Below are 55,975 nucleotides of genomic sequence, written 5' to 3' on the forward strand. Positions count from 1 at the left end.
ACTTCAAGCGCCATGGCTGGGTCGCGGGTCAGCAGGTCGTCAGTCTCGCGACAGCGCGTGGTGACCGTGTGGATGAGGGCTTGAGTCCTGGTCTTGACCCTGTCATGTCCGTTGGGGAGTTGCGAGGCCTGGGCTGGGCGAGTCATGATGCGCTGCGCGACGACTTGCCGGTGACGGCTTTTCGCCTCGAAGGCGCCAATGGGCCGGAATACTGGATGGGTTTGAACAATTTTTATGCAATTACTCGTTATAACCACAGTGTGATGTACGCCATGGCCGTGTATCAGCTGTCTGAATCGTTGGTTCAAGCTCGAGGCGTCAAGTAATGCGGGCAATGCCGATTCGTACCCTGAAGCTGCTGGCATTGAGCGGGCTGGCCCTGTTGATCGCCAGTTGTTCGTCTCCTTCGCGCACGACTCAGCCGCCGAAGGGTGGTGCTGTGGTTCGCGCCATGCCGGGGCTGGACATCAACCGTGCCCACAAGGACGGTGCGCCGTGGTGGGACGTCGATGTGTCGCGTATTCCCGACGCTACGCCGACCCTGCACACGGGTGCCTACAAGGCCAACCCCTATACTGTGCTGGGCAAGACTTATTTCCCGATGAGCGAGTCCAAGCGCTATGTCGCTTCGGGCACGGCTTCCTGGTATGGCACCAAGTTTCACGGTCAGAACACCGCCAACGGCGAGGTTTATGACCTGTACGGCATGAGTGCGGCGCATAAAACGCTGCCGCTGCCCAGCTACGTGAAAGTGACCAACCTGGACAATAACCGTACCGTGATCCTGCGCGTCAACGATCGTGGGCCGTTCTACTCGGATCGCATCATCGACCTGTCGTATGCCGCCGCGAAAAAGCTCGGGTACGCCGAAACCGGTACTGCCAGGGTCAAGGTCGAAGGCATTGACCCTGAAGAGTGGTGGGCGCAACGCGGTAGGCCGGCGCCGTTGATGCTCAATCAGCCGCAAGTAGTCGCCCAGGCATCAGCGCCTGCGCTGACCACGTCCACCGGAACTGTCGAGCAGTACACCCCGCCACCCCAGCAACACGCCGCGCCCGTCGTGCCGTTGCAGGTTGACGCAAAAAAAAACGCTTCAGGACAAGCCGCTGGGCTGTTTCTCCAGGTGGGAGCCTTCGCCAACCCGGACGCTGCGGAACTCCTGAGATCGAAGCTGAGCGGGATGGTTCGAGCGCCGGTTTTCGTGAGCTCGATAGCACGCAATCAGCAAACGCTCTACCGGGTCCGGATGGGACCGATCGACACGCAGGGTGAAGCCCAGCAGCTGCAGAACAGCGTCAGGTCAGCCAATCTGGGTCAGCCGAGCGTCGTGACATCGGATCAGTAACACATTTACATTCGTCCTCCGGCAGCAATGGAGGGCGAAATGCAGTCATATGCAGCGCGCATGGCCATTGAGCAGGCGCTGCAGGTAACTGCCCACAAGGTCGTGTGTAGAACAGGCGACTTTGTCAGCCAGGGTTCGAGCCTGGCGCCACGAGCCGTACCGAAGCGCCCGCGCTTCGCCGGCCTGTTCAGCTTTGCCCGCAAGGGCATGTTTGCCCATTAGCATTTTCGAGAGACGGATGAACATCACCACCTTTGCAAAACGTTTGTGCCTGCTTGTACCGCTGTTTATCGCCCCGGCTGCCTGGGCCGCAGAGCAGATGACGCCTGCCGCACCACAGTTGGCCGCCAAGGCCTACGTGCTGATGGATGCCACCAGCGGCAACGTCCTGGTCGAGAACAACGGCGACCAGCGCCTGGCGCCTGCGAGCCTGACCAAGCTGATGACGGCTTACATTGCGACCCTGGAAATCCGTCGTGGCCAGATCGGCGAGAACGACCCGGTGACCATCAGCGAGAACGCCTGGCGTACCGGTGGTTCGCGGATGTTCATCAAAGTGGGCAGTCAGGTGACCGTCAGCGATCTGCTGCACGGCATCATCATCCAGTCGGGTAACGACGCCAGCGTTGCGATCTCCGAGCACATCGCAGGCAGCGAAGATGCATTTGCCGACATGATGAACAAGACTGCTGGTGACCTGGGCATGACCAACAGCCACTTCATGAACCCGACCGGTCTGCCGAACCCTGAGCACTACTCGTCTGCTCACGATATGGCGAGACTGGCTCGCGCGATCATCCACGAAGACCCGGCTCACTACGCGATCTACTCGCAGAAAGAGTTCTTCTGGAACGGCATCAAGCAGCCTAACCGCAACCTGCTGTTGTGGCGTGACAAGACCGTTGATGGTCTGAAAACCGGCCACACCGAAGAAGCAGGCTACTGCATGGTGTCTTCGGCTGTGCGTGACGGCATGCGTCTGATCGCGGTGGTGTTCGGCACCAACAGTGAGCAGGCCCGTGCAGCTGAAACCCAGAAACTGCTGACCTACGGTTTCCGCTTCTTCGAAACCCAGAACTTCTACCAGAAGGGCACCGAGCTGGCTCAGGCGACGGTCTGGAAGGGCACTTCGCGTCAGGTCAAGGCAGGTCTTGCTGAAGATCTGAGCATGACCATGCCAAAGGGCGAGATGAAGAAGCTCACCGCCAGCATGACCATGAACCCACAGCTGGTTGCGCCAATCGCCAAGGGCGACGTGATCGGCAAGGTTGAAGTGAAGATGGAAGACAAGGTGGTTCACACCGCTAATCTGATTGCGCTCGAGGCCGTCGAGGAAGGTGGCATTTTCCGCCGCGTCTGGGATAGCATCCGTCTGTTCTTCTACGGCTTGTTCAACTGACCCTTTAGTAATCAATGCCGACCTTCTCGCGGCCTGCTCATGATCTGAGCGGGCCGCGTGTCCGTCGTCACGGCTTGTGAGACCTTTACTGCCATGACAGATACCGACGTCAAGTCGCACAAAATCGAATTCCCCTGCGCCGACTATCCGATCAAAGTGATTGGCGACACCAGCGTGGGCTTCAAGGATGCTGTTATCGAGGTTTTGGACAGGCACGCCACAATCGACATCGACAGCCTGGCCGAGCGTCAGAGCAGTAACGGCAAATACACCACCATACAACTGCACATCATCGCCACGAGCGAAGACCAGTTGCGCGATATCAATAGTGCTCTGCGCGCTACGGGTGTCGTGCACATGGTGCTCTGATGAGTGGCACTCTGGGCTTTCGTGATCTCGGGTTGATCGATTACGAAACCGCCTGGCATGCCATGCAGCGCTTCACCGACGGTCGTGATCGCGAGGCAGGGGACGAAGTCTGGCTGGTGCAACATCCTCCAGTCTTCACACAAGGCCAGTCTGGCAAGCCAGAGCATTTGCTGCTGCCGGGCAATATTCCTGTCGTACAGGTCGATCGTGGCGGCCAAGTGACTTATCATGGCCCCGGCCAATTGGTGGCTTACCTGATGCTGGACGTCAGGCGCCTTGGTTTCGGTGTTCGTGATCTGGTGACCCGGATCGAGAACACGCTGATAGCGCTGCTCGACACCTATGGCGTGACGGCAGCGGCCAAAGCCGATGCGCCCGGTGTTTACGTCGACGGCGCAAAGATCGCGTCGCTCGGGCTGCGCATTCGTAACGGTTGTTCATTCCATGGTCTGGCGTTGAACGTCGACATGGACCTGGAGCCGTTCCGCCGCATCAACCCATGTGGTTATGCGGGGCTTGCGATGACCCAACTGAGCGATCAGGCAGGACCGATAGAATTTCCCGAGGTAGGTGTCCGGCTGCGCGCGCAGCTCGTCACACATCTCGAATACGCTGAACAGGCGACCCTTACGGGCGGAATAAACAAATATGACTGACACCGTGCAAACCCTGATCCCGACGCTCGACGTTTCCGAGCGCGTGGCCCGTCCGAAAGTCGAAGCGGGCGTCAAGCTGCGCGGTGCCGAAAAAGTTGCGCGCATCCCGGTCAAGATCATTCCGACTGTTGATCTGCCGAAGAAGCCCGACTGGATTCGTGTGCGTATCCCGGTTTCTCCGGAAGTCGACCGTATCAAGCAACTGCTGCGCAAACATAAATTGCACAGCGTCTGCGAAGAGGCATCCTGCCCTAACCTGGGCGAGTGTTTCTCCGGCGGCACCGCGACCTTCATGATCATGGGCGACATCTGCACCCGTCGTTGCCCGTTCTGTGACGTAGGCCATGGGCGTCCCAAGGCACTTGATACCGACGAGCCGAAGAGCCTCGCAGTGGCCATTGCCGATCTGCGTCTGAAGTACGTGGTGATCACTTCGGTTGACCGTGATGACCTGCGTGACGGCGGTGCTCAGCACTTTGCCGACTGCATTCGCGAGATCCGCCTGCTGTCGCCGGGCATTCAGCTGGAGACGCTGGTGCCCGACTACCGTGGTCGCATGGACGTAGCGCTGGAAATCACCGCTGCCGAGCCGCCTGATGTGTTCAACCACAACCTTGAAACCGTGCCGCGTCTGTACAAGGCCGCACGTCCTGGTTCTGACTATCAGTGGTCGCTGACCCTTTTACAGCGTTTCAAGCAAATGGTGCCGCACGTACCGACCAAGTCCGGTTTGATGCTGGGTCTGGGCGAGACGGATGAAGAAGTGATCGAAGTCATGCAGCGCATGCGCGAGCACGATATCGACATGCTTACGCTGGGCCAGTACCTGCAACCTTCGCGCAACCATTTGCCCGTGCAACGCTTCGTGCACCCGGACGTTTTCGCCTGGTTCGCCGAAGAAGGTTACAAGATGGGCTTCAAGAACGTTGCGTCGGGTCCGCTGGTGCGTTCCTCGTACCACGCTGACGAACAGGCCAAGATCGCCAAAGCCATGCTTTGATGCATGCTTTGACAATGTGAAAGGCAATGCAAAACGGGCCAGGTAGCGATACCTGGCCCGTTTTTTATGGCCTGCGAAAAGGCAAGTCGGTCTCGAGTATCGGAGCCTTGGCTGCCTTGTGACTCGGGTGACGCCTTATTGCGGCTTGCGAAGGTTGTTCAGCAGCTCGTGGGTCGGGTAACCGTCGGCAGGCCAGCCGAACGATTGCTGGGCGCTACGAATGGCCTTGCGGGTATTGGCGCCGATAATGCCGTCTGGCGCGCCTGCATCGTACTGGCGCGCCGAGAGCAGGGTTTGCAGCTCAATGCGCTCAGAGCGGCTCAGCGGCAGGTCCCCGCGTGGCCAGCTGCCCATCACATAGCCTGCGCCCTTGAAACGGTCAGACAGCAGGCTGATCGCCAGAGCGTAGGAGGTCGAGTTGTTGTACTTGAGGATCGCGCGGAAGTTGTCCAGTACCAGGAACGCTGGGCCGCGGTAGCCCGCTGGTAACAACAGGGCGGCCTGCTGTTGACTGGCCGCAACCGGAATTGCCGAGCCGTCTGGCTGCTTCAAACCCAGTTGCTGCCATTCGGCCAGACTCTTGCGTGTTGACGCGTCGGCCAGTGCGTAGTCGAAGCCAGAGCCCAGCACTACCTCGAACCCCCACGGCTGACCGCGCTGCCAGCCGGAGCTTTGCAAGTAATGAGCGGTAGACGCCAGTGCGTCTGCCGGCGTGTTCCAGATGTCGCGCCGGCCATCGCCATCGAAGTCGACAGCGTGGGTGTTGTAAGTCGTGGGGATGAACTGTGTCTGGCCCATGGCGCCCGCCCAGGAACCGAGCATCCTGTCAGGCGTGATATCGCCGTGCTGCAGAATTTCCAGTGCCGCGAGCAGTTGGCTCTGGGCAAAGCCTGGACGGCGACCTTCATAGGCCAGCGTCGCCAACGAGCGGATCACCGACTGCGAACCCTGGAATTGTCCGAAGTTGCTCTCCATGCCCCAGACCGCTACCAGCGCCTGACGATCAACGCCGTATTGCTGCTCGATCTTTTGCAGGTCATCCGCGTACTGCGAAAGCAGCGCCTGTCCTTTGCGAACCCGTGCTGCAGAAATTGCGCCATCCAGATATTCCCAGACCGGGCGACTGAACTCCGGCTGGCTGCGGTCAGCTTTCACTACGCTCATGTCTGGCGTGACACCAGCAAACGCCTGATCGAAGATATCTGCACGGATACCCGCTTTCAGGGCCTGCACGCGAAAACCAGCCTGCCATTCGCTGAAGCTGACGGCGGGTTGAATTGTCAGGGTGTCATCGACAACCAGTGCGGGCGTTGGCGCCACGGCGGGGGAGGCTGTCTGGGCTTTGCTGGCTTGGAGAGGCGTGGCATCGGCTGCAGTGGGTTTTTCTGCGCATGCTACCAACGCGATAAGGCTGGATGCGGCGATGAGTTGGCGCAACTGCGGGCGATGGGTAAAACGAGAAGGCATGCTTGAGTCCAAGGGTATTACCGTTAGGTGCAGACCATAACACGGCTGAGCAGTCTAAAGCGCCCTGGAGATGTTGCTTGATATCAGGCGGCCATAAAGCAGGAAGCCTCCCAGCTTTTAGACTGGAAGGCTTCGCGGCGGTAGCTGCCTTTGCCCTTGGAGGGTTGTTCCTGACGGCTGCGGAACAATGGCTGGGCGATGATTGATTTGGCCTTGTTCGGCCGCTTTGGCTTGCTCATGGCAGGTGCTCCTGATGGGTGTTTCAATGCGTCGCGAATGATCGGGCAGGGCGCAACGTCTGTCCAATAGTTGTGCGCTATGGAAAAGCTGGACACGGGCGTTGTTTCAGGCGGCAAAGAGGAACTGTCTGAGGTTGATCAGATGTTTCGGAGGTCAGATAACGTCGAATTGTTTCAGCAGCGCCATCATCACGACAAGCAGCACCGCAAGGCCGATCCCTGAGGTCCATTGTGCTGCTGGCGCTGTCGAGAACCACGAGCCTTTTACAGGGTATTTGCCAAGCGTCAGGAGACGGACGATTGGCCAGCCGATGGGGTAGCAGATTGCGCGAAATATCGGCTCCAGTGCTCCGTGAAAGTCACACATACGGCTACTCCGCTGGCAGTGGCAGTCGTTGTCCAGCCATCAGCAAGGCCAGCCGGCTCAGGCTGCTCCATGGAGAACCTGCCGCCTGACCCTTGATCTGCGCGTCGATGCGTTGAGCGTCCATGAGCAACTGGCTCCAGCGCTTGGACGAGTGACGTTGCAATGCCTTGCTCATCAGCGGTTTGCGTTTATCCCAAATGGGTGGACGCGCGGAGCTGAAGACCTTGTCCAGCGGCACACCCTGGCTGAACTGCAGCGACATGTTGGCCAGCGCACGCAGTTCACGGGTCAGCGCCCAGAGAATCACAGGTGTTTCGACGCCTTCGCCGCGCAGCCCTTCGAGCATGCGCAGGGCGTGAGCGGCTTCACCGTTGAGGACCGCATCAGTCAGCCCGAACACGTCGAACCGCGCACTGTCGGCCACGGCAGCCTGTACGGTTTCGACGGTGATCTGGCCTTCTTCGGCCATCAATTTGAGCTTTTCGATTTCCTGTGCTGCAGCCAACAGGTTGCCTTCGACCCGGGCGGCAATCAATTCAACGGCGTCCTGGGTCGCGGCCAGGCCCGCCTGAGACAGGCGTTGGCGGATCCATTGCGGCAGTTGCCCGATATCCACGGGCCAGATTTGCACAAACTGGGTCTGTGCGCCTTCGACCAGCGCCTTGCCCCATTTGGTCTTCTGAGCGCTGCCATCCAGCTTGGGCAGACTGATCAATAGCAGGGTGTCTTCGGCTGGTCGTGCGCAGTATTCCATGAGCGCCGCCGCACCTTTGTCGCCGGGTTTGCCGGACGGCAGGCGCAGTTCCAGAAGACGTCGCTCGGCGAACAGCGACATGCTGGCGCCTGCCTGGAGCAAAGTGCCCCAGTCAAAACTGGCATCTGCGCTGAACACCTGGCGTTCGTCGAAGCCCTGCTGACGAGCTGCGGCACGAATGGCGTCTGCCGCTTCCTGGCAGAGCAACGGGTCGTCGCCGCTGATCACGTAGACAGGCGCTAGCGCACCTTGCAGGTGTTTACCAAGTTGGGCGGGGGCAAGTTTCATCGGTCAGAGGGTGTTGGGGCCAGCAAGCTGGCCCCGAACACTTATCGGCTCGGGATTTCGACAGGCGACTGCTGAGGCGTTTCGTCACGCACTCGCTGCGCGGCCTCGAGAGCGTCTGCTTCAGCTTTGGCGACTGCGTCAGCCTTGGCCTGAAGTTCGTCCAGACGGGCCGGCGTCAGCTGTTGCAGGCGGGCGATCATCTTCTGGATCAGATCGCTACGCATTTCCTGACGAACCTGAGCTGCTTCCTGATCGGAACCTGTCAGGTTGTTGCCATCGTGCACATACGAACGGTCCACGCTGACTTTGTCGCCCAGCAGGAAGCGATCTTTCTCGCCGTGAATTTCGTAGTTCAGCGTGTTGGTCAGCTGGTATTCGGCGGAGCGGCCCGAGCCCGAATAGCTGGCGGTGCGCTGCGTTTCTGCTTCGTTGACCAGTATCAGCTTGTAGGTGGCGCCAGTGTAGACATTCACACCGGAACTGGTCAGCAGGCGAGTCAACTGTGTGACCGTTTCGCCATAGGCATTACGTGCACTGACATCCAGCTCCTTGATAGCCAATTCGTTGCTGCCGGTGCCACGCAACTGGAAGCCACAGGCACTTAACAGAACGGCCAGGCCCATCACCAGCAAATTGCGTTTGATCATCTTGATGCTCCCCTTGAATCCGTGTGGGCCGACTGTGCGTCCCTTGGAAATATGTTCAGCGCCCGGCGTGTGCCGGGCGCCTTATCCGGTCAGCTGGCGACGATATTGACCAGCTTGCCCGGTACGACGATCACTTTGCGGATCGTCAGGCCATCAATGAAGCGCAGTACATTGTCGTTGATGCGGGCGGCCGCTTCGACTTCTTCGCGACTGGCGCTGGCAGGCATTTCGAGGTGGCCGCGCAGCTTGCCGTTCACCTGAATAACCAGTTGCAGGCTGTCCTGCACCAGTGCGCTGTCGTCCAGCACAGGCCAGCCAGCATCGATAACCGCCTCGTTGTGGCCCAGTTGCTTCCACAGTTCATGGCTGATGTGCGGCGTAATAGGAGCCAGCAGGAGGGCAACGGTTTCCAGACCTTCCTGCAGCAGCGCACGGTCCTGTGCAGTCGCTTGCGGTGCTTTCTCCAGCACATTCATCACGGTCATCACCTGAGCGATGGCGGTGTTGAATTTCTGGTTCTGGCCAATATCCTGGCTCGCCTGTTTGATCGCCTGATGAATTGAACGGCGAATCGCTTTCTGATCATCAGTGAGCGAAGTCAGGTCAAGCCTGGCGGTCGCGCCCTGGCCTACATGAGCCTGGGCCAGACGCCATACGCGACGCAGGAAGCGGTGCGAGCCTTCAACGCCGGAGTCAGACCACTCCAGGCTCATGTCCGGTGGCGAGGCAAACATCATGAACAGACGGCAGGTATCTGCGCCGTACTGGTCGATCATGGTCTGCGGGTCGATACCGTTTTTCTTCGACTTCGACATCTTTTCGGTGCCGCCGATCTCGACCGGCAGGCCGTCGCTGGTCAGGCGAGCGCTGATCACCTTGGCTTTTGCGTCTCTTTCAAGAGTCACGTCGGCCGGGTTGATCCAGGTCTTCTTGCCGTTGGCTTCCATGCGGAAATACGTTTCGGCGTTGACCATGCCTTGTGTCAGCAGGTTTTTGAACGGTTCGTTCGACGTCACTAGGCCTTCATCACGCATCAGCTTGTGGAAGAAGCGCGCATAAAGCAGGTGAAGAATGGCGTGTTCGATGCCGCCAATGTACTGGTCTACCGGCAACCAGTGGTTGGCTGCGTTGGGCTCGACCAGCCCGCCTTCACAATGAGGGGAGGCGTAGCGGGCGTAGTACCAGGACGACTCGACGAACGTGTCCATGGTGTCGGTTTCACGCTTGGCCGGTGCGCCGCATTTCGGGCAGCTGCACTCGTAGAACTCAGGCATGCGTGCCAGCGGCGAGCCAGCGCCGTCAGGCACGACGTCTTCCGGCAACACGACAGGCAGTTGATCTTCCGGTACCGGTACGTCACCACAGGTGTCGCAATGCACGATCGGGATCGGACAGCCCCAGTAGCGTTGGCGACTGATGCCCCAGTCCCGCAGACGGAACTGAGTGCGCGACTGCCCCAGGGACTTTTTCACCAGCGCTGCTTCGATGGCGTTGAATGCGTCCTGGAAATTCAGGCCATTGAATTCGCCCGAATTGATCAGCTCGCCGTGCTCGCCATAGGCTTCCTGCCAAGGCGCAGGCGTTTCATCGCCGGCGCTGGTGCGCACAACCGCCTTGATCGGCAGGCTGTACTTGGTGGCGAATTCGAAATCCCGCTCATCGTGAGCCGGCACAGCCATGACCGCGCCATCGCCGTAATGCATCAGCACGTAGTTGGCGACCCATACGGGCAGTTTCTCACCGGTCAGAGGGTGTTCAACGAACAGCGGGGTCGGCAGGCCTTTCTTTTCCTGGGTTGCCACGTCTGCTTCGGCGACGCTGCCGCCTTTGCACTCATCGATGAATGCCTGCAGTTCGGGGTTGCCCTGCGCAGCCAGGGTCGCCAGCGGGTGTTCGGCGGCAACCGCAACATAGGTAGCGCCCATCAGGGTGTCCGGGCGCGTGGTGAATACTTTCAGCGCGCCAGCTTCGCCAATGGAAGCCTGATGGTAGGGGAACTGTACTTCCATGCCACGGGACTTACCGATCCAGTTGCGCTGCATGGTCTTGACCTGCTCGGGCCAGCCCGGCAGTTCATCGAGACCCTGCAACAGTTCATCGGCGTAGGCCGTGATCTTGAAGTAATACATCGGGATTTCGCGCTTTTCGATCAGCGCGCCAGAACGCCAGCCACGGCCATCAATAACCTGCTCGTTGGCCAGAACGGTCTGATCGACCGGGTCCCAGTTGACGGTGCCGTTCTTGCGGTAGATCACACCTTTTTCGAACAGGCGAGTGAACAGCCATTGTTCCCAGCGGTAGTAATCAGGTTTGCACGTGGTCACTTCGCGAGACCAGTCGATTGCCAGGCCCAGGCTCTTGAGCTGGGTTTTCATGTAGGCAATGTTTTCGTAGGTCCACTTGGCCGGGGCAACATTGTTGTCGATGGCGGCGTTTTCAGCTGGCATGCCGAAAGCATCCCAGCCCAGCGGCTGCAGAACGTTCTTGCCCAGCATGCGCTGGTAGCGGGAAATCACATCGCCGATGGTGTAGTTGCGCACGTGACCCATGTGCAGCTTGCCGCTGGGGTAAGGAAACATCGACAGACAATAGAAAGTGTCCTTGCCGGGCTGTTCACTGACTTCAAAAGACTTTTGCTCTTCCCAGAAGGTCTGGGCGGCGGCTTCGATTTCGCGGGGCTGATAGAGTTCGTGCATGGCTACTTTTGACTAAAGATTAGTGACCCTTGACCTCTTCATTGCTTCGCCGAGTCAGGTCGGCACCGCTTGCCGGACAATTGCTTCTGTCTGTGCGGTGCGTTCGGGCTCAAGAGCGCGGAAGTGGAATTACAGGAAGCGTCGTAGCATACATGAGCGCCGTCTATCGAGGGAAACCCTGATTGCTTTGGACTGCTGCCAAACCCTGCCCAGACGCCCTGACTGGCCGTTGGTCGCAGTTTTTTACCGGTTTTTGCAGCAGCGCTAAGCTCATCTTCGAGGGTATGTCTTATCTTCGATGAGGTGAGCGGATGACAGAGTTGCAGCGCACAGTCAGTACTTATGAGCTGTATGAACGTTTGATTGATCGTCTCGGCCTCGCGCTCGAAATTGCGAGTACGGCGGTTCGGCTCCGAAACGAGGCGCCTGTCGAACTTGAGCTGAAAGGGTTGAGCTGCGCCGAGTTCGAGTTGATCGAGGCCTACCTTGAAAAAGGCACGAGGGCGGCGGACGGGGTTGTCAGGGATGGGCAAAAGGGCAATTTCATCGCAGCAGCACAACAAGCCGGTTCAATGCACGCGCCGAGACCGTCAGCAACCATCATCTGGCTGAAGGACAAGCGGCGCGTCAAGGCATCGACCCGGTCGGGTCGCCACAGTTGATACAGCGTTCACGCTTCAGTTCGGCAGACTGAAGGTCTGCTTTATCAAGCATTGTTGCTTGGCTTCAAACATTTTAGGCTTCGGGCATCTCTGGAGATGTCCGATGCCTTTTCGCTATCTGCTGAAAACCCTGCTTTTGCCTCCGGGTGTTCTTTTCCTTCTATTGATTCTGGCCTGGTGGCTGCGTCGTACTCGACCGCGTCTCGCGGCGGTCTGTTTCGTGGCGGGCCTGGGTGGCTTGTGGCTGATGAGTCTGCCAGTCGCCGTGGAATGGGCTGCCCGCAGGCTGGAGCAGGTTGCGCCGTTGCCGCAGACGCAGTGGGCCACGCTTTCACAGCAGGCGGACGCCATCGTGGTATTAGGCAGTGGGCGTGAGCGTAGCGCGCCGACCTGGGGCGCAGATGCGCCGACCGGCATCGGCCTCGAGCGTATGCGTCTGGCGGCACGCTTGGCCAAGGCGTCCGGTTTGCCACTGCTGACGTCGGGTGGTCTGCATCTTGGCGAACCGCCCAGCGAGGCGTTTATCATAGCGCAGTCACTGCAGGAGGATTTCGGTGTGTCGGTGCGCTGGCAGGAAGGGCTGAGCCGAACCACATGGGAAAACGCGACCATGAGCGCCGAAGTGCTGCACCCGCTCGGCATCAAGCGTGTGGTGCTGATCACTCAGGCCTGGCACATGCCGCGTGCGCGCTGGAGTTTTGAACAGGCCGGTTTTACCGTGATCGTAGCGCCAGTGGGCTTTCTCGGCGTCGACAATGCTCGGCCGTTCGGCGGTTGGCTGCCGGAGAGTCGTGTGTTCACGCAGAGCGGCGTGCTGCTCAACGAAGCGGCGGGCTTGCTGGTGTATCCGTGGATTTACCGTTGAGCCGGGTTCGTTTGCCGCCAGAGGAATTGCGCAAGGCGCGTAGTGTTGCCTTGCGCAATTCCTTCTGTCCGTAATCCGTGGATCACGCGTCAGACGGTTTTTGAAATTCGCGCCGCCAGCAGCGCCCAGCCAAACAGCAGCACGCAGATAATTACCATTGGCCATGAGCGCCAGCGCAGATAAGGCGTCAGGTTCTGCATCGGCACAACCTCGCCATACAGCACGCCACGCTCGAACTGCGGGATCTGAACGGTGATTTTACCGAACGGGTCAATCAGCCCGGTGACGCCGTTATTGGTAGCACGGATCATCCAGCGTCCCGCTTCGAGCGCGCGCATCTGGGCCATTTGCAAATGCTGCAACGGGCCGATGGAGGTGCCGAACCACGTGTCATTGCTGACCGTCAGCAGCAGGTCGCTTTGCGCGGACAGGCCTGCAGCGAACTCGGGATACACGACTTCATAGCAGATGAATGGGGCGATGTGATAACCCTTGGCTTGCAGCAGGGGCTGGTCATAAGGGCCGCGTGCGAAGTCCGACATGGGCAGATCGAAGAACGCGATCAGGCCACGCAGGGCATCCTGCAACGGCACGTATTCGCCAAAGGGCACCAGCTTCTGCTTGAAGTAGGTGCCGTCGCCCTGGCCCGTAACGGTGATCGCGTTGTAGTAGCGATACTCCCGGCCATTGGATTCGCGTACCGGAACGCCAGTGATCAGAGCAGAACCGCGATCGGACGCAAACTTGCCCATCATGGACAAATAGCCTTCCGCGCTTTCCTTGAGCACCGGTACAGCGGTTTCCGGCCAGACAATCAGATCGGCCTGCTGCGAACGGAAGGTCATGTCGCGATAGAGCGCCAACTGGTCGTTGAGCTTTTTCGGGTCCCACTTCATGCTCTGCTCGATGTTGCCTTGCAGCACCGCAACGGTCAGGGGTTTGCCGGCGGGCGTCGTCCACGCATGGTTTTTCAACGCCAGCCCGGCGACCCACGGTGCCAGCAAAAGCAGCACGCCAACGGCTAGAAATGACCGGCGTGCCCGCAAGCGGTGCAGGTTGCACAACAGTGCTGCGGTCAGGCCCAGTGCAAAGGAAATCAGCCACACGCCGCCCACTGGGGCCAGTCCCGACAACGGCCCGTCGAGCTGACTGTAGCCGGAGTAGAGCCAGGGGAAACCGGTGAGAAACCAGCCCCGGAAGGCTTCCTGCGCCAGCCACAGCGCGGCAAAGGCCAGAGCATCGGCCAGCGGCGCTTCGTTGCGTCGGATCCACCGCGCCCAGACCCAGGCGGGCAGCGCGAAGAACAGGGCGATCGCAGCGATGAACAGCAGCATCAACAGCCCCGCGAGTAACACAGAGGCGCCGCCGTAGGTATGGATGCTGACGTAGATCCAGCTGGTGCCAGCGCCGAACAGGCCGAAGCCGTAACACCAGCCGCGCGCAAACGCCTGACGCGGACTCAGTTCACGCAGCCCCAGATAGAACACCACCAGCGATACCAGCACGAGCGGCCAGAAATCAAAGGGTGCCAGGGCGAGCGTCGTAAGGCCGCCAGCCGCCACGGCCAGCAGATTACCGGGCCAGCCGGGGCGGGTTATCCAGCGCATGTAGATTCCTTAAAACGACATCAGGTGTTTACGGACGAGAGATGGGGCTCAGGCGCAGCAAATGAATACGACGGCTGTCTGCGCTCAGGATGCGGAAACGATAGGCACCAATTTCAGTGATCTCGTTACGCTTGGGCAGGTGGCCGAATGCGTTCATGACAAGCCCGCCAACGGTGTCGAATTCGTCATCGGAGAATTCGCTGTCGAAGAACTCGTTGAATGACTCGACAGGCGTCAGTGCCTTGACCAGGAAGTCGCCGCTGGGCAGCGGTTTGATGTAGCTGTCTTCCTCGACATCATGCTCGTCTTCGATATCGCCGACGATCTGTTCAAGCACATCCTCAATGGTCACCAGACCTGCCACGCCGCCGTACTCGTCGATGACGATGGCCATGTGGTTGTGATTGGCGCGAAACTCACGCAACAGCACATTGAGACGCTTGGATTCGGGAACGAAGGTCGCCGGGCGCAGCAGCTTTTTTACATCATCGCTGTCGCCGTCGGCCTTGAGAATCAGAGGCAGCAAGTCCTTGGCCAGCAACACGCCCAGCACGTCATCGTGGCTCTCGCCGATGACCGGATAGCGTGAATGCGCAGCGTCAATGACGGCAGGCAGGAACTCGCGGGGTGTCTGTGTGGCCTTGATGCTGATCATCTGCGAGCGCGGCACCATGATGTCGCGCACTTGCAGGTCAGCGACCTGAATAGCACCTTCGACAATGGCCAGCGCTTCGCTGTCCAGCAGTTTGTTCTGGTGGGCTTCGCGCAGCAGCTCAAGCAGCTCCTGGCGGTTTTTCGGCTCATGGACAAAAGCCTGGGTCAGTTTACCCAGCCATGACTTTTGTCCGTTGCTCGATCGGTCTTCGCTCATAGCCCTTACTCGTGGTCCTTGCTTGGTGTGTCTGGAAGTGGTTGGTCGGCGCTTTCGTCGTCGGCATAAGGATCTGGGTAGCCCAGCTCTTCAAGCAACGTTCGTTCCAGCGCTTCCATTTCTTCGGCTTCTTCATCGTCGATATGGTCATAACCGAGCAGGTGAAGGCAGCCATGAATGACCATGTGCGCCCAATGTGCGTCAACGGCCTTGCCCTGTTCGCCTGCTTCGCGGTTCACCACCGGTACGCAGATGACCAGGTCGCCCAGCAGCGGAATGTCCAACATGTCGTCGGGTACATCGGCCGGAAACGACAACACATTGGTGGCGTAGTCCTTGTGCCGCCAAGTGTGGTTGAGTTCTCGGCCTTCTGCTTCATCAACCAGTCGAATTGTCAGCTCCGAATCGGCACTGCGCGGCCGCAGGCCCATTTCACACCAGAGGCGAAACTGGGCTTCGCTGGGCGCTTGCGTCTTGCTTGCGACTTGCAGGTCCAGCTCAAGCATCGCGGTTCTTGTCTCGTGCGTAGCTGTTGCTGCCGGATGGGCCATCGCTGAGGCGGTCATCGTAGCGCTCGTAGGCTTCGACGATGCGCTGCACCAGCGGGTGGCGAACCACGTCCTTGGGTTTGAAGTGCGTGAAGCTGATACCTGGTACGTCCTTGAGCACATCGATGACATGGGTCAGGCCCGACTTGGTGCCCTTGGGCAAGTCGACTTGAGTGATGTCGCCGGTGATCACGGCAGTGGAGCCAAAGCCAATACGGGTCAGGAACATCTTCATCTGCTCGACGGTGGTGTTCTGACTTTCGTCCAGAATGATGAAGCTGTTATTAAGGGTGCGTCCGCGCATGTAAGCCAGCGGTGCAACTTCAATCACTTGCTTCTCGATCAGTTTGGCCACGTATTCAAAGCCGAGCATCTCGTAGAGTGCGTCGTAGAGCGGTCGCAGGTACGGGTCGATCTTCTGCGCAAGGTCGCCAGGCAGGAAGCCGAGCTTCTCGCCCGCTTCGACCGCCGGGCGTACCAGCAGGATGCGCCGGATCTGCTCACGCTCCAGCGCGTCCACCGCGCAGGCGACGGCGAGATAGGTTTTGCCGGTGCCCGCAGGGCCAATGCCAAAATTGATGTCGTTGCCGAGGATCTCTTTGACATAACGCTGCTGGTTCAGGCCGCGCGGGCGAATCATGCCCTTTTTAGTGCGCAGGGCAACGCCGACTTCGGCAGCCTGATGGTTGTCCAGCCCGGCAACGCCTGATTCCTGAAGAAACAGATGAACCATGTCCGGCGTCAGGTCCGTACCTTTGGTTTCCCGGTACAGACGGCGCAGAAGATTTTCGGCCGAGGTGGTCTGGCTTGGCTCGCCAATGAGCTCGAATTGATTGCCGCGATTGCGGATCTCGATGTCCAGGCGTTGTTCGATCAAGCGCAGATGCTCGTCGAGTTGCCCGCACAAGTTGGCGAAACGATGGGCCTCGAAAGGTTCGAGGGTAAAGCGATGAGGTTCTATGGGTGCGTTCAAGGTCTTTTAATGGCCGTCCGCCGGCAATTGAGATGTGTTGAAGAATACCCCTAGTGTTGATCGGGCGAAAGCTTTGCCTTCAGCGTAGAGGATTCGCGATGCTGAATGATGCATGTGTCATGCATCCATACTGGTAGTGACCGCGCAGAAACGAATTCATTCGGCAATTCATTTCTGCGCGGCACCCAAGGTTTATTGCAGCAGCGAACCGCGCAGAGAGTGAGGTTGCGCATCGTCGATGTGCACGTCGGCAAACTGGCCGATCAGCTTGGGGTTGTCACAGCGGAAGTTGACGATCCGGTTGTTCTCGGTCCGGCCCTGCAGTTCGCCAGGGTCCTTTTTCGAGTAGTCCGTGACCAGAATACGCTGGGTACTGCCTACCATTTGTCGGCTGATTTCAAAACCCTGCTGGTTGAGGCGGTGTTGCAGCGCAGCCAGGCGCTCTTTCTTCAGCGCCTCTGGCGTATCGTCCTTCAAGTCGGCGGCCGGTGTACCAGGTCGCGGGCTGTAAATGAACGAGAACGAGAAGTCGAAACCGACGTCCTCAATCAGCTTCATGGTGTTGGCGAAGTCTTTCTCGGTTTCACCGGGGAAGCCGACGATGAAATCGGAACTGATGCTGATGCCAGGAACCGCCGCCTTGAGCTTGCGCAGCTTGGATTTGTATTCAAGGGTGGTGTGGTTGCGCTTCATGGCAGCCAGCACCCGATCCGAACCCGACTGCACTGGCAAGTGCAGATGCTTGACCAGTTCAGGCACTTCGGCGTGGGCCTGGATCAGGCTGTCCGAGAACTCCAGCGGATGCGAAGTCGTGTAGCGGATGCGGTCGATGCCATCAACGTCTGCGACCACACGAATCAGGTCCGCCAAGTCAGCGGTGCGGCCGTCGTGCGTCGCGCCGCGATAGCCATTGACGTTCTGCCCAAGCAGCGTGACTTCACGCACACCGTTTTCAGCCAGGTGGATCACTTCGGTCAGTACATCGTCGAAAGGACGACTGACTTCTTCGCCACGGGTGTAAGGCACTACGCAGAACGTGCAGTACTTGCTGCAGCCTTCCATCACTGAAACATAAGCGCTCGGGCCGTCGACACGAGGCTCTGGCAGATGGTCGAACTTTTCGATTTCCGGAAACGAGACATCAACCTGCGGCAGGCGCGTAATGCGTGCGGCATCAATCATTTCCGGCAGTCGGTGAAGGGTCTGCGGGCCAAAAACCACGTCCACATACGGCGCGCGGTCACGGATGGCCGCGCCTTCCTGGCTGGCGACACAACCGCCGACGGCGATCACCATTTCCGGGTTGGCCAGCTTCAGCTCACGCCAGCGGCCCAATTGGGAATAAACCCGGTCCTGGGCGCGCTCGCGAATCGAACAGGTATTGAGCAGGATCACGTCGGCGTCTTCCGCACGAGCGGTGACTTCCAGGGCCTGATGTTCGCCCAGCAGGTCGACCATGCGCGAGCTGTCGTACTCGTTCATTTGGCAACCGTGGGTTTCTATATAAAGCTTCTTGGCCATGCGTGATCATCAGCTGATTCAAAGAACCGCGCATTATAGGGACGAAGTGCCCGGCTTCCTAGCGTTGGCTGTCCGGCGGGCATGCTATAGTGCGTCCCCATTTTCATAAGCGATCGTTACCCGCCCGTTATGACCAAACGCGAAGCTCCAATCTACAAGGTGATTTTTCTCAACCAGGGTCAGGTGTTCGAAATGTACGCCAAGCAGATCTATCAAAGTGATCTGTGGGGCTTTCTGGAAGTGGAGGAGTTCGTCTTCGGAGAGCGTACGACCGTCGTTGTGGACCCGAGCGAAGAGAAACTCAAGGCTCAGTTCGAAGGCGTGGTGCGCAGCTTTGTGCCGATGCATTCGATTGTGCGTATTGATGAAGTCGAACGCATAGGCACGCCCAAGATCAGCGAGGCGCGTGGCAACAGCAATGTGATGCCGTTCCCCATGCCGATGCCGGAAAAGTAAGGGTTGCAGGTTTGGCGAAGTTGCCCTGAAGACGTCTGATCAGGGCAGTGGAGAGAACGGACTGCGACCTTCGGCGGTTTGCAGTTCCATCAGGTATTTGCGAAATATCTGGCCCAGCACCTGGGTCGCCACTTCCAGTTCATCGCGCTGCATCTTTGCCGACACTTCATCTGCGGCATCCAGTGCTTCTTCCGAACCATTGACCGCAGCCATTTTCAGCACGATGTAGGCCTGGATATTGTTGGCTTGCACGCCTTCGCCACGGCTGAACATCAGGCCCAGTTGATATTGCGCCTGCGCGTGACCCTGCAACGAAGCTTGCTCGAAATAACTCAGGGCCTGCGGCAAGTCGCGAGGCGCATTCTTGCCCTCGTAATAGAACTCACCCAACTCGTATTGTGCTTGCGCATCCCCGGACTGAGCGGCTTGCTGGCAGGCTGAAAGCGCTGCAGGCAGGTTCTCTGGCTGGGTATTCAGGGTGCAACGACCCACCGCTGGGATTAACAACGAGTTGCCGCCGGCAGTTGCCAGCAGGGGATAGACAAGCAACAGGCAGCCCAATGCAAGGGTGCGGCCGGCGCGGTTCATGGGAATCGACTTACCTCTGAAAAAGGTGCGGGCAGGCCCGGCCAGCTAAACGTGCTGGCTGCGCATTATGAAATAAGCGGAGCCAACCTTACAAAGTCTTTACGGATTTTCTGCTGCACGGCGATGAAAAGCCTTTGTTTACAGCACCGGAGCACTCAAGGACGACTGTAGCCTCCCATTGTGCGCAACAATCGCATTGCATTGTAGAAGCTATTTCAGCAGTTAACGTTCCGTTTGATTCACAAGCTCGCCCACGCAGATCAACTGTGCGGTCTGCGCGAGCGTGTCGAGTAGGCTATTTGAGCGCTGCGAAGGCCTTTTCGGCGGCGTCCAGTGTCAGTTGCAACTCGGCATCGCCGTGAGCGATGGAGGTGAAACCGGCTTCGAACGCACTGGGTGCCAGGTACACGCCGCCCTCAAGCATCAAGTGGAAGAACCGCTTGAAGCGTTCTGCGTCGCTGGTCATCACGTCCTGGAACGTTACGATTTCTTTCACGTCGCTGAAATACAGGCCGAACATGCCGCCTGCCTGGGTGGTCACGAATGGGATACCGGCTGCGTCAGCGCGCTGTTGCAGGCCTTCAAGCAGGCGGCGGGTAAAGTCGCTCAGATCATCGTGGAAGCCTGGGCGGCTGATCAGTCGCAGCGTGGTCAGGCCAGCGGCCATCGCCAATGGATTGCCTGACAGCGTACCCGCCTGATAAACCGGGCCGAGCGGCGCGATGTGCGACATGATTTCACGCTTGCCGCCAAAGCAGCCGACCGGCATGCCGCCGCCGATGATCTTGCCGAAGGTGCTCAGGTCGGGAGTCACGTTGTAGTAAGCCTGAGCGCCGCCCAGTGCTACCCGAAAGCCGGTCATCACTTCGTCGAAGATCAACACAACGCCATGCTCATCGCACAGTTCGCGCAACCCATGCAGATAGCCCGGAGCAGGTGGCACGCAATTCATGTTGCCGGCCACTGGCTCGACAATGATGCAGGCGACTTCCTGGCCTACTTCAGCCAGCATTTCACGCACGGCTTCCAGATCGTTGAACGGGACGGTCAGGGTATGTTTCGCAAAGGCTGCAGGCACGCCCAGGGTCAGGGCGCCGGAACCTGCCTTGACCAGCAGACTGTCGGAGTGACCGTGATAGCAGCCTTCGAACTTGATGATGCTGTCGCGACCGGTATAACCACGGGCCAGACGGATAGCGCTCATGGTCGCCTCCGTCCCCGAGCTGACCATGCGCACCATTTCCATCGACGGCACGAGCGAGCAGACCAGGTCGGCCATGTCGGTTTCCATGGCGGTTGGCGCGCCATACGACAAACCATGTTCCAGCTGGCTGCGAACCGCATCGAGGACTTCTGGATGGCTGTGGCCGAGAATCATCGGGCCCCAGGAGCCGACGTAATCAACGTAGCGCTTGTCGTCTTCGTCAGTTACATAGGCGCCAGCAGCATGCTTGAAGAACAGCGGTGTGCCGCCCACGCTCTTGAAAGCGCGAACCGGCGAATTCACTCCACCGGGAATGTGTTTTTGGGCGTTGGCGAACAGTGTTTCGGAACGGGACATGATCGGGTCTCTGCTTTGAAACGGGGAATTCGGGTCTACGCTGGGTTCAGCCAAGGCGTGCAGTCTTTGATCGGCTGCTTTATTGAATGGCATGAGCCAGAGAAGGCGCAGCAAGCCTGCACTATAACAAATGCCAGTCGACTGCCGAATGCACATGTCCGAAATCAGCCAGACTTTTGCCGAGGCGTGGCATAAAGTCCGGCTCATGAAAACTCTCGATCCGAGCATTTGCTACGCGGCGTTCATTGCCAGAGACCGGCGATTTGACGGCTGGTTTTTCATGGGTGTGTCCTCGACCGGCATCTATTGCCGGCCGATGTGCCCGGTGCGTGCGCCGCAGGCAAAGAACTGCAGTTTCTACACCACCGCTGCGGCTGCCGAGCAAGCTGGGTACAGGCCGTGCCTGCGCTGTCGTCCAGAGTTGGCGCCGGGCAACAGCTTGCTGGACGTATCGAGTCGTCTTGCTCAAGCGGCAGCGAGATTGATCGAAGAGGGCTTTCTGAGTGGCAGAACGCTTGATGCACTGGCTCAGCGGGTCGGTGTGACGTCGCGCCATTTGCGGCGGATTTTCGAAGCCGAGTTCGGCGTGTCGATGATTGATTTCGCTCAGACCCAGCGACTGCTGATCGCCAAGCGTCTGTTGACCGATACCGGGTTGTCGATGACCGACGTCGCACTGGCGTCGGGCTTTGGCAGCGTGCGGCGTTTCAACGACGTGTTCAAAGCCAGATACCGCCTCAACCCGCTGCGCTTGAGAAAAGTCGCGCATCCGGCGCAAGCCAGCACTTTGCAGTTCGAGCTGTCGTATCGCCCCCCTTTTTCATGGAGTGGTGTGCTGGCATTTCTTGCTCACCGCTGTGTCGCAGGTGTTGAACATGTCAGCGAGCATGCCTACACGAGGGTTATCGACTTTGAGCGCGCCGGATGCCGTCTGGCAGGTTGGGTCAGCGTGACGCATGCGCCGTTGCGCCATGCGCTGGTGGTGACAGTGTCGGCCTCATTGCAAGCCGGGATCGCCTTTGTACTGGCGGGGGTAAGGCGCGTATTCGATACCGGATGCCGGCCAGACCTTGTCGATGCCCACTTGGGTGGACTGATCAATGATCATCCGGGGATGCGTGTGCCTGGTGCATTCGACGGTTTCGAAATTGCTGTGCGTGCGGTAGTGGGTCAACAGATTTCAGTGATCAACGCCCGTGCGATTCTCGGCCGGCTCGCCCTGCGCTTCGGTACACCGGTGGTGGATGCGCCTTCCGGATTGCAGCATGCGTTCCCGACGGCCGAGGCCATTGCCCGCTTGCACTATGAGGATCTGATTGCCGCCGGTCTCATCCGGATTCGTGCTGAAGCCATCCTGGCGGTGGCGCAGGAAGTCTCGGCAGGGCGCATCATTCTTGAACCCTTGGTACTGCTGGAGGAAACGCTGGTCGCCTTGCGGCACATTCGCGGCATCGGAGAATGGACGGTGCAATACATTGCCATGCGCGCCTTGTGCTGGCCCAATGCGTTTCCCGCAGGCGACGCCGTTCTGAAAAAACACCTGGGTTGTGACACTGCGGCACAACTCAATCAACACGCCACTCAGTGGGCGCCTTGGCGGGCTTACGCGACGGTGCATGTCTGGCGTCAATATGAAGAGGCGAAACGATGATTTCCGCTTATCTGCTATCCAGTCCGCTGGGCGATATCGCTTTGCGTGCTGAAGATGATGCACTGACTGGCGTGTATTTCGTCGGCCAGAAACACTACCCAGGCCTGATCATGATGCCTGTCGAGCACGCCGTGCCCAAGGTCGTGCAAATGGCTCGCGAGCAATTGACCGAGTTTTTTCGGGGCGAGCGTCGCGTCTTTGAAGTGCCGTTGCGCATGCGTGGCACACCGTTTCAGGAGGAGGTCTGGCGGGAACTGGCGAGAATCCCCTACGGCGAAATGATTTCCTACGGTGCAATGGCCAAAAAAATGGGCCTCGGTGCAGGCCACTCGCGTGCAGTGGGTACCGCCAATGGCAAGAATCCAGTTTCTATCATTGTCCCCTGCCACCGGGTGATTGGTGCAGGTGGCGACCTGACCGGCTACGCCGGCGGCGTTGATCGCAAGCGCGCTTTGCTTGCGCTGGAGAACGCGACAGGCATGCCAGACTTCGAGTTCAAGCTGGTCGGGCAAGGCTGAAAGGCAGCGAGGTGTCTGGATCAGAGCGGCGCGCTCCAAAGTCGTCTGTGACGTGCCGCAGTTACATCTCAGGTACGCGAAACCTGCAGCAGTTCAGTGAACGCTCGGGCCCGGCGGGTGACTTCCTGGGTGTTTTCGGCACCGAATAAACCGTGTACCACAGCCAACAGATCTGCGCCGTGTTCAACCAGTTGCGGGGCGTTCTCCAGAGTGATGCCACCAATGACTGCAATCGGCAGATGCACCTTGGCGCGCACTTGGGCGATCAGGTCCAGTGGGACGGCCGGTGCGCCGGGCTTGGTCATGGAGTTGAAGAACCTGCCGAAAGCCACGTAGGTTGCGCCGTCAGCCTTGGCACGCTCCGCCAGTTCCAGTTTGCCGTGGCAGGTGGCACCGACGATCGCCTTGTGCCCCAGCAGCGCCCGTGCATCTGGCAGCGAGCCATCTGTCTGCCCCAGATGCACGCCGACACCCAGGCGAGCAGCCAGCTCGGCGTCATCGTTGATGATCAGTCGGGTCTTGTAGCGCTCGCAGAGTTTGAGCAGTTCAGTCGCTTCACGCAGGCGGCGCGACTCGTCACTGGTTTTGTCCCGGTATTGCAGCAGCGTCACGCCACCTTCGAGGGCGGCTTCGACGTAAGACAGGAATTTGCCAGTCAGCAGTTGGCTGTCGGTGATGGCATACAGGCCACGTAGTTTCATGAATGAAGCCTCATGCAGTGCGTTACGAGCAGAAATCCAGCGGCAGACGACGGGGGACGAATTGCCCCTTGCCCAGCTGTTCTGCGTCACGCAACGTTCGCCAGGTGTAATCCAGAGCCGATTTCACGGCACTGACCCGCTCTTCTCCTTGCGCCAGACGACCTGCCAGCGCACTGGCCAGCGTGCAGCCTGAGCCGTGATAGCTGCCGGGCAGGCGCTCGCAGACAAAGGTGTGTGTCTGACCGCCGCGAACATAAAGACGATTATGGATTTGCTGCTCATCACCATGACCGCCGGTGATCAGCAGGTATTCACAAAACGGCAGAAGTTTCTCGGCGCATTCATCTGCGCTACCTTCGGGCAGCTCCGCAAGAATGCGTGCTTCGGGCAGGTTGGGTGTGGCTATCGTCGACAAGGGCAGAAGGCGTTCGCGCATGGCGTAACCGACTTCGTCCTTGCCCAGCCGACCGCCGCCGCCAGCCCGCAATACCGGGTCGCAGACCATTGGCAAATGCGGGTTGGCCAGCAGCAGTTCGACAACCGTATCGACCATTTCCAGCGAGCCCAGCATGCCCAGCTTCACGGCTGCTACGCTCGAGTCATTGAGGACGGCATGCGCCTGGGCCAATACCCAGTCACGATCCAGAACGCGAAAATCACTGACGTTGACCGTGTCTTGTACGGTCAGCGCAGTAATGACTGGCGCGGCATGACAGCCTTGGGCCAGCAGGGATTCAATATCGGCCTGCATGCCGGCACCGCCACTAGGGTCGTGGCCGGAGAGGCAGAGGACAACGGGACGGGAGCTATAAATATTCATGGTGCGCGAGCTTATCACTAAACCCCTTCAGGACCGCTCGTCGATGCCGGTTTTTCTTGCGCTCACGGCTCCGTGGTGTGTAGGCATTGTTGCAGTTTCAATACTTCGAGTATTCATGTTGAGCCGGAGGCGGCCGAGATAGAGCTATCGCCCTGATTTTAATGCGATAGTGCCTTGCACTCGTAAGCGGCTATGCTTCAGTGCGCTGACGGACCGATTGAACTCAGCGTGTTTTTGAATCGAGTGGCAACCATTGGATGACAGTCATCTGTAATCGCCTGTTTTGAATTGCCTGGCCTGTATCAGGGATGGACTTTGCGGGTCGTCGCCGTCAACGGATGGGGTGAGCGTGACGACTTACTTTGGGGCTTTGATGCGCTATTTGTTATTCATGCTGGCTGTCTGGCTGCCTTTGTTGGCGCATGCCGTCGAGTTTGATGAAAGCATCCGTTTCATGCCTCTGGGGCGAATGATTCAGGTCTTCGAAGACCCGGCTGGCGACGCGACCATCGAGAGCGTGACGTCAGAAGCAGGCGCGCATGCGTTTCGGCCCTTGGAGGCTGACACGCTCAATGCCGGATACTCACATTCTGCATTCTGGTTGAAAGTCGATCTGGTCTACCAACCCCGCGCTGCCGCACAGCATGAAGACTGGCTCCTGGAACTGGCTTACCCGCCGCTCGACCATATCGACTTCTATGCGCCGGACGCCGAAGGGCGACCGCAATTGCATGCGCGTACCGGCGACATGCTGCCGTTTGCGAGTCGGCCATTCAAACAGAACAATTACCTGTTTCAGCTGGACTTGCAGCCCGGCGAACTGCAAACCTTCTATCTGCGCGTTGCCAGCGCTGGTTCGGTCCAGGCGCCGCTCAATCTATGGTCCAGCCACGCGTACCTTGAGGCTCAGCCCGCGCGCATCTATGTGTTTGGTCTTATCTACGGCGTTCTGCTGGGGATGCTGCTCTACAACCTGTTCATCTTTGTCAGTGTGCGGGATCTCGATTACCTCTATTACATCCTCTACGTTGCTTCGTTCGGGCTGTACCAGATGTCAATCAACGGCGTCGCCATCCAGTATCTATGGCCCGACAACCCCTGGTGGGCCAACACCTCGACGCCTTTTCTGATGGCAATGGCGACGCTGTTTGCCTGTCAGTTCTCGCGCAGCTTCCTTATGACCCATCGCGTGGCGCGATGGGCCGATCGCCTTTTGCTGCTGGTGATTGGTTACGCGGCGCTGGTGATGTGCATGGCGATTTTCGTGAGTTATGGCGCTGCGCTGCGCTCTGCCACTTACCTCGTCGTCGCGGGTACGCTTTCGATCTACCTGGCGGGTATCGTCGTGCTGCTGAAAGGCGAGCGGGTCGCTCGCTATTTTGTGATCGCCTGGTCGATATTTCTGATCGGCAGCCTGGTGTTCAGCCTGATGCTGATGGGCTATATGCCCAATACCTTCCTGACCCTGTACGCCGCGCACATCAGCACTGTGCTGGAAATTGCATTTCTCTCCATGGCGCTGGCAGATCGTATCCATCACAACCGTTGTCAGCAGGCCAGGGCGCTGGTCGAGACGGGCAAGGACCTGGAGCGGCTCAACAAGCAACTGGCCACCAGCAATCGGCTCAAGGACGAGTTTCTGGCGACGCTGACGCATGAACTGCGTACACCGATGAACGGCGTGATTGGCTCCCTGGAGCTGATGCAGACCATGAACATGAGCGCTGAACTGGAGATGTACCAGCAGACCGCTGCTGGCTCCGCGCAAGACATGATGAGCATGATCAACGGCATTCTGACCCTGACCGAGCTTCATGCCGGTGTACTGTCCGCTGAGTGCGAAGCCTTTGAGTTGAGCGAGTTGACGGGGCGGCTGCGTGATCGCTTTATCGGCCCAGCGCATTCCAAGGGGCTGTTGCTGACGCTTGAAATGGACGACAAGTTGCCGCCCAGTGTCCGAGGTGATGTCGACAAGCTGTACCAGTGTGTCGAGTGCCTGATGGATAACGCGATCAAGTTCACCCGCAAGGGTGCGGTCAAGGTGCGCATCAGCAGCCAGCCTCAGGACGCTGATCAGATACGTTTGCGCATTGAGGTGATGGACAGCGGCATCGGGTTCAGCCATCTGGACGAAGCAAAACTGTATGAGCATTTCTTCCAGCTCGACGGCTCCATGACGCGCGAGTACGGCGGCCTGGGTATCGGTCTGGCGATCTGTAGAAAGCTGGTCGAGCTGCAAGGCGGCGAGTTGAGCCATCACTCTGAGCCGGGCGAAGGCAGTTGCTTCACCTTGAGCCTGCCGGTGTGGAAGGTTTTGCCTGGCGCGGTGCGGCGTACGCCTCAGGTCAAGGCACAGTGGGGTATTTGATTCGACGCCAGGCATGATCCAAGGCAAAAGCGCCGGTGTTTCGGCATGAACGACACTTTTTAATGGCGCAGGTGCGTGATTCACTGCTGTGTACGACGCGTGTGCACACAGGCAGGAGACGACTCATGACCTTGAATCAGTTCGCCGAAACCCACGAAGTGACCAATCAGCCGCCGCCTCTCGACGGCCTGAATCTTTATCGCGCCGATGTGCCGTTGCAGGCGTGGAGCGACCGGTTCGGCGCCGGTTGGGCCCGGTCCCGCATCGACGCCTACGGCGCACTGGCAGGGGGGGCGCTGATGGAAGCCGGCTTTTTGGCCAACCAGCACAAGCCAGTGTTTGTCAGTCACGACCGCTATGGGCATCGCATCGATCTGGTCGAGTTTCACCCGGCCTATCATCAGTTGATGAGCGCCGCCATTGAGCATGGCATCCCCTCGCTGCCCTGGACCGATCCGCAACCCGGAGCTCATGTCGCACGAGCGGCCATGACTTATTTGCACACCCAGGCCGATCCTGGCAGTGGATGCCCGTTGACCATGACCTTCGCCAGTGTGCCCGCGCTCAGGCTCCAGCCGGATCTGGCGCAGATCTGGTTGCCCAAGGTGCTCTCCACGCAGTACGACCCACGCAACGTCGAGCTTTCGCAAAAGACCGGCGCAACCATCGGCATGGCGATGACCGAAAAGCAGGGCGGCACCGACGTGCGCGCCAATACGACGCGAGCCTGGCCTGTGGGCACGGGCGGGCCGGGTCAGGCGTACGAGTTGGTCGGGCACAAATGGTTCTGCTCGGCACCCATGTGCGACGCCTTCTTGACCCTGGCGCAGACTGACAAGGGTCTCAGTTGCTTTCTGTTACCGCGCCATCGTCCGGACGGCTTGCGCAACGAGTTCTACATCCAGCGCCTGAAGAACAAACTGGGCAACTGGTCAAACGCCTCCAGTGAGGTCGAATTTCGCGGTGCGCTGGCGTGGATGATCGGTGAGGAAGGGCGCGGTGTGCCAACCATCATCGAGATGGTCGCCATGACCCGCTTCGACTGCATGATCGGCTCCAGTGCCTTGATGCGTCAGGCGCTGACTCAGGCGACGCATCATTGCGCGCATCGCACCGTGGGCGGTCGTGCGCTTGCCGATCAGCCTTTGATGCAGAATGTTCTGGCTGATCTGGCGTTGGAGAGCGAGGCTGCATTGGCCCTGACCTTGCGCATGGGCCGTGCGCTGGACCATTCGGATGACGATCACGAGGCGCGGTTTGTACGGCTGGTCACAGCGGTCGGCAAATACTGGATCTGCAAGCGCGCCCCGGCCATGATCAACGAGGCCGCCGAATGCATGGGCGGCGCTGGCTATGTGGAAGACAGTATCCTGCCCCGTCTGTATCGCGAGGCGCCGGTCAACTCGACCTGGGAAGGTTCGGGCAACGTGCAATGCCTGGACGTGCTGCGGGCGTTATCCAAAGAGCCCGGCGTGCTCGACGCGCTGTTCGATGAATTGGGCGATGGCCACGGCGACCGACGTCTGGTGGCTCATATCGCAAAACTCAAGGCAGCCTTCAGCGACCTCAGTGATGTTCAGTACCGTGCGCGACAACTGACGGAGGACATTGCCATCGCGTTGCAGGCCACGCTGTTGCTCGAAGCCGGTAATGCGGCGGTCAGTGACGGTTTCATTGCCGCCCGAATTGCCTCGGGCGGGCATGTTTATGGCACATTGCCGCGAGGCGTCGATGTCGAAACATTGATCGCCAGGTCTTCACCGCAGGTGGCATGAGCACGCGAACCCGTTACGATACAGGTCTGCAATATCAGACAGGACGTGAACCGTGACCCAAGCCTTTGTTGTTGTAGATACCGCCGAGCAAGCTGTCGAACGGCTTGCCGAATTGCACGAGCGTGCAACCAGCGCTCTGAGCCAGGCGCTCAAGCGTTATCTGAAAGACCGTGTGGAGCCCAGCGCCGAAGAACGAGCGCTGTTCCGCTACCCACAATTGCGTCTGAACTACGAATGCCATGGTGAAGTGCCACTGACCACTCGCGCCTACGCCAAGGTGCAGCTCCCGGGTACCTACAGTGTCACCGTCACGCAGCCCAAGGCGTTTCGCAAATACCTGCTGGAACAGCTCGTGCCGTTGATGAGTGATTTCACCGTGACGGTAGAAGTCGGTATCAGCGAGCAGAACATTCCTTACCCCTATGTAGTGGAGCAGGGTGACGAGCTGGCGGGGTCCGGCGTGACCGCAGCTGCGCTGGCGCGAGTGTTCCCCAGCACCGATCTGTCCGCCGCTACCGATGGCATCGCTGACGGCCTTTATGACTGGGCGAACGTCGATCCCTTGCCGCTGGCGCTGTTTGATGCAGCCCGTGTGGATTTCTCGCTGCGCCGTCTGGTGCATTACACCGGCAGCGACTGGCGACATGTTCAGCCGTGGATCCTGCTGACCAACTACCACCGTTACGTCGACCAGTTCATCCTGCACGGGCTGGAAAAGCTGCGCGACGACCCGCGCTTCGTGCGCATGGTGCTGCCGGGCAACGTCGTGGTCGACAAGAGCATGGGTCACGAAGAGGCTCAGGCCATCGTTGCCAGTGTGGTGTGGCACCGTTATCAGATGCCGGCCTATCACCTGATCGCCGAAGATGGGCATGGTGTGACCCTGGTCAACATCGGCGTCGGCCCGTCCAACGCCAAAAACATCACCGACCACCTGGCAGTGCTGCGTCCGCATTGCTGGCTGATGATCGGCCATTGCGGTGGCTTGCGTCAGTCGCAGACCATCGGCGATTACGTGCTGGCTCACGCCTACATGCGTCGTGATGGCATTCTGGATCGCGTACTGCCGCCACATATCCCGATCCCGGCGTTGGCCGAGGTGCAGCTGGCGTTGCAGGAGTCGGCCGCACAGATCACTGGCGAGCGTGGCGAAGAGCTCAAGAAACGGCTGCGCACCGGCACTGTTCTGACCTACGACGACCGCAACTGGGAACTGCGCTGGGCGCAGGAGCGTCCGCTGATCAACCTGTCGCGTGCCGTGGCCGTCGACATGGAAAGCGGCACCATCGCGGCGCAGGGTTATCGCCTGCGTGTGCCTTACGGCACGTTGTTGTGCGTATCGGATAAACCGCTGCACAGCGAAATCAAGCTGCCGGGTTCGGCCAACGCGTTCTACGAGCGCGCAGTCAGTCAGCATTTGAAGATCGGTATTGCTGCGCTGGATCTCCTGCGCACTGAGCTGAACTCGCTGCACTCACGCAAGCTGCGAAGCTTTGACGAGCCGCCTTTCCGTTAATAAGTTGGTATTTGCAGAAAGGGCCACTTAAAGTGGCCCTTTCTGTTTGCCAATTACCGAAATTCTCATGTCCCGCTCCCCACGTCCTCCCTCCCGTCGCCCAGCTCCCAACCCCGTTGGCGCCAACCGTCGTGTCGCCAAAGCGCCGCCAGCCGAGCCAAAACTGATCCTGTTCAACAAGCCGTTCGACGTGCTCACTCAATTCAGCGACGAAGCAGGGCGGTCCACGCTCAAGGATTTCATCAAGATCCCCGGTATCTACCCGGCAGGCCGCCTGGACCGCGACAGTGAAGGCTTGCTGCTGCTGACCAATGACGGACAGTTGCAGGCACGTATTGCCGACCCCAAACACAAACTGGCCAAGACCTATTGGGTACAGGTCGAGGGCGAACCCACCGAAGCGCAGTTGCAACAATTGCGTGAGGGCGTTCAGCTTAACGACGGCCCCACTCTGCCTGCCGAGGCCCGGTCACTTGAGGAGCCGCAGCTTTGGCCACGTAATCCGCCAGTGCGGTTTCGTAAAAGTGTGCCGACCAGTTGGCTGGAGCTGGTCATCAAGGAAGGGCGAAACCGTCAGGTGAGACGTATGACCGCTGCGGTCGGCTTGCCCACCCTGCGACTGGTGCGGGTCAGGATTGGTGACTGGACGCTCGACGGCCTGGACCAGGGGCAGTATCGTGAAGTGCCCGCCAGATTCTGATGGTGCTGACGCTTGCGCGTGTCAGCTTCAGGACGGGTTTTCGAGGTAGGCGACTACCACGCTTTTGATCGCGAACGCCAAAATACCAAAGCCCAGTACCCCAAACAGAATGACAGTGCCAAACCTGCCAGCCTTGGACTTCCTGGCCAGATCCCGGACGATGAAAGCCATGAACCCGATCAGTACGGTAATCAGGACAGTCATCATCCACTCTTCAAACAGCGCAGGGTCCATCGGGTACTCCGGCTGATGAATCAGCCACGCAGGTGGGTCAGCGGCATTTCGGTGCTGGCCAGTACCTGGTTGAGCACGAAACTGGACTTCACGCTGGTGACGCCTTCAATGCGTGTCAGGTGCCCCAGCAAGAGTTTCTGATAGTGGTCCATGTCGGGCACCACCACTTTCAGTTGATAGTCAGCGTCCATTCCCGTTACCAGGCTGCACTCCAGTACCTGAGGCAGATTGCGAATGTGCTGCTCGAAATTCTCGAATCGCTCAGGTGTATGGCGGTCCATGCCGATCAGCACGTAAGCGGTCAGGTTCAGACCCAGCTTTTTGCGGTCCAGCAACGCCACCTGGCGCACGATATAGCCGTCGTCTTCCAGCTGCTTGACCCTGCGTGAGCATGGCGATGGAGACAGACCAATGCGTTCAGCCAGTTCCTGGTTGGAAATTCGTGCGTCCCGTTGCAGCTCAGCCAAAATGCTCAGGTCATATCTGTCTAGCTTGCTCACGACGTTCCCCTTTATAAGTTGAATTGCGCTGAATTATTAATCTGAAGTCAAAAATTGCGCAAGTGATGTTTTATTGAGCAATATTAGCAATCCTCTGCTACCTCTGCAGGCCTATTCTTTTAAACAGAATCACTGCCCGGACACAGCGTCCAGCGCGACTCGCCGAATCAGGCCAGTCGCGGCCTCCCACCCAACAGGGTGCGCCAGGCCCCCGGGCTACATACTGTCCAGAAGACGGCATGAGGTGAGCCAACGTCAAAAGCGTTGCGCCAGGACGAAGTATCCCAAGGGGGCCATCTGGCCCCCTTTTCTTTGTGTCCTGATAAAGTGCGCAGAACGGCGCATCGCTATTACAGTCTTAATGACATTGATCCCGCGCCCTAGTGAGGAAAGCATGAAATCTGGCATCCGGCAGTTGGCGGGGTTGAGTCTGTTGTGCCTGAGCATCAGCGCGCACACGCTGGCCGACGAGCGCGACGACTCGCAGCGAAACCCGTTGCGCGGCAGCAACAATGAGAACGCACAGCAGCAGAACCAGCAGCGTAACGTCGAGCGTCAGCAGCAACAGCAGATCAATCAGCAGCGCAACGACCAGCAGCGCCAGATCCAGCAACAGCAGAATCAGCAGCGTCAGGTCGAGCGTCAGCAACAACAGCAGATCAATCAGCAGCAGGACAACCAACAGCGCCAGATTCAGGAGCAACAGAATCAACAGCGCCAGGTTGAGCGTCAGCAACAGCAGCAGATTCAGCAACAACAGGTCCAGCAGCGCAACGTCGAACGTCAGCAGCAACAGCAGATCAATCAGCAGCAGCGCGAGCAGCAACGCCAGATTCAGGAACAACAGAACCAACAGCGTCAGCAGTTGAGGCAGAGCCAGAACAATCTGCCAATCCAAAGCGGGCCCAGAGAAGCCTGGCAGACCCAGCAACCTCGTCAGGGCTATTATCAGGACAACCCGCGCGGCAACAATCGCAACTGGAGCGCAGGCAATGGCCGCCCTAATGATCACTGGGACGGCCGACCTGATGGCCGCGGCAATGGCTGGGGCCCAGGCCCGCAGTATCGGCCGGGTTATGCCATTGACCGAGTGCCGGGCAGCTCTTCACGCATCCCCTATCGCGGGCAGGACTATTTCTACTCCGAAGGCTACTGGTATCGCCCGCAAGGCCCGCGCTACGTGGTCGTGACGCCACCTTACGGCGTACGAGTGCGCAGTGTGCCTTCCTACTCGCAGGAAGTCTGGGTGGGCGGCAGCCTGTTGTTTCTGGCAGCCGGCACTTACTACGCCTATCAGGAAGACAGTCAGGACTACGTGGTGGTGAATCCGCCGCAGAACGAGGCGGTGCAGAGTGCACCGGTCCAGCAGCAAGGCAATGGCTACGATCCGGTGGCGTACCCGCTCAATGGGCAGAGCCAGCAGCAGGTCGAGTTGGACCATTATCAATGCTACCGCTGGGCCGCAGACCAGAGCGGTTTCGATCCGGCAAACGTGACCTATCAGCCACAAGCCGATGTGGTTGACCTGTATCGCCGCTCGATGGGCGCCTGTCTGGCCGGGCGTGGTTACAGCGTCAATTAAAGCTGATCAGGCGCGAGCCTGCCTGACGACTTCCTGAGGGTCGGCGTGCACCAGCACTTCGGCCTTCGGGTACTGACCGCGAATGGCATCTTCGACCTGCTCGCAAAGCGCGTGGGCAACCGACAGCGTCAACGAGCCAGGCAACTCCAGATGCAGTTGCACGAACCAGTGATTGCCGGAAATTCGTGTGCGTAAATCATGTGCGCCCAATACGCCTGGCACGTTGCACGCCAGTTCCAGCATGTGGCCACTGACGTCGGCAGGCAATTCTTCATCCATCAGCACCGACACCGTTTCGCGGGCAATCTGAAACGCACTCCACAAAATATAGACGGCAATGGCGAGGCCGAAATACGCGTCCAGTTGCTGCCAGCCAAAATAGGCCAGCGTCAGCGCCACAAGGATGCTGGCATTGAGCAGCAGATCAGAGCGGTAGTGCAGCGAATCGGCGCGGATGGCCGCCGAGCCGGTCGCCTTGATCACCCGGGATTGCAGCGCCAGCAAAGCCAGCGTCAGCCCGATGGACACCACCATGACGATCATGCCAAGCAACGGAGCGCCCAGCGGTGAGGGGTTCTGAATGCGTTCGACTGCCTGAAAAGCAATCAGCACGCCACTGACTCCGATAAACAGCGCTTGCGCCATGCCCGACAATGCTTCGGCCTTGCCGTGCCCATACCGATGATCATCATCGGCAGGGCGCAACGCGTAGTGCACGGCCAGCAGGTTGAGAAAGGACGCCGCACCATCGAGCAACGAGTCGGTCAACCCGGCCAGCAGGCTCACCGAGCCGCTGATCCACCAGGCCACGCTCTTGGCCAGAATCAACGTCACGGCAACCGCCAGTGAGGCCCGCGTCGCCAGACGCAGCAGTCGGGTATGTTCGGCAGTGGTGCTCATGACGCGTCCTTCAGCTTGGAAAAGGCTTTACGCCGCCGGGATCAAACCCAGCGAGGCGAGTTGTTCCACGCTGCCTTTGTGCTGAATCAGACGTGGATCGTTCAGTGGCAACGAACGGCCCAGTTCGCTTTCAATGATGGCTTGCAGCTTGATGTTGTCCACACTGCCGTCAGCCTTGATCGCCGGCTGCAGCTTTTGCGGATCGATTTGCGCGTGCTCGCCAGGTGCGTAATAGATTGCGCCCGAGGCAAAGTCCACGGCAAAAGCGATCACGCCGGGAATGATGTAAAAAAGCAGACCGAATGCATCCAGTGCCGCGATGGCAGGGTCGATCTTGCCATCGATCTGGCCACGACGGTCAGGGTAGAAAATACTGCCGCAGGCAGAAATCTGAGTCAGCAACGTGGCGACCAGAACGCCACCGATCAAGCGGGAAGGAATGCGCATGGGAAGCTCCTGAGATGAAGAGGGCAACTATACAAGGCAAAGGCTGCAAGGCTAAGACTATTGCGCACATGGGTGGTTCTGAAGCGGTGATTCGCGTTTTCCTTCACCCGCATGGTTCATTCAAAAATGTTGTTCAGGGGGCGCTGCATCGACGAGGTTGATATTTTCAACACTGCCCACTGGGCGGTGACACATCGCCGCGATGCACGTTACGACGGGTATTTGATCATCTCGTCGGTGGAGACGGCTTCGGACCTCAACGAGTTGAGCGACGAAGCATTGTCGTCATTGGGGTTGATCATGAAAGCAGTCGAGCGTTTACTGGCAAAGGCCTACACCCCTTACAAAGTCGTGTTTTACAAACTGGGTTTCTCGCCAGGCCTCAACGTGCATTTCCACGCAGCCCCGGTATCAAAAGATTTGCTGGCAGAGATCTCCAGACACCCTGGCTACCCCGATGACCCTGACGGTAATGACGTGATTGTTTTTTTGAGTCGCGAATACTGCGAAAGACCTCTGAACGCCAGTGAGGTCGATAAACAGAGTATGGCGGTTCGATTGCTTCGCGGACTGGTTGATCCAGGGGTTTAGTCCGGGCGCAGTTTTAGTCAGTCAGTCAGTCAGTCAGCGATGCGGTGCGGTGCGGTGCCGATTTCGATAGACGGTCTCACTTCTTGAACTTCAGCGGTGAGTGCCTGGACATCGCTGCCCATTACCGCCTGATTCGCTTGGCTCGCCCCGGTATACTCGCCGATCTGTTCGGGAGCCCCCATGATTTCGTTACCCATTGATGCTGTCCTTCCGGCTTTGCGCCAGGCTTTGATCACTCGCCATGAAGCGGTACTCGAAGCCCCTCCGGGCGCTGGCAAGACCACGCGTGTACCGTTGGCGTTGCTGGAGGAAACCTGGCTGGCCGGGCAGACCATTCTGATGCTGGAGCCGCGTCGGCTGGCTGCGCGGGCTGCGGCTGAGCGTCTGGCCAGCGAGTTGGGTGAAAAGGTCGGTGAAACGGTGGGCTACCGGATCCGGCTGGAAAGCCGCGTCGGCCCCAACACCCGTATCGAAGTCGTGACCGAAGGCATCCTGACCCGCCGGTTGCAGGATGATCCGGCGCTGGAAGGGGTCGGGCTGCTGATTTTCGATGAATTTCATGAGCGCAGCCTCGACGCGGACCTGGCGTTGGCCTTGAGCCTCAATGGCCGCGAGCTGTTTCGTGAGGATCAACCCCTCAAGATTCTTCTGATGTCTGCGACGCTGGAAGGCGAACGGCTGGCTGCGCTGCTGGATAACGCACCCGTAGTGCGCAGCGATGGACGCATGTTCCCGGTGACCATGCAATGGGGGCGGCCGTTTCAGCCCGGTGAGTTTGTTGAGCCGCGTGTGGTACAGACCGTACTGGACGCGCTGGGCAGCGAGTCTGGCAGCCTGTTGGTGTTTTTGCCGGGGCAGGCTGAGATCCGCCGGGTCAACCAGCAACTGGCCGAGGCGTTGGGTGACCGCGCAGACATCCTGCTCTGTCCGTTGCACGGTGAGCTTGACCTGAACGCGCAACGCGCCGCCATCGAACCGGCCCCTGCCGGAACGCGCAAGGTGGTGCTGGCGACCAATATTGCAGAGACCAGCCTGACCATCGACGGCGTGCGCGTGGTGATTGATGCGGGGCTGGCGCGGGTGCCGCGTTTCGATCCGGGCAGTGGCATGACGCGGCTGGAAACTCAGCGCATTTCTCGTGCCAGCGCAACGCAGCGGGCCGGGCGGGCTGGGCGTCTGGAGCCCGGTGTGTGTTATCGGCTGTGGTCAGAAGTGCAACATGATCAGCTTGCTGCTTATGGTGCGGCTGAAATTCTTCAGGCAGACCTCGCCAGCTTGGCGCTGCAGCTGGCCCGTTGGGGCGTCACGCCCGCGCAACTGGTCTGGCTCGACATGCCGCCCGCCGCCGCTTATGCACAGGCGCAGGATTTGCTGGTGCGGCTGGGTGCGCTGAGCGAGCAGTCCGGCCAGTCCCGGCCGCTGACATCGCATGGTCAGGCGATGGCTGAGCTGCCTGCCCATCCGCGCATCGCGCATTTGCTGTTGCGTGGCCATACGCTGGGCCTGGGTGAACTGGCTTGTGACGTGGCGGCGCTGTTGGGCGAGCGCGATATTCTGCGCGGCGCGGGCGCCGATCTGCACAGCCGTCTGACCTTGCTCGCGGGCACCGAGCGTGCGGCGCGTGGCGCGCAGGGTGGTGTGCAGCGGGCCAGACAGCTGGCGCGTCAATATCGCAGTTACTTGCGGGGCGCAGCCAAAAGCCCGGTCAGTGACCCGAACCATCCGCGCTGGCTCGGCGCATTACTGGCATTGGCTTATCCGGACCGCGTGGCTCAGCAGCGTCGGCCTGGTGGTGCTGAGTATCGCCTGGCCAATGGCCGGGCGGCGCTGTTTGCCGAGGCTGATGCGCTGATGAAGCAAGCCTGGCTGGTGATCGCCGACCTGGGCAGCCGTCAGGGGCAGCGTGAGGAGCGTATCTATCTGGCCGCTGAATTCGATCCAGCCCTGTTCGATTCGGTGCTGGCTGAACAGGTCGTCACCCTGGACCAGATCGACTGGGACGAGCGTGAAGGCGTATTCCGCGCCGAGCGTCAGCGCAAGGCGGGCGAACTGATCCTCAGTCGTGAGCCGTTGACCGGCCTGGACGACGCCGCGCGCAGCCAGGCCTTGCTGGCGCTGGTGCGTCGCAAGGGGCTTGAACTGTTGCCCTGGACGCCGGAACTGCGTCAATGGCAGGCGCGGGTTGCCTTGCTGCGTCAGCTGGATCTGGAAAAACTGCCCGCCAGTGAATGGCCGGACGTCAGCGACAAGGCCCTGCTCGATACGTTAGAAACCTGGCTGGCGCCTTATCTGGGCAAGGTGACGCGACTCAGTCACTTCGCCAACCTCGACTTGTCCTCGATTCTGCGCAATGTACTGGCGTGGCCGCTGCCGCAACGTCTGGACGAACTGGCACCGCATCATCTGAACGTCCCTTCAGGGTCCTCGGTGCGCCTGGATTACAGCGAGCACCCACCCATCCTGGCCGTTCGTCTGCAGGAGCTGTTTGGTCTGGCTGACACGCCACGCATTGCCAACGGTCGTCAGGTGGTCAAACTGCACCTGCTGTCGCCGGCACGACGTCCAGTGCAAGTCACGCAGGATCTGGCCAGTTTCTGGAGCAACACCTATGCCGACGTGAAGAAGGATTTGAAAGGGCGTTATCCGAAACACTATTGGCCGGATGATCCGCTGGTGGCGCAAGCGACAGCTCGTATCAAGCCCCGAGGGACTTAGGCTGTAGCGCTTGCCCATCGGTTCTGTGATGCCGGTCAGTAGGACAGGAGGGGTGAGTTATTGTCGGCTCAGTCGGATAGCCCGGTAACGTGGGCTATCCGACGCAGGTCTTCAGTGGCTGTAGCGGCTCATGAAAATAGCGGCCCGCTTGGTCGCTACGGGCAGCGAGCTCAGGTCGATAGTCTCGTTTTCAGTGTGCGTCGCTTCGCCTGCTGCACCGAGCCCGTCCAGACTCGCACTGACGAATTTGCTCACGTAAGAGATATCAGCACCGCCTCTCTCTGTCGCGGGTACTGGCTCCAATACGGGGCCGCCCAGGTCCTGGCTGACTTCGCTGTACTGCCTCAACAGTTCCAGATTGCCTTTGGTCTCTTCCATGACGGGCATGATGGGTTTGAGTACAAATTCGCTGCTGGTGTTGGCCAATGGCTGGCTGACGATCGATTTTATCTTCGATTCCGCTTGAGCCTGCTGTTCATCACTTGCGAAACGAAGATCACCATGGACAGCCGATGTTTTCGCGACACTGGTTTTTCTGCCGGTGGCAACGCCTTTACCATTTTCGATGTCTTCGACCGCACTCGCTCCTCCAAGCACGATGCCAGGATTGATGGTCAGCCCTGGAGTGTTCGACAGTTGCGATCTGATCTGGTCCAGGACGCGCGCGGATTCGTAAATGGCACCAAAGCCGGTCTTGGGTTGGAAAATAGTCGCTGAATGGCGTTCTACGCCTTTACTCGTCAAGAACCATTCGCTCAAGCCTCTGCGGTTGGTGACCAGTTGATCAGGGGACAGGGCAAACTCGAAACCTAATGCGATGTCGCTTTTCTTCGCTTCATCAATGAGTACTTTTCTTGAAATCTCTGTGGGCTTGGCGGCCAGCTCTTCGTCACCGACCAGTACCACTGAGACATTCATGTTTTCCAGCGAACCATTGGCCTTCAATGCCTCCAAGGCATACAGCATCGTCACGATGCCGCCCTTGTCATCTATAACCCCCGGCCCTTTGGCTTTTTTGCCGTCTTCGATATAGGTGAATGTCTGGAACTTGCTGTCCTCCGGGAAGACAGTGTCCAGATGACCGATCAGCAACATGCGCTTGGATGATTTGCCCTTGTGAACAGCAACAAGGCTCCCCGCGTGGTTCATACCTGTTGGCAGTTGATGCCACTGCGTCTGGAAGCCGAGCTCATCAAGTTTTTTCTTCATCAAGTTGCCAGCTTGAGTAACGCCTTTTACGTTCTCGGTCCCGCTATTGATGTTGACCAGTTTTTCCAGAAAAGACACTTGCTCAGCGTGGTGCTGGTCTACGTAGGTGACCAGTTTCTTTTCGGCGTCAGATGGCGCGGCCATTGTGGCTTGCGCAATAAGGGCCGTCAGGAGCAGATAAGGTGCTTTTTTCATGCGTGTATCCTTTGTGTTTTTTAAGTGATTACGGATTTCAAAAGCGAGCCTGCAGCCTTCCTGGAACTTGCCGTCCAGGTGTCTTCTGTCTTTTGTCCAGTTCAGGTGCATGTCCAGGCGCACAAGCCCAGCGTCCCGGTTCGGGGCGCTTGAATAGCAATTGATAGAACGCTGTTGATGTCAGGCACGCCAGTAACAATCAGGTGCTTATGTCACCAGCACGTTGTTACTGGCCTGCGCTTCAGCAGCAAGTTGATCAGGTGCAAAAGTGTCAGAGCACCTTTTAACTAAACTCTATAACTTTTTGGTCGGCCGGACTGTTCTTCTCTCTAAGACGCCGCTCTTGTTAGTCAGTTACTGGCCTCTTTTGCCATGACTACTCAATAACAGTGACCGGGCGCTTGACGAATTCACGTTGTAAACATAAGCAGGCTGCCCCGTCCAGGCGTTGCCGGATACCCGGAGCGTGAACCCGGTATCAGCGACGCGCCAAAAGGAAATCCCTGATCCGTTCTGCCGCTTCCACGCACTCGGCCAAGGGCGCAACCAGCGCCATTCTTATCCGCTCTGCACCTGGATTGACGCCGTCGACTTCGCGTGACAGGTAGGATCCCGGAACGACGGTGATGTGTGCCTGTTCGAACAGATCGCGGCAGAATTCGGCATCGTCCATCGGGACTTTTGCCCACAGATAGAAGCTGCCGTCAGGCTTTTTGACGTCCATGACCGGAGACAGAATGGCGAGCACCGCGTCGAATTTTTCACGATACAAATCGCGGTTTTCATGAACATGGCTTTCATCTTTCCAGGCGCAAACGCTGGCCAGTTGGCTGTGCACAGGCATGGCACAGCCGTGGTAGGTCCGGTACAAAAGGAAGGCTTTGAGAATATCCGCGTCGCCCGCCACAAACCCTGAGCGCAGCCCTGGCAAGTTAGAACGCTTCGACAGACTGTGGAACACCACGCAACGTTTGAAATCACGACGACCCAGCTCTGCGCAAGCGGTCAGCAAGCCAGGCGGTGGTGAGGTTTCGTCAAAGTACAGCTCGCTGTAGCATTCGTCCGCCGCGATGACAAAGTCGTACTCGTCCGCCAGCAAAATCAGCTTCTTCAAAGTTTCCAGCGGTACCAGTGCCCCGGTGGGGTTACCCGGCGAGCAGAGAAACAGGATCTGGCAGCGCTTCCAGATATCAGCCGATACGCTGTCAAAATCCGGATTGAAGCCGTTGCTGTCCAGGCACGGCAAGTAGTGAGGCGTGGCTCCCGCCAGAATCGCTGCGCCTTCGTAGATTTGATAGAACGGATTTGGACTGATCACCAACCCGTCGGCATCGCGACGCACAACGGTCTGGGTAAATGCGAAAAGCGCTTCGCGAGTTCCATTGACGGGCAGGATGTTACGAGCAGGATCCAGCCAGCCGGCAGGCACGCCGAAGCGCTGCTGGCACCAGTCTGCGATAGCTGTGCGCAACTCGGGTATCCCCAGCGTCGCGGGATACACCGCCATTTTATCGAGATTGGCTGCCAGTGCTTCTTTGACGAAGGCGGGCGACGGGTGTTTCGGCTCGCCGATGGACAGCGCGATAGGACGCAGGCTCGCGTTTGGCGTCACGCCGTTCAACAGGGCGCGCAGTTTTTCAAACGGGTAGGACTGCAGTTGGGTTAAAGCGTCGTTCATATCAAGTTCTCAGTACGGTTTGATCACGCTCCAGCGTCAACGCTGATGCACAAGGACGGTCATGCCGATCGGCCCGCACGGGATGGCAACCTGCTGGTTTGCTTGAAAGCCCGGCCTACGGATCTCGGCAAGACTTCTGAAACATAATGTAATAATGTAATAATGTAACATAAATTTTTCAACCGTCCTTTGGAGTCTTTGTCCTCATGCTCTCACCCACTCTTGAACTCGCCTGCGAATTGATTCGCCGTCCTTCGGTCACTCCACTCGACGCTGGCTGCCAGGAATTGATGATGGCGCGACTGGGTCATGTCGGCTTCGCGCTTGAACCGATGAAGATTGAGAATGTTGATAATTTCTGGGCGTCTCATGGCAGCAGTGAAGGCCCCGTGCTGTGTTTTGCCGGGCACACCGATGTGGTGCCCACCGGGCCGTTGCAGGCCTGGAACATCCCGCCATTCGAGGCGTTGATCGATGAACAGGGGATGCTTCACGGGCGAGGTGCTGCGGACATGAAAGGCAGTCTGGCAGCCATGTTGGTGGCGGCGGAACGCTTCGTGGTGGATTACCCTGATCACCGTGGTTCAGTGGCGTTTCTGATCACCAGCGACGAAGAAGGGCCTGCTCATTACGGTACCAAGGCGGTGGTCGAGCGCCTGGTTGCGCGTCAGCAACGTCTGGACTGGTGCATCGTGGGCGAGCCGTCGAGCACAACGCTGGTCGGCGATATCGTCAAGAACGGGCGTCGTGGTTCACTGGGTGCAACCCTCACTGTCCGAGGTGTTCAGGGCCATGTGGCGTATCCGCACCTGGCCAAAAACCCTATCCATCTGATGGCGCCGGTGTTGGCTGAACTGGCCAGCGAGCACTGGGACAGCGGCAATGCGTTTTTCCCGCCTACCAGCTTTCAGGTATCGAATCTGAACGCGGGTACGGGGGCTACCAACGTTATTCCGGGTGAACTGGTTGCGGTGTTCAATTTTCGATTCTCGACTGAATCGACGGTCGAGGGTTTGAAGAGCCGCGTCGCCGAGATTCTCGACAAGCATTCGCTGGACTGGCACATCGACTGGGCATTGTCGGGCCTGCCGTTTCTGACGGAGCCGGGAGCGCTGCTGGATGCTGTGGCGTCCAGCATCAAATTGGTCACCGGACGTGATACGCAGGCGTCCACCAGCGGCGGCACTTCTGACGGCCGGTTTATCGCGACCATGGGCACTCAGGTTGTCGAATTGGGGCCAGTCAACGCCACGATCCATCAGGTCAACGAGCATATCCTGGCCAGCGATCTGGATGTTCTGACGGAAATCTATTATCAGACCCTGATCAAGTTGCTCGCCTGACGCAGAAGTGCTGGACGATTATCTGCTGCCGGCACCTTGGTTCATGGCGCGACCGGCAACAGAAACCGCCCGATCACCGGAAGGTGATCGGAGATCAGCATCGCGTCGTCCCGGCGCACCGATGCACTGACCTTTTTCAGGCGCGGGCTGTAGAACAGATAGTCCAGTGTTCGATCCGGTCCGCTGACGCGTGGGTCATTGGGGAAGTAGGTCAGCCAGCGGTTGCGGTCGATACCGCTGGCTTCGTCGTTGGTCGGGATCATCGGGTAGTGTTCCCAGAGCGCGTGCAACTCGCTGTCCGGCGCATAGCGCACACGCTGCTCGGCCGGCAGACGCTGGTACTGGCCGAGCGGCAGCAGGTTGAAGTCGCCGCCGATCAACCATGGCGTGCCGCTGCTTTCAAGCTTGTCCAGCACTGCTCGGGTTGCTTCTATCTGCCGTTGTGCGGTGCCGTCGCCTGCGCGGGCGGTTGAAAGGTGGGTGTTGATGATGGCGAGCTTGGTGCCATCGCGCAGCGGCAGGTAGCTGACCAGCAACGCATTCTTCGCCTGGAACTGACGGCTGATGATATTGGCGTCCGGTACCGGCAGTTGCAGCCGTTCTGCGCTTTCTATCGGGAAACGGCTGAGGGTGGCCAGTTTGCGCCCCACGCTGCCCCAGATGTGCGGAAGTGGCACGAAGTCGGCCCGCCAGTAAAAAGCCTGAGCACTGCACGGATATAGATCGGTGACGCGCTCCTGCAGCAAAGCAAGCTGGTCGTGGTAATCGGTATTCTTGGCGCCGTCGTTCACTTCCTGAAGCAGAACAATGTCGGGCTGTTCGTGGCGGATCACCCGTACCACTTCATCAAGGTTATAGGCCAGGTCTTCGGGAGTAGGGCGCTCGTCCTGGCCGCTGCCGTCGGCCATGTCGTACCAGAATACGTAACGCTTGCCGGCCAGGTATTGAATGTTCCAGGTCATGACCTTCAGTGCCTGCCCGGGCATCAACGGCTTGGTCGCGACCTCTGGCGAGCAGTGCGTGACAGCCGCTTCACGTGCGGATGGTCGCCAGGTCAGTTGCTGGACCATCAACACCAACAGGGCGACGATCACGAGGCAATACAGGGTCAGGCGTAACAGGAAACGTGGCATCGGCTCGACTTGGAGCGCCTGGCGCTCAGTGAAGATTCGCGTCCGATGATAGCCCAGTCGACCGCGCTTGCCGACTGACCTTTGCTTCAGTTGGCCTCTGCGGGTTCGCTGATCAGCATGAACAGACGGAACAATACGATGCTGGTAAACAGCTGCAGAAAGCTGCTGAGGCTGTCAATCGCCAGGGACACCGGTGCGCTCTGCGGTTCCGGCAACAGGTACAGGCTGACGCCTTCAAGCAGCGACAGCGGAAGGTAGACGCACAGTACGCAGACCAGAATGCGCGTGAAATGGCCAGTGGTCATCAGCATGCTTTCACGCATGGCCATGAACGGTGTTCGTCCACGAAGCACCAGCAGGTATTCGCAAAAGACCAGCTTGATCATCACCCAGATACCCGGCACCACCAGCAGCGACATGCCGAACAGGATCAGCAGCGTGCTCATGGCCGAGAGGACGGCAAACGTCGGCCACAGCCGCAGGGCCATCGCCAACAGATCACGGGTATGCGGTGTTTCACCACGTGTACGCGCATCCATGAACAGGATCAGTGCGGCGGTGTACAACGGGTAGAAAAACAGCCCGATCACCAGCTCGTAGGCAGGCGAGGCATCGGCTGACATCGCGTTGCCCAGCGCCTGTTTGGCCAGCGCTTCGAGCACCACCAGGGGCAGGCAAAGCATAGCGATGGCGCCCAGATTGCGCCGGAAGAAATAAAGCGAATCCTGGATAACGGTCAACGGGTTCATGGGGCTGGATCACAGGCAAAAAGCAGGTCGCTACTTTAGCCCATGGTCGCCTGCGTAACCAAGCGCAGTCGCGGCGGCGCAGAGCGTTCTTATCTTTTTTTCATGTCATTGAACGGCCCTCGCCAAGCCCCATTACTGGGTTACGTCCCGACATCCTGTCGGGCGAAGGTCAGCAACGGCAATCCAGCGAGGTCGCCATGAACAACGAAGAACAAACTCTGATTGATGGTCTTTTCTCGAAACTCAAAGACGCTGAACAGGCAGGAGCGTCCAGAGACGCGAGTGCGCAGGCAAGAATCAACGAGCATCTGACCCGTCAGCCCGCCGCGCCTTACTACATGACGCAAGCGATTCTGGTGCAGGAAGCGGCGGTCAATCAGCTCAATCTTCAGATCAAACAGCGTGACGAGCAAATTCAGCAGCTGCAGGCCGAACTCCAGCAAGCCAAAGGCCAGGCCTCCTCGGCACCTGCCAGTGGCGGGTTTCTATCGAGCATTTTTGGTGGCAGCGCTGCTCGCACGGCTCAGCCGCAACCGAGTCAGTCGAGCAGTGGCTGGCGCGACGGTGCAGGTTTCAACCCGTCTCCCGCTCAGCAAGGCAGTTACGCACCACCGCAACCTGCGCCAGCCGCGCCGGTCGGCAGTGGTTTTCTGGGTGGTGCGTTGAAAACCGCAGCAGGTGTGGCAGGCGGCGTCATGTTGGCAGAGGGCATCTCCAGTCTGTTCAGTCACCACAGCCAGCCGCAGGAGATCGTCGAGGTCATTCACGACTCGCCGGTCCAGAACAATGGGTTTTCCAATGACCAAGGTAACTGGGGGCAGCAGGACTCTCAGTACACCGCCGACGACAGTTACAACGACGGCGGCGGAATGTTCTCGGACGACGACGATTCGTTTGTATGAGCAACGCTTGACCCTGCGCGCAAGCCGCGCAGTCTGGTCCGACTGAGCTCAATGATGTGAAACGCGCCCCGCAGGCAAGGCCCCTCGCCGGCCTGCGGGGCGTTTTCTGCGCGCGTGTGTCATGCCGTTCCCGTGATCCATGCCTCAATTCCGTGTTCAAGCTGGCATACTGGACGGCGATTCATATTCCGGATCGCTGTACCCGCAGGTGCATTGCCTGCGTCATGAGGAGTTGCGGTGAAGAAGATCGCGGTGTTCGCCGATGTGCAGAACCTCTATTACACCGTGCGTCAGGCGCATGGCTGCCATTTCAACTATGCCGCGCTGTGGGCAGATATCAGTAAACGTGGAGAAATTGTCCACGCGTTTGCCTATGCCATTGATCGCGGCGACAGCAAACAGCAGCAGTTTCAGCAGATACTTCGCAACCTGGGTTTCACCGTGCGGCTCAAGCCTTACATCCAGCGCAGCGACGGCTCGGCCAAAGGCGACTGGGACGTCGGTATCACCATCGACATCATGGACTTTGCGCCGCAGGTCGACGAAGTGGTGCTGGCCTCAGGCGACGGTGACTTCGACATGCTGCTCGAACGCATCATCACCAAGCACGGTGTCGAGGCAGTGGCCTATGGCGTGCCGGGCCTGACCGCGAACTCGCTGATCCGTGCTGCCAGTCGTTACGTGCCGATTGAAGGCGCGTTGTTACTGAAATGAATTTCAAGGGTTGGACCACGTGTTTGAACGTATAGCAGTCATCGACTTTGAAACAACCGGCATCTCTCCCGGCCATGACTGCCGGGCGACCGAGGTTGCTGTGGTGATCATGGAGCAAGGGCGTATCGTCGAGCGCTTTCAGAGCCTGATGAATGCCGGCGTGCGCATTCCCGCTTTTATCGAAGGCCTGACCGGCATCAGCAATAACATGATTCGCACCGCGCCAAGCGCCGAGCGTGTGATGGCCGATGTTGCGGATTTTGTCGGCACCACGCCGTTGGTGGCACACAACGCCTCGTTTGACCAGAAATTCTGGGACTATGAGCTGTCGCGTATTCAGCGCAAGCGCGAGCAAAGTTTTGCCTGTTCCATGCTGCTGGCCCGGCGCCTGATGCCGGGTGCGCCTAATCACAAGCTCGGCACGTTGACCAGCTATGCACGCCTGCCCAACACCGGCAAGGCTCACCGGGCCATGGCCGATGCCGAGATGGCGGCCAATCTGACCGTGTATCTAAGCAACCAATTGCGTCAGACCCACGGCATCGACGGGGTTTCCCACCAGTTGCTGTGCTCGCTGCAAAAAGTGCCAGCTGCCAAAATCAGCGAAACCCTCAGGCGTCAGCGCGGGTTTTGACTGCAGTTCTGTCTTGCGTGGAGTAGGGCACCAGATAGTGTGATGGCACGCTGCGCTCCACGGCCGTCGACAGCACAATCGACGTCTTGCTGAAACCAAAATGAGCGATACGGTTGATCAGGTCTTCAAGGTGAGGCATCGAATCGACCGCTGCGCGCATGATGACGCAGGGGTCGCCTGTCACCCGATGGCACTGGATCAGTTCGGGGATCTGCCATAACTCGTCATACGCCTGCTGATTCCCGTGGCTGGCCATGCGCAGTTCGATGATGCACTGAATCGGCAAGCCGACTTTCGAAAGGTCGACCTTGGCCTCGTACCCGGTGATCACGCCGTTTGCCTCCAGCTTGGCGACCCGTTCCGCCACCGCAGGCGCTGAAAGATTGACCAATTTTGCCAACTGCGCAAAAGACGCCCTGCCATTTTTCAACAGTGCATCGAGCAACATACGGTCGTATTTATCCAGCGTCATGGTGCGTCTCCGGCCGTTATTCGACGGTTTTTCATAAACAAAGGCGTAGAGGGTCAACAACCTTTGTTTCGTAAGTTTACGCGGCATTCAAACAGGATTGGCCGCTTAATTATCGGCATCTGCCTTCGTACAATAAACTCACACTAACAATGAATCCAGAGTCAGGCCATGCCCTCATCCACTCGCATCTCCCCGTTGCTCATCGGCGCGTTTCTGGCCCTGTATCTGGTCTGGGGCTCGACCTACCTGGTGATCCGCATCGGTGTCGAATCGTGGCCGCCGCTGATGATGGCCGGTATCCGCTTTTCGATTGCCGGCTGCCTGATGTACGGATTCCTGCGTTATCGCGGTGTGCCTGCGCCTACCTGGGCTGAGTGGAAGGCTTCATTTCTGGTCGGCTTCCTGCTGTTGGCGTGTGGCAACGGCGGCGTGACCCTGGCCGAGCATGCGGGCGTTGCGTCTGGCGTGGCGGCGCTGTCGGTGGCGACCATGCCGCTGTTTACCCTGCTGTTCGGTCTGTTCTGGGGCAATCGCACCACGAACCTTGAGTGGGCGGGCATCGTGCTGGGCTTGATCGGCATTGGCCTGCTGAACATGGGCTCCAACCTGCAAGCCAGCCCTTACGGCGCGGCACTGGTGCTTTTCGCCGCAGCTGCCTGGGCGTTCGGCTCGGTCTGGAGCAAGCACTTGCCGCTGCCCAAGGGCCCGATGGCCAGCGGCGCGGAAATGATCACCGCAGGGGCGACGCTGCTGGTCGGCAGCTTCCTCAGCGGCGAGCGGCTGCAGCAGATGCCGACAGCAGCGGGCTGGGGGGCGCTGGCGTACTTGATCGTGTTCGGCTCCATCGTCGCGTTCAGCGCTTACATGTACCTGCTCAAGAACGTGCGCCCGGCCGCCGCAACCAGTTATGCGTACGTCAACCCGGCGGTTGCCGTCTTGCTGGGCGTGATGTTTGCCGGCGAGACAATCGGTCTTGAAGAGTGCATGGCTATGGTGGTCATCATCAGTGCCGTGGTCCTGATTGGCTTGCCGCAATGGCGCAAGCGGCCGCTGCAAGAAGCACCGTCGGCGCGTACAAGCTAACCGAGGCGGGCCGGACAGGTTAAACTGCGCGCCTTGCGCTGAATTTTTCCTACGGTATCCCCATGACATTCGCCTCTCTCGGCCTGATCGAACCCTTGCTGCGCGCCCTCGAAGCGCTTGGCTACCAGACTCCAACGCCGGTCCAGACACAGGCCATTCCGCCTGTGCTGGCTGGCCGCGACCTGATGGCGGCGGCCCAGACCGGCACCGGCAAGACGGCAGGCTTTGCGTTGCCTCTGCTGCAGCGCCTGACCATGGAAGGCCCCAAGGTCACGCCGAACTCGATTCGTGCGCTGGTGCTGGCGCCGACCCGCGAGCTTGCCGAACAGGTTCATGAAAGCATTCGCCAGTACGCCGAGCACCTGCCGCTGAGCACTTACGCGGTTTACGGCGGCGTAAGCATCAACCCGCAGATGATGAAGCTGCGCAAAGGTGTGGATGTGCTGGTCGCCACTCCGGGTCGCCTGCTTGACCTGCATCGTCAGAACGCGGTGAAGTTTTCGCAGTTGCAAACGCTGATCCTCGACGAAGCCGACCGCATGCTCGACCTCGGCTTCGCAGAGGAACTGCGCAGTATTTATGCGGCATTGCCCAAGCGTCGCCAGACGTTGCTGTTCTCCGCAACGTTCTCCGATCCGATTCGCCTGCTGGCTTCGCAAATGCTGGACGACCCGCTGACCATCGAAGTCAGCCCGCGTAACGTTGCGGCGTCTTCGGTCAAGCAATGGGTCGTGACGGTGGACAAGAAGCGCAAGACCGACCTGTTCATCCACCTGCTGAAAAAGCACCGTTGGGGTCAGGTACTGGTGTTCGCCAAGACCCGTGTCGGTGTTGATCAACTGGTGGACCGTTTGCAGGCGTTGGGCATGAACGCCGATGGCATCCACGGCGACAAGCCTCAGGCGACGCGCCAACGGGCGCTGGATCGCTTCAAGGCCAATGAAGTGAAGATTCTGGTGGCGACCGATGTAGCGGCGCGTGGTCTGGATATCGATGACTTGCCGACAGTAGTCAACCTGGACCTGCCAATCGTGGCTGAAGATTACATCCACCGCATTGGTCGTACCGGCCGTGCCGGGCTGACCGGTGAAGCCATCTCGCTGGTGTGCGCCGATGAGGTCGAGCTGTTGTCGGCCATCGAGGTGCTGACTCGTCAGGCGCTGGAGCGCAGGGAAGAGGCCGACTTCGAGCCGGAGCACCGCGTACCGAGCACCGATGCCAGTGGGCAGATCCTCAAAAAGCCCAAGAAGCCGAAAAAACCCAAGGTGTCCGGCAGCAAGCGCAACCTCGGAAAATGGGTGGACAGTGGCGATTCCGAGCCAGCGCCAGTGGTCAAGCCAGTGCGTAAACTGCCCGTATTGAACACCGGCCCGCGCAAGAAAAAACCCTGAGCGCCTGATGGTTTGCGAGCACTTACAGCCCGCGAGAGCAGTTCAAGGGCCGGTACATTTCCACTGAATGTACCGGCCCCTTCGTCAGCAAAAGGAACGCCGCCCGCTGACTACCACGGGTCTTGTCTCACCGTTTGCGCAGCCACTCTGCTATACCCAGGCCTGCCGCTCGCCCGCTGGCAAAACAGGCTGTCAGCAGGTAGCCGCCGGTCGGTGCTTCCCAATCGATCATCTCGCCCGCACAGAACACGCCGGGCAGTTGCTTGATCATCAGCCGTTCGTCCATGGCCTCGAACATCACGCCACCTGCCGTACTGATTGCCTCATCGATAGGCCGTGCCTTGACCAGCGTCAGGGGCAAAGCCTTGATGGCTTCACTCAGCATGGCCGGGTCAGCAAAAGCATCCTGCGACGCCAGTTCACGCAACAAAGCAGCCTTGGCGCCATCCAGCCTCAGTTGGCTGTGCAGATGTTTGGACATGGAGCGCGAGCCGCGAGGCTTGCTCAGGGCCTTGTGCACATCGCTCTGCGCTTTCCCCGGCAACAGATCAATATGTACGGTCGCTGAACCCTTCCGGTTGATCTGCTCGCGTATCTGCGCCGACAACGCATACACCAGGCTGCCTTCGACCCCGTTTTCTGTCAGCACGCATTCACCCAAGCGTGGCTGCTGACCGGACAGACCGATGGCGATGTTCTTCAAGGGCGCGCCGGCGAATTTGTCTTTGAGCAATTCACTCCACGCCGCCACCTCGAAGCCACAATTTGCAGCCTGCAGCGGTGCAGTACTGACTTTTTTGGCTTCCAGCACTGGCAGCCAGGCGCCATCGGAGCCCAATCGGGCCCAGCTTGCGCCGCCCAATGCCAGTAATGTCGCCGCAGGGCTTATCGCCATTTCTCCGCCGGAGTGGGTGATACGCAGGCTGCCATCGCCGTTCCAGCCCAGCCAGCGGTGACGGGTATGAATCACCACGCCTGCATCGCGCAGGCGCTTGAGCCAGGCGCGCAGCAGCGGTGCAGCTTTCATGTCGGTCGGAAATACCCGGCCTGAACTGCCCACGAAGGTTTCGATGCCCAACCCGTGAATCCATTCGCACAACGCACCCGCGCCAAAGCTTCGCAGCAACGGCGCGATCATGGCCGAGCGTTCGGCATAACGCGACAGAAACGCCGGGTAGGGCTCGGAGTGGGTGATGTTCATCCCGCCCACGCCAGCCAGCAAAAACTTGCGCCCGACCGACGGCATGCCGTCGTACAGGTCGACCTTGAAGCCCGCCTGACTCAGCACTTCGGCAGCCATCAGCCCAGCAGGACCACCCCCGATGATGGCGACAGATTGTGGGGCGGAGGAGGCGAAGTCGGTCATGGTCAAAGCAGTGTCGTCGGCAAAAGAGTGGCGCATTCTACCCGAGATTGGCTGACCGTCCTTTCCAGGCGCAAACACTGCCTCTGGTCAACACGTTGCGTCAAAGCCCCATGTCGGTCCAGACCTGTTGCGCAGTGTGATGCAGGATGCCATGGCGCCTGGCCAGCGCGGCTCGGTCCTTGCTGTAACCACCACCGATCACTCCCATGACTGGAATGTCTCGTGAAAGGCAGTGGCGCAGCACCGCTTCATCGCGATTCGCCAGGCCCTGATCGGTCAATTGCAGATAGCCCAGTGCATCGTCCTTGTGAACGTCCACGCCAGCGTCGTAAAGCACCAGATCCGGTTTGTAGATGGGTAGCAGGTAATTGAGCAGGTCATCGACGACTTTCAGGTAATCCGCGTCGCCCATGCCCATGGGCAGCGGGATATCCCAGTCGCTCTGGGCTTTGCGGGCCGGGAAGTTTTTCTCGCAATGCAGCGATACGGTAATGGCATCTTCGGTATCGGCCAGGATCCGCGCCGTGCCGTCACCCTGATGCACATCGCAATCAAATATCAGTATTTTGTCCACCCGACCGCTTTGCAGCAGGTACTGACTGATCACTGCCAAGTCATTGAAAATGCAAAAACCGGCCGGGTAGTCATAGTGCGCATGGTGAGTGCCGCCCGCCAGATGGCAGGCAAGGCCATGGGTCAGTGCCTGCTCGGCGGTCAGCAGCGACCCGCCCACCGCACGTACCGTACGTCGCGCCAGCGCTTCGCTCCAGGGAAGGCCAAGACGCCGCTGATCCTCGCGCGACAGGTCGCCGCTCATGTAGCGGCTTATGTAGGAAGGATCATGCGCCAGCGCCAGAATGTCCGCAGGGCAAAGCTCGGGTCTTAATAATTGAACGTCGCTGGTCAGCCCGCTGTCGATCAAGTGGTCGCGCAGTAGCCTGAACTTGTCCATGGGGAAACGATGGTCCGCCGGAAACGTCGGGCTGTAGTCGTCGTGGTAGATAAGCGGCAGGGACATTTTGCGTCCGTTCAGAGGTCGAAAGCCGATAGTGCCAGTATTGCTTGCGGCCGCACAGTTTTCCTATGCATTGAGCGACTACACTGGCGCCCAGTGATGTCCGGTAACCGGGAGGATCGATGGAACCGATACTCAAACTTGATAGCGCCCGACTGCTGATGCGGCAGTGGCGTGACGATGACCTGCCGGAGTTTGCCGCCATGTGCGCGGACCCGCATGTCATGCGCTATTTTCCCGAACCTTTGAGTCGCCTCGAAAGCGCAGCGCTTATTGGACGCATCCGGGGGCATTTCGCTGAGCTGGGTTTTGGTCTCTGGGCACTTGAGCGCAAGGACAATGGTGCGTTTATCGGTTTTACCGGCCTGAACGTGGTGAGTTTTGAAGATCGGTTCACGCCGGCAGTGGAGATCTGCTGGCGGTTGGCGCGGGAGCACTGGGGCCTGGGTTTTGCCAGCGAAGCAGCCTGGACCGTTCTGGGTTGCGGTTTCGAGCGTCTGAAGCTGGATGAAATCGTCTCGCTTACCGCAGTGTGCAACGAGCCGTCGCAAAAAGTGATGCAGGCAATCGGCATGCATCACGCTGTCTCGGATGACTTCGATCATCCGCTTCTGCCCCAGGGACAACCGCTCAGACCGCATGTGCTGTATCGAATCAACCGTCAACAGTGGCTCAATACGCTAAAACCCTGATAAAGCTCACCGCGCTAATTCTGTATGATTTCATTTTAGTGGCGCGGGCCATTGGGCCCGCCAACTGCATTGCCACTTTTATCTGGCGCGTGCAGGTACGTTTTGTAAGAGGAATGACAATGAGCCAAGTGCTGGATGATCTGGTTGAGCTGCTGACGCTGGAGCCTATAGAAGAAAACCTGTTTCGCGGGCGTAGCCAGGACCTTGGTTTTCGCCAGCTGTTCGGCGGTCAGGTATTGGGTCAATCGCTGTCTGCTGCCAGCCAGACAGTCGAGGATGACCGTCATGTTCATTCATTGCACGGTTATTTTCTGCGTCCGGGCGATGCGGGGTTGCCCGTGGTCTATCAGGTTGATCGCGTGCGCGATGGCGGTAGCTTCAGCACTCGCCGCGTGACCGCGATTCAGAAAGGCAAACCGATCTTCACGTGCAGTGCGTCGTTCCAGTACGACGAAGAGGGTTTCGAGCACCAGACCGTGATGCCGCAAATCGTCGGCCCGGAAAACCTGCCCACGGAACTCGAGCTGCTGCAAAGTCGCGCGCACCTTATCCCGGAGGCCATGCACGACAAATTCTTGCGGCCCAAGCCGATTCAGTTTCGCCCAGTGACGGCTGAAGACCCTTACAACCCTGCGCCTGGCGAACCGGTCAAATATGTGTGGTTCCGTGCTGACGGAGCCTTGCAGGACGTGCCTGCGCTGCATAAATACATGCTGGCTTATGCCTCGGACTTCAATTTGCTGACCACCTCCCTGCGGCCGCATGCCAAGACGGTCTGGCAGCGCGACATGCAGGTCGCAAGCCTTGATCACTCGCTGTGGTTTCACAACGACCTGCGTGCTGATGACTGGCTGCTGTATGCGATGGACAGCCCCTGGGCGGGCAACTCGCGCGGCTTTTCACGTGGCAGCGTATTCAACCGCGCCGGGCAACTGGTTGCATCGGTCAGTCAGGAAGGCCTGATTCGCCACCGCAAGGATTGGGCATGACACTTCACGATATTCGCCACTGGGTGTTCGACATGGACGGCACGCTGACGGTGCCGGTGCATGATTTTCCGGCCATCAAGCGTGAGCTCGGCATCCCGCAGGATGATGACATTCTCGGCCACCTCGCGGCCTTGCCTGCCGACGAGTCCATCGCCAAACATGCCTGGCTGCTCGAACACGAGCGTGAACTGGCATTGGCTTCGATGCCGGCTGATGGCGCTGTCGAGCTAGTTCGTGAGTTGGCAGGTCGCGGCTATCGTCTGGGCATTCTGACCCGCAACGCCCGGGAGCTGGCGCACATCACCCTCGAGGCCATCGGCCTGGCTGACTGCTTTGCGGTGGACGATGTGTTGGGGCGTGATGAGGCAACACCCAAGCCGCACCCGGCAGGCCTGTTGAAGCTGGCGAGCGCGTGGGATGTTGATCCGAAGAAGATGGTCATGATCGGTGATTACCGCCACGACCTGGATTGCGGCCGAGCGGCCGGTGCGAAGACCATTCTGGTCAACCTGCCAGACAACCCATGGCCGGAACTGACCGACTGGCATGCCGTGGACTGCGTCGCCTTGCGGGCAATGCTGGGCTAGCAGCGCGCTCTTGCAGCAGGAAGTGTGCGGTGCACCTCATGGCTTCCTTCGTCAGCAAACAGAACGCCGCCCGGCTGACTCTCACAGGGTGCACTTCGCACATCATCACCTTGTGGGAGCGAGTCTGCTCGCGAAGGCCTGCTGACTGGCACCCGATATGTGCCGATCAGGTGCGCCTCAGATGCTGCGTCAGCACCTATCAGAACGGCTTGAACAGCACGGCCTGGCCTTCAGGCGAAGTGAAGATTCCGTCACCGTTGTGGCCTACTTTCGGGACAATTATCAGGCGTTGGTTCAGCCCTTCCGGGTGACGTTTCTGCAGGTAGTTGAAGAAGTTCTGGCCGCGAATCAGGCGATAGCCGCCTTGTGCTTCAGCAGCACAGGTCTTGTCCAGCGCCGGGTGGTTGCGGTCGGTGTCCAGCTCGCCCAGCAGGTAGGTCACGTCGCGTTTCACGTAGTTCTTTTCAATGTCGACCGGCTTTTCCTTGCCAGAGTAAAACGGCATCTTGTTCAGGCCGTATTTCCACTCGTCAAAATCCGGGCAGCTTTGCGCTGTCACAGGTTCCGGGCGCTCTGCGTCAAAGTAGGCGTAGGACGAAGGGTTTGCAATCACATAGCGCAGTTTGACGCCCTCTCGCTGAAGCAGCGCGTCTTCCTTGCCGCCAATCATCGCGTAACGCTGCACCACTTGAGCGCCGCCTGAATGTCCAGCGATGACGACTTCCTTGAGGTTGGGGAACAGCTTGCTGTCGCTCAAGCGCTTGAGGATATGGTCCAGCACGAGGAACGAACTGACGGGTTTAGGCCCCACAGACGTCGCGCCTTCCATCCAGCTGTTCTGACGCCAGCGCAGGATCGACTCAGGCAAGTGGTGGGCAACAATGTCTTTCTCGTCCAGAAACTGAGGCGCGATCAGCAGGGTCTTGCCGCGCTCTTTCGATTGATTGGCCGCCCGCTCGATGCTGCGCAGGTAAGTTTGCGCATTGCGCAGACGACCGTGCAGCACGATCACCACGCGTTCGATCTTCGGCTTGGGGTGAACCCATTCCTGGCTCAGCCCCAGCGTGGCCTCGGTGCCATTGATCGCCAGACGATCCGGGCTGATGGATTTAACCGCTTGATCCTCGGCGTGAGCCGCGAGGCTCACAAAGGCAGTGCTTAACAACAGGACCAGAAGCGGTTTAATCATGTGCTCAGAGACTCTTGGCAGCGAACGTATCGCATTGGTTGATTTGGCCTTGCGCAAAACCGGTCTTGAACCAGCGCACTCGCTGGGCGGACGTCCCGTGTGTGAAGGAGTCCGGTACGACACGGCCGCTATTTTGCTGCTGCAGGCGGTCATCGCCAATGGCGTTTGCCGCATTCAGCGCCTCTTCAATATCACCCGGCTCAAGCCAGTTCAAACGATTTTGTGCGTTATAGGCCCAAACACCGGCAAAGCAGTCCGCTTGCAGCTCCTGACGCACCAATAATCCGGTGCTGCCTTCCATGCGCTGGCCTGCTTTGCGAGCCGAATCAACCTTGCTCGAAATGCCCAGCAGGGTCTGCACGTGATGCCCGACTTCGTGTGCAATCACGTAAGCCTGAGCGAAATCTCCGGCGGCAGAGAAGCGTTGCGACATTTCGCGAAAGAAGTCCAGATCCAGATAAACCTGCTGATCTGCCGGGCAGTAGAACGGCCCGGTGGCTGAGGTAGCACGGCCGCAGGCGGAATTGACCTGGCCGCTGAACAGCACCAGCGTCGGATCCTTGTACTGACGGCCGTTCTGGGCGAACACCGCGCGCCAGGTGTCTTCTGTGTCGCCGAGGATACTACGCACGAACTCGGCCTGCTGATCGTTGGCCGGGGGCGCCTGACGTGTCTGTGGCGCGCTTTGCTCGGTTCCCTGACCTGTGAGCTGTCCGAGGATCTGCATCGGGTCCTGG

Annotated in this window: 57 protein-coding genes (2 of these 57 cut by a window edge); 28 read left to right on the forward strand and 29 right to left on the reverse strand. The window is 59.1% G+C overall.

Going from position 1 to position 55,975, the window contains the following annotated elements; all coding sequences use genetic code 11:
• The 7 genes from mltB to lipA all read left to right on the forward strand — a co-directional run.
• Positions 1–326 carry the 3' end of a lytic murein transglycosylase B gene (gene mltB, locus KDX37_RS14095; RefSeq protein WP_231653286.1) on the forward strand. Its footprint begins 682 nt before the window's first position, so the window shows 326 of its 1,008 coding nt (coding positions 683–1,008); its start codon lies off the left edge, out of view; its stop codon occupies positions 324–326.
• Positions 326–1,345, forward strand: coding sequence for a septal ring lytic transglycosylase RlpA family protein (locus KDX37_RS14100; protein WP_231653287.1), 1,020 nt, complete (start codon positions 326–328; stop codon positions 1,343–1,345). The genes mltB and KDX37_RS14100 overlap by 1 nt, the downstream gene beginning before the upstream one ends.
• Positions 1,346–1,384: 39 nt before the next feature.
• Positions 1,385–1,567, forward strand: a complete 183-nt coding sequence (locus KDX37_RS14105) for a hypothetical protein (protein WP_231653288.1) — start codon at positions 1,385–1,387, stop codon at positions 1,565–1,567.
• Positions 1,568–1,583: 16 nt separating this feature from the next.
• On the forward strand, positions 1,584–2,744 hold the full coding sequence (locus KDX37_RS14110) for a D-alanyl-D-alanine carboxypeptidase family protein (RefSeq protein WP_231653289.1): 1,161 nt from the start codon (positions 1,584–1,586) through the stop codon (positions 2,742–2,744).
• 93 nt (positions 2,745–2,837) lie between these two features.
• Positions 2,838–3,113: a DUF493 domain-containing protein gene (locus KDX37_RS14115; RefSeq protein ID WP_231653290.1), complete on the forward strand. Its 276-nt coding sequence runs from the start codon at positions 2,838–2,840 to the stop codon at positions 3,111–3,113.
• Complete coding sequence (gene lipB / locus KDX37_RS14120) at positions 3,113–3,769, forward strand: lipoyl(octanoyl) transferase LipB (RefSeq protein ID WP_231653291.1); 657 nt, start codon at positions 3,113–3,115, stop codon at positions 3,767–3,769. Before KDX37_RS14115 ends, lipB begins: the two co-directional genes overlap by 1 nt.
• Positions 3,762–4,769, forward strand: coding sequence for a lipoyl synthase (lipA, locus tag KDX37_RS14125; protein WP_231653292.1), 1,008 nt, complete (start codon positions 3,762–3,764; stop codon positions 4,767–4,769). The genes lipB and lipA overlap by 8 nt, the downstream gene beginning before the upstream one ends.
• Before the next feature lie 135 nt (positions 4,770–4,904).
• Here the strand turns inward: lipA and KDX37_RS14130 are convergent, their stop codons facing one another.
• The 6 genes from KDX37_RS14130 to leuS all read right to left on the reverse strand — a co-directional run bounded on the left by KDX37_RS14130 (position 4,905) and on the right by leuS (position 11,227).
• Complete coding sequence (locus KDX37_RS14130; protein ID WP_231653293.1) at positions 4,905–6,236, reverse strand: lytic murein transglycosylase; 1,332 nt, start codon at positions 6,234–6,236, stop codon at positions 4,905–4,907.
• Positions 6,237–6,319: 83 nt separating this feature from the next.
• A complete protein-coding gene (gene arfA, locus KDX37_RS14135; protein WP_003376569.1) occupies positions 6,320–6,475 on the reverse strand; it encodes an alternative ribosome rescue factor ArfA in 156 nt (51 codons plus the stop codon).
• Between the two features lie 154 nt (positions 6,476–6,629).
• Positions 6,630–6,842: a hypothetical protein gene (locus KDX37_RS14140; protein WP_231653294.1), complete on the reverse strand. Its 213-nt coding sequence runs from the start codon at positions 6,840–6,842 to the stop codon at positions 6,630–6,632.
• A gap of 4 nt (positions 6,843–6,846) precedes the next feature.
• On the reverse strand, positions 6,847–7,884 hold the full coding sequence (gene holA, locus KDX37_RS14145; protein ID WP_231653295.1) for a DNA polymerase III subunit delta: 1,038 nt from the start codon (positions 7,882–7,884) through the stop codon (positions 6,847–6,849).
• Between the two features lie 41 nt (positions 7,885–7,925).
• Positions 7,926–8,531 carry an LPS-assembly lipoprotein LptE gene (locus tag KDX37_RS14150; protein WP_231653296.1) on the reverse strand — a complete coding sequence of 202 codons (606 nt, stop codon included), beginning with the start codon at positions 8,529–8,531 and terminating at the stop codon, positions 7,926–7,928.
• Positions 8,532–8,620: 89 nt separating this feature from the next.
• Positions 8,621–11,227, reverse strand: a complete 2,607-nt coding sequence (gene leuS, locus KDX37_RS14155; protein WP_231653297.1) for a leucine--tRNA ligase — start codon at positions 11,225–11,227, stop codon at positions 8,621–8,623.
• A 311-nt stretch (positions 11,228–11,538) separates the two neighbouring features.
• Here leuS and KDX37_RS14160 point away from each other — a divergent pair, with 311 nt between their 5' ends.
• Positions 11,539–11,889 (forward strand): hypothetical protein, encoded by a 351-nt coding sequence (locus KDX37_RS14160; protein ID WP_231653298.1) that lies wholly within the window; start codon positions 11,539–11,541, stop codon positions 11,887–11,889.
• 103 nt (positions 11,890–11,992) lie between these two features.
• A complete protein-coding gene (locus tag KDX37_RS14165) occupies positions 11,993–12,754 on the forward strand; it encodes a YdcF family protein (protein WP_231653299.1) in 762 nt (253 codons plus the stop codon).
• An 89-nt stretch (positions 12,755–12,843) separates the two neighbouring features.
• On the opposite strand, the gene lnt is transcribed toward KDX37_RS14165, so the two are convergent.
• From lnt to miaB, 5 genes are all read right to left on the reverse strand, one after another.
• Positions 12,844–14,361 carry an apolipoprotein N-acyltransferase gene (gene lnt, locus KDX37_RS14170; RefSeq protein ID WP_231653300.1) on the reverse strand — a complete coding sequence of 506 codons (1,518 nt, stop codon included), beginning with the start codon at positions 14,359–14,361 and terminating at the stop codon, positions 12,844–12,846.
• Between the two features lie 28 nt (positions 14,362–14,389).
• Positions 14,390–15,232, reverse strand: a complete 843-nt coding sequence (locus KDX37_RS14175; RefSeq protein ID WP_231653301.1) for an HlyC/CorC family transporter — start codon at positions 15,230–15,232, stop codon at positions 14,390–14,392.
• A 5-nt stretch (positions 15,233–15,237) separates the two neighbouring features.
• Positions 15,238–15,738 (reverse strand): rRNA maturation RNase YbeY, encoded by a 501-nt coding sequence (gene ybeY, locus KDX37_RS14180; protein ID WP_231653302.1) that lies wholly within the window; start codon positions 15,736–15,738, stop codon positions 15,238–15,240.
• Complete coding sequence (locus KDX37_RS14185) at positions 15,731–16,753, reverse strand: PhoH family protein (protein WP_231653303.1); 1,023 nt, start codon at positions 16,751–16,753, stop codon at positions 15,731–15,733. The genes ybeY and KDX37_RS14185 overlap by 8 nt, the downstream gene beginning before the upstream one ends.
• A gap of 192 nt (positions 16,754–16,945) precedes the next feature.
• Positions 16,946–18,274 (reverse strand): tRNA (N6-isopentenyl adenosine(37)-C2)-methylthiotransferase MiaB, encoded by a 1,329-nt coding sequence (miaB, locus tag KDX37_RS14190; protein ID WP_231653304.1) that lies wholly within the window; start codon positions 18,272–18,274, stop codon positions 16,946–16,948.
• Positions 18,275–18,403: 129 nt separating this feature from the next.
• Between miaB and KDX37_RS14195 the strand changes: the two genes are divergently transcribed.
• A complete protein-coding gene (locus KDX37_RS14195) occupies positions 18,404–18,730 on the forward strand; it encodes a DUF1820 family protein (protein ID WP_231653305.1) in 327 nt (108 codons plus the stop codon).
• A 39-nt stretch (positions 18,731–18,769) separates the two neighbouring features.
• On the opposite strand, the gene KDX37_RS14200 is transcribed toward KDX37_RS14195, so the two are convergent.
• Positions 18,770–19,318 carry a tetratricopeptide repeat protein gene (locus tag KDX37_RS14200; RefSeq protein WP_231653306.1) on the reverse strand — a complete coding sequence of 183 codons (549 nt, stop codon included), beginning with the start codon at positions 19,316–19,318 and terminating at the stop codon, positions 18,770–18,772.
• Positions 19,319–19,613: 295 nt separating this feature from the next.
• The gene (gene hemL / locus KDX37_RS14205) at positions 19,614–20,879 is read right to left on the reverse strand and encodes a glutamate-1-semialdehyde 2,1-aminomutase (protein ID WP_231653307.1); all 1,266 of its coding nucleotides are present in this window, start codon (positions 20,877–20,879) and stop codon (positions 19,614–19,616) included.
• Between the two features lie 205 nt (positions 20,880–21,084).
• Between hemL and KDX37_RS14210 the strand changes: the two genes are divergently transcribed.
• Together KDX37_RS14210 and KDX37_RS14215 are read left to right on the forward strand one after the other, a co-directional pair.
• Positions 21,085–22,530 carry a DNA-3-methyladenine glycosylase 2 family protein gene (locus tag KDX37_RS14210; RefSeq protein WP_231653308.1) on the forward strand — a complete coding sequence of 482 codons (1,446 nt, stop codon included), beginning with the start codon at positions 21,085–21,087 and terminating at the stop codon, positions 22,528–22,530.
• Positions 22,527–23,048, forward strand: coding sequence for a methylated-DNA--[protein]-cysteine S-methyltransferase (locus KDX37_RS14215; RefSeq protein ID WP_231653309.1), 522 nt, complete (start codon positions 22,527–22,529; stop codon positions 23,046–23,048). Before KDX37_RS14210 ends, KDX37_RS14215 begins: the two co-directional genes overlap by 4 nt.
• Positions 23,049–23,116: 68 nt before the next feature.
• On the opposite strand, the gene thiE is transcribed toward KDX37_RS14215, so the two are convergent.
• Both thiE and KDX37_RS14225 read right to left on the reverse strand, forming a co-directional pair.
• On the reverse strand, positions 23,117–23,749 hold the full coding sequence (gene thiE, locus KDX37_RS14220; RefSeq protein WP_231653310.1) for a thiamine phosphate synthase: 633 nt from the start codon (positions 23,747–23,749) through the stop codon (positions 23,117–23,119).
• Positions 23,750–23,771: 22 nt separating this feature from the next.
• Positions 23,772–24,569 carry a hydroxymethylpyrimidine/phosphomethylpyrimidine kinase gene (locus tag KDX37_RS14225; protein WP_231653311.1) on the reverse strand — a complete coding sequence of 266 codons (798 nt, stop codon included), beginning with the start codon at positions 24,567–24,569 and terminating at the stop codon, positions 23,772–23,774.
• Between the two features lie 373 nt (positions 24,570–24,942).
• Here KDX37_RS14225 and KDX37_RS14230 point away from each other — a divergent pair, with 373 nt between their 5' ends.
• The 4 genes from KDX37_RS14230 (at position 24,943) to KDX37_RS14245 (ending at position 30,928) form a co-directional block, all read left to right on the forward strand.
• Positions 24,943–26,937, forward strand: a complete 1,995-nt coding sequence (locus KDX37_RS14230; protein WP_231653312.1) for a sensor histidine kinase — start codon at positions 24,943–24,945, stop codon at positions 26,935–26,937.
• Positions 26,938–27,062: 125 nt separating this feature from the next.
• Entirely contained in the window at positions 27,063–28,712 is a 1,650-nt protein-coding gene (locus KDX37_RS14235; protein WP_231653313.1) for an acyl-CoA dehydrogenase family protein, read from the forward strand.
• Between the two features lie 52 nt (positions 28,713–28,764).
• Positions 28,765–30,228, forward strand: coding sequence for an AMP nucleosidase (gene amn / locus KDX37_RS14240; protein ID WP_231653314.1), 1,464 nt, complete (start codon positions 28,765–28,767; stop codon positions 30,226–30,228).
• 67 nt (positions 30,229–30,295) lie between these two features.
• On the forward strand, positions 30,296–30,928 hold the full coding sequence (locus KDX37_RS14245; protein ID WP_231653315.1) for an rRNA large subunit pseudouridine synthase E: 633 nt from the start codon (positions 30,296–30,298) through the stop codon (positions 30,926–30,928).
• Positions 30,929–30,955: 27 nt separating this feature from the next.
• Here KDX37_RS14245 and KDX37_RS14250 read toward each other — a convergent pair whose 3' ends face one another.
• Together KDX37_RS14250 and KDX37_RS14255 are read right to left on the reverse strand one after the other, a co-directional pair.
• Positions 30,956–31,162 (reverse strand): DUF2788 domain-containing protein, encoded by a 207-nt coding sequence (locus KDX37_RS14250; protein ID WP_231653316.1) that lies wholly within the window; start codon positions 31,160–31,162, stop codon positions 30,956–30,958.
• A 20-nt stretch (positions 31,163–31,182) separates the two neighbouring features.
• Positions 31,183–31,662, reverse strand: coding sequence for an Lrp/AsnC family transcriptional regulator (locus KDX37_RS14255; protein WP_231653317.1), 480 nt, complete (start codon positions 31,660–31,662; stop codon positions 31,183–31,185).
• Between the two features lie 394 nt (positions 31,663–32,056).
• Here KDX37_RS14255 and KDX37_RS29545 point away from each other — a divergent pair, with 394 nt between their 5' ends.
• The gene (locus KDX37_RS29545; protein WP_319941699.1) at positions 32,057–33,244 is read left to right on the forward strand and encodes a DUF6515 family protein; all 1,188 of its coding nucleotides are present in this window, start codon (positions 32,057–32,059) and stop codon (positions 33,242–33,244) included.
• 6 nt (positions 33,245–33,250) lie between these two features.
• On the opposite strand, the gene KDX37_RS14265 is transcribed toward KDX37_RS29545, so the two are convergent.
• Both KDX37_RS14265 and KDX37_RS14270 read right to left on the reverse strand, forming a co-directional pair.
• Positions 33,251–34,144: a cation diffusion facilitator family transporter gene (locus KDX37_RS14265; protein ID WP_231653318.1), complete on the reverse strand. Its 894-nt coding sequence runs from the start codon at positions 34,142–34,144 to the stop codon at positions 33,251–33,253.
• A gap of 27 nt (positions 34,145–34,171) precedes the next feature.
• Positions 34,172–34,591, reverse strand: a complete 420-nt coding sequence (locus KDX37_RS14270) for a polyribonucleotide nucleotidyltransferase (protein ID WP_231653319.1) — start codon at positions 34,589–34,591, stop codon at positions 34,172–34,174.
• Between the two features lie 126 nt (positions 34,592–34,717).
• Here KDX37_RS14270 and KDX37_RS14275 point away from each other — a divergent pair, with 126 nt between their 5' ends.
• On the forward strand, positions 34,718–35,182 hold the full coding sequence (locus tag KDX37_RS14275) for a hypothetical protein (RefSeq protein WP_231653320.1): 465 nt from the start codon (positions 34,718–34,720) through the stop codon (positions 35,180–35,182).
• 29 nt (positions 35,183–35,211) lie between these two features.
• Here KDX37_RS14275 and KDX37_RS14280 read toward each other — a convergent pair whose 3' ends face one another.
• Complete coding sequence (locus KDX37_RS14280) at positions 35,212–35,379, reverse strand: hypothetical protein (RefSeq protein ID WP_231653321.1); 168 nt, start codon at positions 35,377–35,379, stop codon at positions 35,212–35,214.
• Between KDX37_RS14280 and hrpB the strand changes: the two genes are divergently transcribed.
• A complete protein-coding gene (hrpB, locus tag KDX37_RS14285; protein WP_231653322.1) occupies positions 35,363–37,897 on the forward strand; it encodes an ATP-dependent helicase HrpB in 2,535 nt (844 codons plus the stop codon). The two genes, KDX37_RS14280 and hrpB, sit on opposite strands and share 17 nt — an antisense overlap.
• Positions 37,898–38,008: 111 nt before the next feature.
• Here the strand turns inward: hrpB and KDX37_RS14290 are convergent, their stop codons facing one another.
• Both KDX37_RS14290 and dapC read right to left on the reverse strand, forming a co-directional pair.
• Positions 38,009–39,301: a M20 family metallopeptidase gene (locus KDX37_RS14290; protein ID WP_406642277.1), complete on the reverse strand. Its 1,293-nt coding sequence runs from the start codon at positions 39,299–39,301 to the stop codon at positions 38,009–38,011.
• A 478-nt stretch (positions 39,302–39,779) separates the two neighbouring features.
• The gene (dapC, locus tag KDX37_RS14295; RefSeq protein WP_231653323.1) at positions 39,780–40,979 is read right to left on the reverse strand and encodes a succinyldiaminopimelate transaminase; all 1,200 of its coding nucleotides are present in this window, start codon (positions 40,977–40,979) and stop codon (positions 39,780–39,782) included.
• 206 nt (positions 40,980–41,185) lie between these two features.
• Between dapC and dapE the strand changes: the two genes are divergently transcribed.
• Positions 41,186–42,322: a succinyl-diaminopimelate desuccinylase gene (gene dapE / locus KDX37_RS14300; RefSeq protein ID WP_231653324.1), complete on the forward strand. Its 1,137-nt coding sequence runs from the start codon at positions 41,186–41,188 to the stop codon at positions 42,320–42,322.
• A gap of 41 nt (positions 42,323–42,363) precedes the next feature.
• On the opposite strand, the gene KDX37_RS14305 is transcribed toward dapE, so the two are convergent.
• Complete coding sequence (locus KDX37_RS14305; protein ID WP_231653325.1) at positions 42,364–43,455, reverse strand: endonuclease/exonuclease/phosphatase family protein; 1,092 nt, start codon at positions 43,453–43,455, stop codon at positions 42,364–42,366.
• A gap of 86 nt (positions 43,456–43,541) precedes the next feature.
• The gene (locus KDX37_RS14310; RefSeq protein WP_231653326.1) at positions 43,542–44,204 is read right to left on the reverse strand and encodes a hypothetical protein; all 663 of its coding nucleotides are present in this window, start codon (positions 44,202–44,204) and stop codon (positions 43,542–43,544) included.
• Positions 44,205–44,401: 197 nt separating this feature from the next.
• On the opposite strand from KDX37_RS14310, the gene KDX37_RS14315 reads away from it, so the two are divergent.
• From KDX37_RS14315 to KDX37_RS14325, 3 genes are all read left to right on the forward strand, one after another.
• Positions 44,402–45,106 (forward strand): DUF2076 domain-containing protein, encoded by a 705-nt coding sequence (locus tag KDX37_RS14315; protein ID WP_231653327.1) that lies wholly within the window; start codon positions 44,402–44,404, stop codon positions 45,104–45,106.
• 237 nt (positions 45,107–45,343) lie between these two features.
• Complete coding sequence (locus KDX37_RS14320) at positions 45,344–45,820, forward strand: NYN domain-containing protein (RefSeq protein WP_231653328.1); 477 nt, start codon at positions 45,344–45,346, stop codon at positions 45,818–45,820.
• Positions 45,821–45,839: 19 nt separating this feature from the next.
• Complete coding sequence (locus tag KDX37_RS14325) at positions 45,840–46,454, forward strand: 3'-5' exonuclease (protein WP_231653329.1); 615 nt, start codon at positions 45,840–45,842, stop codon at positions 46,452–46,454.
• Here the strand turns inward: KDX37_RS14325 and KDX37_RS14330 are convergent.
• Positions 46,432–46,926, reverse strand: coding sequence for an Lrp/AsnC family transcriptional regulator (locus tag KDX37_RS14330; protein ID WP_231653330.1), 495 nt, complete (start codon positions 46,924–46,926; stop codon positions 46,432–46,434). The two genes, KDX37_RS14325 and KDX37_RS14330, sit on opposite strands and share 23 nt — an antisense overlap.
• Before the next feature lie 168 nt (positions 46,927–47,094).
• Between KDX37_RS14330 and yedA the strand changes: the two genes are divergently transcribed.
• Complete coding sequence (gene yedA / locus KDX37_RS14335) at positions 47,095–48,009, forward strand: drug/metabolite exporter YedA (protein WP_231653331.1); 915 nt, start codon at positions 47,095–47,097, stop codon at positions 48,007–48,009.
• Between the two features lie 62 nt (positions 48,010–48,071).
• A complete protein-coding gene (locus KDX37_RS14340) occupies positions 48,072–49,400 on the forward strand; it encodes a DEAD/DEAH box helicase (protein ID WP_231653332.1) in 1,329 nt (442 codons plus the stop codon).
• Positions 49,401–49,527: 127 nt separating this feature from the next.
• On the opposite strand, the gene KDX37_RS14345 is transcribed toward KDX37_RS14340, so the two are convergent.
• A complete protein-coding gene (locus KDX37_RS14345; RefSeq protein ID WP_231653333.1) occupies positions 49,528–50,766 on the reverse strand; it encodes a TIGR03862 family flavoprotein in 1,239 nt (412 codons plus the stop codon).
• Between the two features lie 100 nt (positions 50,767–50,866).
• The gene (locus KDX37_RS14350) at positions 50,867–51,784 is read right to left on the reverse strand and encodes a histone deacetylase family protein (RefSeq protein ID WP_231653334.1); all 918 of its coding nucleotides are present in this window, start codon (positions 51,782–51,784) and stop codon (positions 50,867–50,869) included.
• A 119-nt stretch (positions 51,785–51,903) separates the two neighbouring features.
• Between KDX37_RS14350 and KDX37_RS14355 the strand changes: the two genes are divergently transcribed.
• The 3 genes from KDX37_RS14355 to KDX37_RS14365 all read left to right on the forward strand — a co-directional run bounded on the left by KDX37_RS14355 (position 51,904) and on the right by KDX37_RS14365 (position 54,049).
• Positions 51,904–52,473 (forward strand): GNAT family N-acetyltransferase, encoded by a 570-nt coding sequence (locus KDX37_RS14355; RefSeq protein ID WP_231653335.1) that lies wholly within the window; start codon positions 51,904–51,906, stop codon positions 52,471–52,473.
• Between the two features lie 119 nt (positions 52,474–52,592).
• Complete coding sequence (tesB, locus tag KDX37_RS14360) at positions 52,593–53,462, forward strand: acyl-CoA thioesterase II (RefSeq protein WP_231653336.1); 870 nt, start codon at positions 52,593–52,595, stop codon at positions 53,460–53,462.
• On the forward strand, positions 53,459–54,049 hold the full coding sequence (locus KDX37_RS14365; RefSeq protein ID WP_231653337.1) for an HAD family hydrolase: 591 nt from the start codon (positions 53,459–53,461) through the stop codon (positions 54,047–54,049). The genes tesB and KDX37_RS14365 overlap by 4 nt, the downstream gene beginning before the upstream one ends.
• A gap of 199 nt (positions 54,050–54,248) precedes the next feature.
• Here KDX37_RS14365 and KDX37_RS14370 read toward each other — a convergent pair whose 3' ends face one another.
• Both KDX37_RS14370 and ypfJ read right to left on the reverse strand, forming a co-directional pair.
• The gene (locus KDX37_RS14370; protein WP_231653338.1) at positions 54,249–55,238 is read right to left on the reverse strand and encodes an alpha/beta hydrolase; all 990 of its coding nucleotides are present in this window, start codon (positions 55,236–55,238) and stop codon (positions 54,249–54,251) included.
• A gap of 4 nt (positions 55,239–55,242) precedes the next feature.
• On the reverse strand, positions 55,243–55,975 hold the 3' portion of the coding sequence (gene ypfJ, locus KDX37_RS14375; protein WP_231653339.1) for a KPN_02809 family neutral zinc metallopeptidase. The gene runs 146 nt beyond the window's last position; 733 of the gene's 879 nt are visible here — the last part of the coding sequence; the start codon falls outside the window, past its right edge; the stop codon is at positions 55,243–55,245.

It is taken from the genome of Pseudomonas californiensis (assembly GCF_021147775.1).
GTDB classification, from domain to species: Bacteria; Pseudomonadota; Gammaproteobacteria; order Pseudomonadales; family Pseudomonadaceae; genus Aquipseudomonas; species Aquipseudomonas californiensis.

Coding starts and splice junctions, on each gene's coding strand:
- KDX37_RS14100 (WP_231653287.1), top strand. CDS start 326: ATGCGGGCAATGCCGATTCGTACCCTGAAGCTGCTGGCATTGAGCGGG.
- KDX37_RS14105 (WP_231653288.1), top strand. CDS start 1,385: ATGCAGTCATATGCAGCGCGCATGGCCATTGAGCAGGCGCTGCAGGTA.
- KDX37_RS14110 (WP_231653289.1), top strand. CDS start 1,584: ATGAACATCACCACCTTTGCAAAACGTTTGTGCCTGCTTGTACCGCTG.
- KDX37_RS14115 (WP_231653290.1), top strand. CDS start 2,838: ATGACAGATACCGACGTCAAGTCGCACAAAATCGAATTCCCCTGCGCC.
- lipB (WP_231653291.1), top strand. CDS start 3,113: ATGAGTGGCACTCTGGGCTTTCGTGATCTCGGGTTGATCGATTACGAA.
- lipA (WP_231653292.1), top strand. CDS start 3,762: ATGACTGACACCGTGCAAACCCTGATCCCGACGCTCGACGTTTCCGAG.
- KDX37_RS14130 (WP_231653293.1), bottom strand. CDS start 6,236: ATGCCTTCTCGTTTTACCCATCGCCCGCAGTTGCGCCAACTCATCGCC.
- arfA (WP_003376569.1), bottom strand. CDS start 6,475: ATGAGCAAGCCAAAGCGGCCGAACAAGGCCAAATCAATCATCGCCCAG.
- KDX37_RS14140 (WP_231653294.1), bottom strand. CDS start 6,842: ATGTGTGACTTTCACGGAGCACTGGAGCCGATATTTCGCGCAATCTGC.
- holA (WP_231653295.1), bottom strand. CDS start 7,884: ATGAAACTTGCCCCCGCCCAACTTGGTAAACACCTGCAAGGTGCGCTA.
- KDX37_RS14150 (WP_231653296.1), bottom strand. CDS start 8,531: ATGATCAAACGCAATTTGCTGGTGATGGGCCTGGCCGTTCTGTTAAGT.
- leuS (WP_231653297.1), bottom strand. CDS start 11,227: ATGCACGAACTCTATCAGCCCCGCGAAATCGAAGCCGCCGCCCAGACC.
- KDX37_RS14160 (WP_231653298.1), top strand. CDS start 11,539: ATGACAGAGTTGCAGCGCACAGTCAGTACTTATGAGCTGTATGAACGT.
- KDX37_RS14165 (WP_231653299.1), top strand. CDS start 11,993: ATGCCTTTTCGCTATCTGCTGAAAACCCTGCTTTTGCCTCCGGGTGTT.
- lnt (WP_231653300.1), bottom strand. CDS start 14,361: ATGCGCTGGATAACCCGCCCCGGCTGGCCCGGTAATCTGCTGGCCGTG.
- KDX37_RS14175 (WP_231653301.1), bottom strand. CDS start 15,232: ATGAGCGAAGACCGATCGAGCAACGGACAAAAGTCATGGCTGGGTAAA.
- ybeY (WP_231653302.1), bottom strand. CDS start 15,738: ATGCTTGAGCTGGACCTGCAAGTCGCAAGCAAGACGCAAGCGCCCAGC.
- miaB (WP_231653304.1), bottom strand. CDS start 18,274: ATGGCCAAGAAGCTTTATATAGAAACCCACGGTTGCCAAATGAACGAG.
- KDX37_RS14195 (WP_231653305.1), top strand. CDS start 18,404: ATGACCAAACGCGAAGCTCCAATCTACAAGGTGATTTTTCTCAACCAG.
- KDX37_RS14200 (WP_231653306.1), bottom strand. CDS start 19,318: ATGAACCGCGCCGGCCGCACCCTTGCATTGGGCTGCCTGTTGCTTGTC.
- hemL (WP_231653307.1), bottom strand. CDS start 20,879: ATGTCCCGTTCCGAAACACTGTTCGCCAACGCCCAAAAACACATTCCC.
- KDX37_RS14210 (WP_231653308.1), top strand. CDS start 21,085: ATGAAAACTCTCGATCCGAGCATTTGCTACGCGGCGTTCATTGCCAGA.
- KDX37_RS14215 (WP_231653309.1), top strand. CDS start 22,527: ATGATTTCCGCTTATCTGCTATCCAGTCCGCTGGGCGATATCGCTTTG.
- thiE (WP_231653310.1), bottom strand. CDS start 23,749: ATGAAACTACGTGGCCTGTATGCCATCACCGACAGCCAACTGCTGACT.
- KDX37_RS14225 (WP_231653311.1), bottom strand. CDS start 24,569: ATGAATATTTATAGCTCCCGTCCCGTTGTCCTCTGCCTCTCCGGCCAC.
- KDX37_RS14230 (WP_231653312.1), top strand. CDS start 24,943: ATGCGCTATTTGTTATTCATGCTGGCTGTCTGGCTGCCTTTGTTGGCG.
- KDX37_RS14235 (WP_231653313.1), top strand. CDS start 27,063: ATGACCTTGAATCAGTTCGCCGAAACCCACGAAGTGACCAATCAGCCG.
- KDX37_RS14245 (WP_231653315.1), top strand. CDS start 30,296: ATGTCCCGCTCCCCACGTCCTCCCTCCCGTCGCCCAGCTCCCAACCCC.
- KDX37_RS14250 (WP_231653316.1), bottom strand. CDS start 31,162: ATGGACCCTGCGCTGTTTGAAGAGTGGATGATGACTGTCCTGATTACC.
- KDX37_RS29545 (WP_319941699.1), top strand. CDS start 32,057: ATGAAATCTGGCATCCGGCAGTTGGCGGGGTTGAGTCTGTTGTGCCTG.
- KDX37_RS14265 (WP_231653318.1), bottom strand. CDS start 34,144: ATGAGCACCACTGCCGAACATACCCGACTGCTGCGTCTGGCGACGCGG.
- KDX37_RS14270 (WP_231653319.1), bottom strand. CDS start 34,591: ATGCGCATTCCTTCCCGCTTGATCGGTGGCGTTCTGGTCGCCACGTTG.
- KDX37_RS14275 (WP_231653320.1), top strand. CDS start 34,718: ATGTTGTTCAGGGGGCGCTGCATCGACGAGGTTGATATTTTCAACACT.
- hrpB (WP_231653322.1), top strand. CDS start 35,363: ATGATTTCGTTACCCATTGATGCTGTCCTTCCGGCTTTGCGCCAGGCT.
- KDX37_RS14280 (WP_231653321.1), bottom strand. CDS start 35,379: ATGGGTAACGAAATCATGGGGGCTCCCGAACAGATCGGCGAGTATACC.
- KDX37_RS14290 (WP_406642277.1), bottom strand. CDS start 39,301: ATGAAAAAAGCACCTTATCTGCTCCTGACGGCCCTTATTGCGCAAGCC.
- dapC (WP_231653323.1), bottom strand. CDS start 40,979: ATGAACGACGCTTTAACCCAACTGCAGTCCTACCCGTTTGAAAAACTG.
- dapE (WP_231653324.1), top strand. CDS start 41,186: ATGCTCTCACCCACTCTTGAACTCGCCTGCGAATTGATTCGCCGTCCT.
- KDX37_RS14305 (WP_231653325.1), bottom strand. CDS start 43,455: ATGCCACGTTTCCTGTTACGCCTGACCCTGTATTGCCTCGTGATCGTC.
- KDX37_RS14310 (WP_231653326.1), bottom strand. CDS start 44,204: ATGAACCCGTTGACCGTTATCCAGGATTCGCTTTATTTCTTCCGGCGC.
- KDX37_RS14315 (WP_231653327.1), top strand. CDS start 44,402: ATGAACAACGAAGAACAAACTCTGATTGATGGTCTTTTCTCGAAACTC.
- KDX37_RS14330 (WP_231653330.1), bottom strand. CDS start 46,926: ATGACGCTGGATAAATACGACCGTATGTTGCTCGATGCACTGTTGAAA.
- yedA (WP_231653331.1), top strand. CDS start 47,095: ATGCCCTCATCCACTCGCATCTCCCCGTTGCTCATCGGCGCGTTTCTG.
- KDX37_RS14340 (WP_231653332.1), top strand. CDS start 48,072: ATGACATTCGCCTCTCTCGGCCTGATCGAACCCTTGCTGCGCGCCCTC.
- KDX37_RS14345 (WP_231653333.1), bottom strand. CDS start 50,766: ATGACCGACTTCGCCTCCTCCGCCCCACAATCTGTCGCCATCATCGGG.
- KDX37_RS14350 (WP_231653334.1), bottom strand. CDS start 51,784: ATGTCCCTGCCGCTTATCTACCACGACGACTACAGCCCGACGTTTCCG.
- KDX37_RS14355 (WP_231653335.1), top strand. CDS start 51,904: ATGGAACCGATACTCAAACTTGATAGCGCCCGACTGCTGATGCGGCAG.
- tesB (WP_231653336.1), top strand. CDS start 52,593: ATGAGCCAAGTGCTGGATGATCTGGTTGAGCTGCTGACGCTGGAGCCT.
- KDX37_RS14365 (WP_231653337.1), top strand. CDS start 53,459: ATGACACTTCACGATATTCGCCACTGGGTGTTCGACATGGACGGCACG.
- KDX37_RS14370 (WP_231653338.1), bottom strand. CDS start 55,238: ATGATTAAACCGCTTCTGGTCCTGTTGTTAAGCACTGCCTTTGTGAGC.